Here is a 55,155-nt window from a genome sequence, read left to right as displayed (position 1 = left end):
CGAGAGCCTCGGTAATGAATGGTTCAGGCACCGGGTTTGCCCCGTCGATGAGAACAAGCTCGGCGACGGTGCCTGGGTGCTCGGAGGCATAGTGCACGGCCAGGTCCGCACCGAGCGAGTACCCCACAAGCACGGGTGCCGCGGGCAGGTCGAGGTGTCCCAGTTCCGCCATCACGGCGACGAGATCGCTGAGGAACGCCTTGAAGGAGTACCGGTCGGCGGCCGAGGCGAGGCCGTGGCCCCGCAGGTCGAAGGTCACCACGTCGTAGTCGCGCTGCAGCAGCTCAATCAGCTCATGCAGATCCGCGTGTGTCGAGTTCAGCCCGGGGCACAGGACCAGCGGTCGTCCCTGTCCGCCGCGATAGATCGGGATCGTGACATCATCGTGGTGAACCGTGAACTGCCGCATCGTCCCACGGCTTCCGTCGGCCCTCTTACGATCGGCGCTGTAGGACTTGCCGGGTCCGGTTACCTCGATCGCACTGGTTCTCGTAGTCATGTCAACCATGCTGAAAGGTTGACGCTGCGTCAGGGTCAACCGTCGAGGGCGACATAACCTCCGCAACACTCGCGGGGCCGCCGCCATCATCGCGACCCGTTCGTGCCCGACGGCGTCGCCCCGAAACCGTCGCGGTCTCGGAACCCTCCGCCACCCAAGGCTGGCAGCGAACAAGGTCGGCCCGAGGCGGTCAGCGAGGATGCCGGCCAGCTCTGGGCAGGCGTGGACGCGGTGCCGTAGACGTCGTAGACGGTCATCGGTCAGGCCGCCGCATCGACATGTTCGACTAGGGTCTGTTGTGAAAGTCGCTGGCCACGGGCCTTGGGCTATGTTTTCATGCCGCAGTGAAGGGCGAGAACGTGTCCGGCGCGGACCTAACCCCGAGTGTCCGACAGCGGTCTGATCGCGACCTCAGTGACTGTGTGCTGGTGCTGGCAGAGGTCCATGAGCGCGACGGTTATCCGGTGAACTGGCCCGATTTTCCGGACGCATGGCTCACGCCGCCATCGCTCATCGCCTCCTGGGTGGCGGAACTGGATGGCCGCGTAGCCGGCCATATCGGCTTGTCCCGAAGCGACGCGGGAGACGCCGCACCTGGGCTGTGGGGCGCTCGTGCAGGTGTGAGTATCGACGCGACTGCGGTGGTCAACCGACTGTTCGTCGCTCCGTCGGCCCGCGGCCATGGGATCGGTGCGCTGCTGATGGCGCAGGCTGTCAAAGAAGCACAGAATCGCGGTTTGCATCCAGTGCTCGACGTGGTGGCTTCTGACACTGCGGCGGCGGCTCTGCACGAGAGGCTCGGCTGGCAGCTGCTGGCCACAGTCGAACAGCAGTGGAGCCCGGAGCAGAAGGTCGCCGTCCGGTGTTATGCGGCGGGAACCTGACGGTAGTGCCCCTGGTCACAGCCACTTGAGGCCCGACCGCGGCGAGTCGGTCGTTCTTGATCCGGCGTTGCGATACGACCAGGCTGCGGCCGGAAGCACGGGTTACCGGTGCCGCGCCGGCGAAGGCCTTCAACGATCGCCCATCGGCGAAACGGGTCCGGTCGTCACCGATCTCACCGAGTAGCCGGGCGCCCTAATGGAAAGGCTCGAGGGCCTGACATCCGATGAGCCGTCCTTGATCCCAACGACCTGCACGGCTCCCCGTCTTTGCGTCGAGGGCTCGTTGGCCCCGGATGACCAAGGGATGCTCCGTGCTGGCGGGCTCGAACCACGAACCGATCCAAGCGGACACGATCCTGCAGAGCCACGCAGCAGCTCCCGCTTATCGAAAGGCATCGAGTGCCGGGGATACCAAAGGAGTCGCGGCAAGAGCCAACCCGCTCTGAACCCATTAGGGCTACCAAGGCGCCCGTGGCAGCGTGCGCACACCGTTCAAACGGCACCGCTTCGGTGTGGGGGGTGATGCCAGCGTCGGTGATTTCCGTAGAGCTTCAATGCGGCGGCGCTGGTGGGAACGAGGAGGATCATCAGTGCACCGCATCCGACGAGGAGAGCGGGGGCACTGGTCCGGTCGAGGAGGAAGCCTCCGAGCGCCGCTCCAAGGGGGGAGGCTGTCAGGAGTACGGCGCTGCGTGCAGCCAGAACCGTGGTGAGCGAGTCGGCGGGCGCGCGGTCCTGAATCAGGGTGAAGGAGAGTGCGGAGTAGGGGCCGTAGACGAGTCCGGCGAAAACGAAGCCGATCAGGGAAGGGACGGCGGTGTGCGTGATGGCGAAGGGGAGCATTCCGACGCCGTGACCCGCGATGATGCCGAGCATGGCTGGCCACAGGGGAAGCTGTCTGGCCGTGCCTAGCGCCAGAGCGCCGATGACGGCTCCGATCCCGAATGCGGCCCAGTAGGCACCGAGCAGCCCCGCGCCGGCATCGAGGTTGTCGGAGACGAACAACGGAAGGGCGACTTTGACGGGGCCGAAAGCGAGGTTGAACACCCAGGTGACGACGAGCAGGCCGAGGAGTTCCGGCTGACGCCGCAGAACAGTCAGCCCTTGCCGTGTGCCGCTGGCCACCGGCCCTGATTCCGGTGAACAGGGCAGGTTGATGCGGTTGGTCTGGAAGGCGAGCACGGCGAACGTGGCAGCGTCCAAGCCGATGATCCATACCGGGGACACCACTCCCACGAGCAGGCCCGCGAGAGCGGGGCCAGCGATCATCGCGCTCCACAAACTGGTGCTGAGCATGCTGTTGGCCGTCAGACGCTGGTCGTCGGTAAGCAGAGGAGCGAACAGGGCATGCTTGCCGGCCTTGCCCCAGGCGTGTAGCAGCGAGGAGGCACCCAGGAGCCCGACGTACACGGCCGGCGTGAGCACTCCCGCCACGTGCGCGACCGGGACCGCCCCCAGCAGCACGGCCCGTAGCGCGGAGTCAGTGACCAGGAGCCGCTGTGCCGGAAGCCGCCGCATCCATCGGCCCAGAACCAGTGCGCCGAGGGCGCCGGGCAGGACGTAGGCGGCGACAGCGACGCCCGCCAGCGCGCCTTGGCCGCCGTCGGGCCCCAGCGCGAACGCGAGCCACGCAATGGCGACGACGGTCATGCCATCGCCCAGGTCAGACAACGCGAAGACCGGCATTAGCCGCCGAAAGGCGCGGTCGGCGAACAGGGAGCGGTAGGGGCCGGGCATCAGCCGTCCCGGTGCTGCTGAGAACATGCAGGTCACAGTCGTCCTTCAAGCACGCTTGAAGTCAAGGCCGGACCGGAAAAGGGACGGGCATGCGATCTCTACCCATTAGTGAGATCGCGAACAAAGCCGGCGTGCGCGCTTCAGCACTGCGCTACTGGGAGGAGCGCGGTCTGCTGCCCGGCGCGCACCGCGAAGGCGGACGCCGAGTGTGGCCCGCGACCACCGTCCGCCGGGTCGCACTGATCAAGATGGCACAGCGGGTCGGGTTCTCCCTCTCCGAGATCACGCAACTGCTAGCCGGCGGCACCACACCATCCGCTACCCGCCAGTGGCGGGACATGGCCACGCGTAAGCTGCCCGAACTCGACCAACACATCGCACAGACCCAGGCCCTGCGGCAGGCAGTAGCGGACTGCCTTGAGTGCGGCTGCATGAAATTCGATCAGTGCGTACTACTCGACACCACGGACGCGGCACCCTGACCGACAGGCACGCCGACGGCCGGTAGGCACTCCGCGCACGGCTGTCGGCGCACAGCACCGTCGGCCCCTTCCTCCACAGCGGTCATCGGTAAGTCCAGGAATATCAGCAGCGGGTCACAGGCACCAAGAACGACCTCACTGTCATGCCGCAGATGACGCGCGTTGGAACCTGCGGCTCTTCGCCTCGGTAAGCAGAGAGTGGTTCGGCGGCCAAACATGCCCGGTGTCGAGGCTGCGCCGAGGGTCCTCCGAACAGGCGGTGGCATCGCCAACCTAACGTGCTCAACTTAGCCGAACTGTCGCGCTCAGTCACATCAAGCCAGTACTGGTCCTGCGGCCCGAACTTCCAGGTCCAGTCGAGACGGTGGCTGCCGAAGGTGCGGCGTTCGCCCTTGAACCCGGCACGCAGGAGTTTGATGTCGGCGACGGTCCGGATGATCTCCCGCTTGACCGCAATGTCGTCACCGAGTTCCTGCCATGCTGCCACGGCCTGGTCCCCGATGCGCCCGCGGAGCACGGCGGGGGTCCCGGCGTCGGCGGCGCGTTGCTCGTACTCGGCGATCTCCGCCAGCAGGCCCTTCTCGGCGCGGGCGTAGGCGATCGCGGTGACCTCGCCCTCTTCCGGCCATGACCGTCCTGGAGCAGTTTCCGCGACCCAGCTTGCGCCACTCCTCCAACTCCCCGCGCAGCCGCTGTGCCTCCGCCCTCGCGTGCGCCACTTCCTCTTTCACCGCGCGTACCGCTTGTGTAGGCAGGAGTACACCTGACCGTGCGGCCGTCCGGTTCTGCCGCTGCGAGGACAACGGTCCGTCGCACACCCCGCAGCGCACTCGGCCGTGTTTCGTAGAGCGTTGATGTTGCGGCGTGGCGGTGATCGGTAACTGAAGAGGTCTCCGGTAGTTGGTTCAGCGGCCAAGCTGGAACTTCACACCGGAGACCTCGTGCCGAGCGTCGTGGCTGCGAGGCGACACGGCCTCACCGATGGGCGGTGGGTGGTCCTTGAGTCGTTGCCGCTGGCCGGATCGGGTCGTGATCGGCCGCGCAGATGGACATTGAGAGCACTCATCGACGGGATTCGGTGGCGGGTGCGGATTGGCTCACCGTGGCGTGATGTGCCGTCGGTGTATCCGCGGTGGCAAACCTCGTATCGATGGTTTCGCCGGTGGCAGCGTGACGGCGTCTGGGCCCGGTTCCTGGCCTTGTTGCCGGCTCGGTCGGACACGGTCGGGTTGAATGGGGTGGACGCTGAGCGTGGACTCGACCATCAGCCGTGCCGATCCAGCTACCTGGGCATGGAATACGTCGACGGCCTGGCTCGCCCCGCTCCAAGCGGCTCGGCTGGATCGACGTGAGTCGTTGGAGGTGTCTGAGGATCGCGGGTCGACCTGGCGCAAGGATTTCGACCTGGTCTTCGAGCGCCTAAATCTGGCTCGTGATCGACGAGCACCTACGGTGATCGTGGGGGCGCGAGCTGCACGGTCCAAGTCCGGGCTGTCCCGACGACCGCAATTGCCCGGCAGAGGAGGTCGCAGCCCAACTTCGGACTTCCTTCTGCGAAGCCGCGGTTGATGAAGCTGATGGCTCTCGGGTGGTCACCCGTTTCAAGAGCATTCTCGAGCCCGCTGGCCAGGACTGCGGCGAGCGCGGCGTGAAAACTGTCTGCCCCTTTTTCGCGAAGAGTCTTGGTGGGCTCGCGTAATGGTGAGGGAGAGACCGCGGGCGGGGCTAACACGAAAGTCATGTACTTCTCCTGTGGTTCGGTCTTACTCGATCAGGCCAGTCAGTGGCCGCCCGCCTGCGGCAGCCATGCCGCAACGGCCTCGTCCTACCGCGCTGGGCGGGAATTGCTGATACTTTGTGGCAATGTGGTGGCTGACGACTTCGGCATGATCGCCGACGGGACACCGACGCGTAGCTGGTCTTCGCCTTGAACGAATGCGGCATCGTCCATCAGCATGCTGAACTGTCGGTGGCGGTCGGATGGTCTGCCAACGCCCGTCTCTCAAACCTCGAAGCTGTCCTGTGGGCACTGCCGAGACCGCGCTGGCAGAAAGCCCGGTAGGTGCTGGCCCGCCAACGACGTTGACGTTCACCACCCACTCTACGCGCACCCCCCGCAGCGCTGCCGCTGCCAGCTCGGCGGGCTGGTTCCAGCGATCAATGTGGTTCCCTCGGTGAGGACCGACACGACCTCGTTTCGTGTCCACTGCCTCATTCGCCCAAGTGTGGCCCATCGTCAGCCTCGCCTGTCTGGGACCTGCAACAGCGGTTGCACGTTGGGTTGAGCTGGCTGCCCGGCTCGAGTGGAGGAGCCCGTGACGGCGCCACTGTCCCCGGCATCCCCACTCGACTAGCTTCTATGACATGGCAACTACGGTGCTACGCGTCCGGCTCGTCGGCGGCGACCGCATGGACGTCACGTACGACAAACCGGACGTCTCCGATGAGGACGAGCTTGTGGAACACGTGATCTCGACGCTGGCGCGGGACTCGGCAGCGCTGCGCACCAAACATGGTGACCGGCTTGTCGTGCTCTACGGCCGAGGCGTCGCAGCGATCGAAGTTGCGCCTCGTGGTGCAGTGCTATGACGGAGGCCGCACGTATGCAGCTGCGGCGAGCGCCGGGGTCTGTGCTATGGTTGCCCAGTTGCAGTTTTGATTTCCGTAGACGTTTCGGCGCCTGATGGGTTAACCAAAGCCCATGCAGGTGCTTTTTTCGTTTTCGTGTCGCTTCCGGCGCGGGTGATCAACGCGGCGGCACGTGAGTCCGCACAGTGCGGGCTCCAACAGCCTGCGAGGGAGTAGACATGGCTACAGGTACCGTGAAGTGGTTCAACGGCGACAAGGGCTTCGGCTTCATCAGCCAGGACGGCGGCGGCGCCGACGTTTTCGCCCATTTCTCCGCAATCTCGGCGAGTGGCTTCCGCAGTCTTGAGGAGAACCAGCGGGTGGAGTTCGACATCACTCAGGGCCCGAAGGGCCCGCAGGCGTCGGATATCCGCTCGCTGTAATCCACGCACTGCCGCAGGCGGCCTGACTGGTTCAGCAGGCCGCCGTTCGGCGCATCTACCATCATCTGTTCAGGTTCGTTTTGTGATGTCTCGTGGCCTGTGGCCCGTGCCTTCTCTGCGACGTGCCGTTCCAGGAAGGCATAATATGACCGCGATCACCACGTCAGCGCGTACACCCCACACCCACCCGGCAACGGTCGTCGCCAGGTTCAGCCCCAGCCGGTACCCGGTTGCCGGCGCTCCGCCTTTCCGGAGCCTGGCCCCTGCCGCGGCCTACGGTCCCATGGCACAGTTTCTTGCTCCGTGCACCGTGGAAGACGAGAAGCCCGCGCCCCGTGCATCCGACTGCGGCGAGGTGGCGATGCATCGATTGCGCCACCCGTTCACCCTCGCAGCCGACACGACACCAAGATCCGGGCAGCCGACAAGCAGCTACGCCAGCTCGTCACCGAGCACGGCAACAGCCTGACGCTCTGGCGGCAGGATGACAACGAAACCGCGCCCGGACGGGCGTCTTCACCGATCGGGTTGATGCCCCGCCCAGGGTTCTGACGGCGTCGGTGTTGGACCCATTCCTTGCCTTCGGCGGCGACGCCTTCGAGGGACGTGCAGGATGCGGCTGAGCCCGGCGGCGCCGAGCGATAGCTCAGCGATTTTGGTGGAGTTCTCGTCGGGCTGGAGCGTCTCGTTGTCGGGTTCGCTGACTCTGATGGAGTGGGTTCCCGTTGAAGAGGATCAGTTCGAAGGTCTGCTGTTGGGTGACGATCCCGTCGATGCGCACCGCGGCGACGGCGTCGAAGCGGTGGTTGAGTCGTTGGATCGTGTGGCTTGTGGCGGTATCGCAATCGAGATCGATGGTGGCCTGTCGGACGCCGTCGTCGGTGAGGAACAGCAGCAGACGGTAGCGGGAGTACCGCCATGGTCCCCGCGGGCACCGGGTTTCTTGCAGCAGGGTGCTGGTGCCTCGATGAAGGCGTGTGCGATCACGTGGCTGGGCGAAGGCGATCTACGCCAGCGACCTTGAGGGCAGTGAACTCGGCGTGGTGGACGAGGTAGTCGATCATGGCTGCGGCGGCAACGCCGCGGGCGGCTGACGGCGTGATGGCGGTCATGGTAATCGAAGCGTAACTGCTCGGTGGTTCGGCAGGCCGTGGCGATGATGGTGAGGCAGTTTGCGGAGACGGGGTCTTGGGGGTTGGGTGCGGTTTCCGTGACGGCGCCGAGGGTGGCGAGCCGGTGGCGTAGGCGTGCGGGCAGCAGTCGTTCTAGCTTGGTGGCTGCGGCAATGGCGTGTTCGCCGATGCCCGCCACGGCGGATGCGGCGGCGGTGCGCAGCCCGATCGCCACGGCGAGGGCTTCGTTGTCATCGAGCAGCAGCGGCGGCATGCTGGTTCCCGTGCATAGCCGGTAGCTGCCGGCGACGCCCGATGTGGCATCGATGTCGTAGTCGAGTTGACGTAGCCGGTCGATGTCGGCACGGACAGTGCGGGCGGTGACTCCGAGCCGGTCGGCACGGGCATCCACGCGCTACTCGCACACCCCGACAGAGGATGGATCACCGGTCAGAACATCCGTGCCGACGGCGGACTCACATAGCCACCCCCCCCGCACGGGTCGGACCAGGTCCAGGCCAGCCGAACCCGGCCACGGGGCTGTCTGCCACTGGCGGAAACTCAGGTGGCCTCAGCGCGCGATCTGGGTAGAGTCGCGCAATGCCCGAGCTGAAGCGGCTGCATGCCGGCCACGCCCCGGCGGTCCTGGCCTTCGAGCTGGCGAACCGCACCTACTTCGCTGCCTCGATCTCCGACCGCGGCGACGACTTCTTCGACCAGTTCGCCGACCGGTACAACGCCTTGCTGGCCGAGCAGAAGGCTGGCATCTGCGCCTTCTACGTGCTCGTCGCCGAGGACGGCTCGGTACTAGGCAGGTTCAACTTGTACGACTTGGAGGACGGCACTGCCAAACTCGGCTACCGGGTTGCGGAGCAGGTCGCCGGCCGCGGCGTGGCGACCGCGACCGTCCGGGAGCTGTGCCGGATTGCGGCAGCGAGCAACGGCCTGCGCACGCTGCGGGCGACCACCTCCCACGACAACGCCGCGTCTCAAAAAGTCTTGGCCAAGGCCGGGTTCGTCCCGGTTGGCCCTGCCACCCCGGCGGATCTCGGCGGCAAGTCAGGCACTTGGTACCAGCGCGACCTCCAGCCGTAGGCCTTGATCTCGCTCGTGGGTCGGCTGCGGAAAGGCTGCGGCCACCGCTGATCATCGATGTGTGAAGACTAACGATCTTGTGGTGGCCGCAGGTCACTACGTAGACCCTGCTCGCTGGACACGAAGCGTTCGAGGGCCTGATGAGCCGAATAGTCGACCGGTTCGCCCGGGTCGAACCCCGGCGTCGGCTACGGGTCTGATGCTGGGGCTGCTGTCGGACCTGCCAGGTAAGGCTGCTGGAGCATCGCCGAGTGGGGCCGGAGAGTCCCCCGGACGGCATGCGGCACCTGCTCGGCCAGGCTCGATGGGATGCCGACGCCGTGCGTGATGTCGTGCGCGAGTACGTCCTGGCGCATCTACGCGACGAGGGTGCAGTGCTGGTGGCCGACGAGACCGTCTTTCTCGCGACCCCGACGGCTCCGGCAGCCCCAGCTACCACCCGAACTTTGGGTGGTACCGGCACCACCAAACTGAGCCGATCTCCGTCGACCCTGTCCGCAACGGACGTTCCTCCGGTCGCGCCAGGGGGCGCATTGTTCTCGCCACGACCGAGTGCCGGCTCGATCCGGCTGCGGTGACGCCGCGTAGCGAGCGGTCTGTGGCGGATCGACGCACGTGATCTTGGTTGAGATCGAGCCGTTGGCGGAAAGAGGATGCCCTCGAAGCGAGGATGGAGGTGCGATCCATCATCCCATCTGTCCGCCAGCCCGTCGGAGTACTGGCCTATCGGCGCGGCGGTTGGCCGGTGTCGGTGTGGGGCTGGAGGATCACGACCGGGATCTGGCGATCGGCTTTCCTGAGGTATCTGTCGTAGTCGGGCCACAGGTCGGTCATCATCCGCCACAGTCTTTCCCGCTCATCGCCGGTTGCGGTGCGGGCTGTGGCGATGAGGTGTCCCGCGGCGACTTGCACCCGAACTTCGGGGTTCGCGAGGAGGTTCAGGTACCACGAGGGATGGTGCGAGCTGCCGCCGTTTGAGCCGACAACGATATATCGATTGTCGTCCAGACCGTAGATCAGGGCGGTGCGGCGGAGGTTGCCAGACCTGCGGCCCCTCGTGGTGAGCAGTAACGTCGTCACTCCCCAACGGTGGTGTCCTTGGCGGCCGTCGGTGTCGACGTAGCGGCGGATGTGCTCGGCCACCCATCCGGTCGGGCTGTCCAGGATCTCCTCGTCGGCGCTCATTGCGCGCCCTCTTTCGCCGCGTTCCCGGACGCGGTCGGCGGGACCCGACCAGCCAGCGTCGTTCGGAGCTCGGCGATCCTTCGCAGGTCGTCGCTGAGGCGAATCTTGTCCGCTGTGGTCAGCGGCAGCCCCGCCGCGTCGGCGAGGAAACGCTGCGCGCTCGTCGGGTCGTCGAGCCGGAGCGCGATGTCCGCGCGCAGGACTAGCGCGCGGAAGCGCAGCGCCGGCTCGGCACCGGTATCGGCGGCCAGCGCCCCGTCGAGCACCTTGGCGGCTGTGGAAAAGTCTCCCTTGGCGTCGGCTAGTCGGCTGCCCGTCTCGAGGGCGCGCTCGAGGCGGCTGCGTGGTGACGCGTCGGCAGACTGCTCGGTGATGGGCTGCCCGATACGGATGTAGTTGCCGGCGGGGTCGACGACGATGAATTGTCGGACGCCGTAGAACGGCATGTCCTTAAGCGGGTTGATGCGTGGGACGCCGCGTGAGGGGACCTTGCCGAGTAAGCCTCTGATGCCGGCGGTGAACGCGTCGTAGAGCCCGTCGGCGTCGGTGGTGGTCACGTAGCAGGTGCCCCAGTTGTTCGCCGGCTGCAGGTCCTTCAGCACGAAGAAGTGCAACTCGATGCCTCCTCGCCGGACCGAGGCGTAGGTGTTCGGGCGCTGCTGTTGGTAGGTCACCTCGAACCCTAGCGCGCGGTAGAAGTCGAGTGTGTCGTTGATGGATTTGGCCGGCAGTATCGGGATCATGGTCTCGGTCACGTGGGCGCCTCCACCGTCTCGGTGTGGTGTTGTGGGTCCCGGGCACCGCCGGGGTCGTTAAGACGGCGCAGGACGGCCAACGTCGTGGAAAGTTCGGCCTCGTTGTACCGCTCGGCGAGCGTGTTGGCCCACCTGGCTTGGACCTCGCGGATCCGCTGCATCGCCCGCTGGGCCCGCGGTGTGATCACCATGAGTTTGGCCCGGCGGTGGTGCGGGTTGTCCTGGTAGGTGATCAAGCCGTCGCGTTCGAGGGCGTCGGCGGTCTGCTGCACGCTCTGTCTGGACAGGCCCATGATTCGCGCCACGTTCGCTACTGGCGCAGGGGCGTGCTCGACCACGCCGAGGATCTGCCAGCGCGCGCTGGTGAGGCCGAACGGCCGGGTGAGCTCGTCGCCTTCGGCCAACAGGAAGCTGTTCGCGCGGAACACTTCGATCACGAGGTCGGACAGCAGCACGCCCGCCACCGACAATTCAGACATGACAAGACCGTGTCATGTAGACACGTGCTTGTCAAACGTGTCGGTTGTGGTGCGACTACATCTCGGGACGGACCCGCACAAGCGTTCAGCAACCATCGAGGTCGAAGACCTCTCACTGCCGCGGCCGCGGCCCGACTCTTGCGCCCGGGCCGCTGGCACCACTTGCCATTGGGACCAGTCACGTCGAGCGTGATTGCCGAGGGGTCGGTCGGCCCTACCGCGCGGTGTATCCGCCGTCCACGGGGAGAGCGACGCCGACGACGAAGCTGGCGCCGGAACTGCACAGCCAGAGCACGGTGGAGGCGATCTCGTCGGCCCGGCCGAACCGGCCGATGGGCTGATTGGCCAGCGCTGCGGCGATGTCGAGTTCACCGTTGGCGATCATGGCGGTGACCATGGGGGTCTCGAACGTTCCGGGGCAGATGGCGTTGATTCGGATCCCGCGCGGCGCGTACTCCAGGGCTGCGCTGCTGGTGAGCCCGAGTACGCCGTGTTTGGACGCGTGGTAGGCGGCGCGTCCCGGCAGGCCGACGAGGCCGCCGAGTGAGGAGCAGTTGACGATGGCGCCGCTGCCCTGCTCGCGCATCTGCCGCAGTTCGTGTTTCGTGCAGGCCCAGACGCCGCGCAGGTTGACGGCGTTGACGCGGTCGAAGGTGTCGGCTGGTTCGTCGGCGGCGTCGGACGGCGGGGCCTGGATGCCGGCGTTGTTGAAGGCCATGTCGAGGCGGCCGTAGGCCGCGACGGTCTGGTCGATGAGGGCGGCGACCTGGGGCTCGTCGGACACGTCGCACTGGATGCCGAGGGCTTCATGCCCGCGGGCCCGCAACTGCCCGGTGGCGCTCTGAAGGGCTTCGTCGTTGATGTCGGCGAGGACGACCGCGGCTCCGGCGTGGGCGAACGCCTGCGCGGTGGCTAGACCCATGCCGGAGCTGGCGCCGGTGACGAGTGCGACCTCGCCCGTGAAGTCGTAGGTGAGGTTCATGATGTCTCCCGATGAGGTCGGGCAGTGTGGGCTCAGCCGGCGCGGAATTCGACGGTCGCGGTGACAGCGCCGTCCAGGTCGGCGATGCGGGCGGCGGCGTCGCCGTCGAGGCGGCCGATGATCACGATGCCGGGGTAGTACGACTGGTCGCCGTAGTAGAGGACCAGGTCGTTGCCGGGCGCGTAGTACCCGACGTCGCCGACGTCGGGGTCCGCGCCGTCTGGCTGGCCGTCCAGTGACAGGGGTGCGGGCAGCGGGCCGGTCTTCTCCACCGCGCCGTGGTCGACCATGTCGACGGTCAGCGGTAGCTGGGCGATGAGGTCACGGCCGGCGGCGCTGTCGAAGATCGTGGCTTGGAAGCGCTGATCGTTGATGGTGATCTGAATTCTCATCTGTTCTCTTCGGGGTGCGGCTGTGCCGCTCGGTGGTGCCGTGGCCCGGCCGGTGATGCCGGGCGATGTCGCGGACGTTGCGCCGCCGGTGTCGCCGGACTGACCGTTGCTGCCGCAGCCGGCGAGGGTCAGTCCGAGGAGCGCCGACAGCGCCACGCCGACGCTCGTGCGTGAGGCTGGCATGGCATCTCCCAGAGTAGGGTTCGGCACCGCGTCACAGCGTGAGCAGAACCTTGGTGGCGGCGCGCTGATCCATGGCTTGGTAGCCCTCGGCGGCCCGGTCGAGCGGCAGGGTCAGGTCGAAGACCTTGCCCGGGTCGATCGTGCGGTCCCAGATCAGCCGGATCAGCTCGGGCAGGAACCGCCGGACCGGTGCCGGGCCGCCGTGCAGGTGCACACCCGACATGAACAGCACGTCGCCGGGGATGGCTACGTCGTGCGACACCCCGACGAAGCCGACGTGGCCGCCGGGGCGCGCGGAGTGGATGGCCTGCATCATGGCCTCCTGGGTGCCGACCGCCTCGATGACGCTGTGCGCACCGAGGCCGCCGGTCAGCTCCTTGATCCGCTCGACGCCGGCGTCGCCGCGTTCGGTGACGATGTCGGTGGCGCCGAACTCCCGCGCGAGGGCCTGCCGGTCGGCGTGGCGGCTGAACGCGATGATCCGCTCGGCGCCGAGCTGCCGGGCGGCCAGGACGCCGAGCAGGCCAACCGCGCCGTCCCCGACGACCGCGACGGTCTTGCCGGGGCCGGCCTCGGCGGCGACGGCGGCGAACCAGCCGGTGCCGAGCACGTCGGAGGCCGCCATCAGCGACGGGATCAGTTCCGGGTCGGGGCGCCCGGGAGTGGCGACGAGGGTGCCGTCGGCGAGCGGGACGCGGGCCAGCTCCGCCTGGGTGCCGATGGTGCCCATCAGGACGCGGTGCACGCAGTACGCCTGGTAGCCCGCCCGGCAGATCTCGCAGGTGTTGTCGGACGCCCAGAAGGAGCCGACGACGAAGTCACCGACCTTCACGGTGCGCACCTCGGACCCGACCGCCTCGACGACGCCGACGTACTCGTGACCCATCACCTGATGGTCGACCGGCTCGGCGCCGCGGTACGGCCACAGGTCGCTGCCGCAGATGCAGGTCGCCGCCAGGCGGATGATCGCGTCGGCCGGCTCGACGATCGTCGGGTCCGGGCGCTGCTCGACCCGCACGTCCCCGGGCTTGTACATCACAACCTGACGCATCGTGGTGCGCTCCGTTCGCTTCGATCGGGATCGGCCCCGCAGGGCCCACGGCACCAGTCAACGTGCCCGCCCGAGGACGAAGAAGTCCTTGTCGATGGGTGTACCGACAGGGAATCCCTCACTGGGGTCGCGCGGCCTACGCTCGACGCATGAACAACCGCTCGGAGGTGCGTGACTTTCTGACCACGCGCCGGGCCCGGCTGACGCCCAAGCAGGTCGGCCTGCCGCTGACGGGCAGCCGGCGCGTGCCCGGGCTGCGGCGCAGCGAGGTCGCCGCCCTCGCCGGACTCAGCGTCGAGTACTACGCCCGGCTCGAACGAGGCCAGATCGCCGGCGCGTCGTCCGGCGTGCTGGAGGCTCTGGCCCGGGCGTTGCAGCTCGACGAGACCGAACGTGCCCACCTGTTCGACCTCGCCCGCGCTGCCGACGGCATCCCGACCTCGGGGCGACCCCGCCGCCGCACCGCCACCAAGGCCGCCGCACGCCTCAGCCTGCGGTGGGCGATGGAGGCAATCACCGACGGCGTCGCGTTCGTGCGCGATCCGCAGCAGAACCTGCTCGCCACCAACGCGCTCGGCCGCGCGTTCTACGCACCGTTGATCGGCGACGGGGGACGCCTGCCCAACCTGGCCAGGTTCCAGTTCCTCGACCCGGCCGCGCGCGACTTCTACCCAGACTGGGAACGCTTCGCCGAGATGTGCGTCGGCGTCATGCGCGCCGAGGCCGGCCGCGACCCGCACGACTGCGGGCTGCAGGATCTTGTCGGCGAACTCTCCACCCGCAGCGAGGACTTCCGCCGGCTCTGGGCCGACCACAACGTGCGCACCCACGGCGCCGGCACCAAGCGCTTCCACCACCCCGTCGTCGGCGAACTCACCCTCGCCTACGAGGAACTCGCGATCACCGCCGAACCCGGCCTGGTGCTGCTCGTGTACACCGCCGAACCCGGCTCGCCGTCCGCCGAACGCCTCCGCCTGCTCGCCTCCTGGGAGGCCACCGCCGCGACCACCACCGGCACGGCAGTCCGCGACACCGAAGGAACCTGATGCAGATCACCCGCAGGTCCATCGCCACCGCCAAGGGGCCCGGCGACTGGTTCACCGGCGATGTTCACATCGACGCCGTCACCGCCGCAGCCCCGCCGCCATGGGTCACCGCGAGCCTGGTCCACTTCATGCCCGGCGCCCGCGTCCTGTTCGAAGCCGACGAGGAACACTGGCACGGCGCCGCACCCGACCGGCTCATGGTCCACCTCGCCAACAACGAGGCCGACGACCAGCACGACGTCGCGGGGAGCTGTGCATAGCCACGAGCATGCTCGGCGGCGCCGTCCATGATGCCAGCGAGCAGGTCTGCCCGTCGCGCGCTGACCCACTGAGAAGGTGGCTCAGGTGCCTCGCGCAGGCCAAGTCCTCAGCGGCCCTCCCGGGATCGACGACCCGGCACGCGAGGACCGCGCGGTCGGATTCGAGTCGCTGGCCCACAACCTCGAGCCCGAGCTCATCAAGACGGCAAAACTTGGTCATGTCAGGGCAGGCGAAGCCCGGATCGGGGCAGCGTCAGGCACGTCGAGTTCTTCCGGATGGACGGCGGAGGACAAGGCGAGGTGGCGCACACCTGGAGAAAGACCCCCAGGCGCGAAGGAGGCCCGTCGAGGGATCGCCGGAATCCCTCGACGGGCCCGGTCGCCGAGGCTCAGCCCCAGGTCTGGCCGGCCGGTTCCTTGATGGTGCGGTTGATTCGGTTGAAAAAGTTGGTCAGTGCGATCTCCAGGTTGATCGCGCCGATCTGCTCCTCAGTGAAATGGGTGTTTACCTCTTCCCAGATCTCGTCGGTGACTCCCTCCGCGCCGTCCTGCAGCCGGGTGGCGGCCTCGGCCAGCGCCAGTGCCGCGCGCTCCGCATCGGTGTAGAACGGCGCCTCACGCCACGCCGCTACGTTGTGCAGCCGCTCGTCGGTGTCACCGGCCTTCTTCCCCCCGGCGACACTGGCGTAGACGCACGCCGAGCAGCTGTTGATCTGGCTGGCGCGTAGATGGACCAGCGCGAGCAGCTTCGGGTCGACGCCCCCGGCGGCGATCGCCTGCTGCAGATGCCCGACCGCTTTCCACACGTCGGGGTTGTTGGTGTTCTTGTTCTTCAGCCGGTTCTGCATGGCAGGGTGCTCTCCTTGGTCGGGGTTACCTTGCGGGGCTGGTGCCCGTCACCCCTATGACGGAGCAGCTTCCAGGGAGGTAACACCATGTCCGGCGCCCATCCAGCCGATCCGATCGCCGAGGCCTTCGAGGCGCACCGCGACCGGCTCACCGCCGTCGCCTACCGCGTGCTCGGCTCGCACGCCGACGCGGACGACGCGGTGCAGGAGGCGTGGCTGCGCCTCTCCCGCCAGGACACCGACACCATCGACAATCTCGGCGGCTGGCTGACCACCGTGGTCGGCCGGATCAGCCTCGATCTCCTACGCTCGGGCCGCACGCGCCGGACAGTCCCACTCGACGACCAGCTGCCCGAACTCGCCGTGACGCTCGACGACGGTCCGGCTCCGGAAGAGCTTGTGGCGCTGGGTGACTCGGTGGGCTTGGCGCTGTTGACGGTCCTGGACTCGCTGCGCCCCGACGAGCGCCTGGCGTTCGTGCTGCACGACGTGTTCGCCGTCTCCCACGGGGAGATCGGCACCATCCTCGGCAGGTCCGCCGACGCGACCAAGATGCTCACCAGCCGCGCCCGGCGGAAGGTGCAGGCCGCCCGGCAGTCGGCAAGCGACCGACAGCGGCACCGCGAGGTGGTCGCGGCGTTCTTGGCCGCGGCCCGCGAGGGCCGGTTCGAGCGTCTGCTGGAAGTTCTCCACCCCGAAGTGAAGTTCACCGTCCACACCCCGAACGGCCAGTTCGTCACGCTCGGAGCCACCGAAGTCGCCACCCGCGCCCAACTGGCCGGCAGTGCAGCACGAGGACACGCAGCGAGTGTCAACGGCCGCCCCGGCGTCATCTCCTGGAACGAGAACGGCACCCCCCTGTCCCTGCTCGCCTTCACCGTCGACGACGGCCGCATCACCGAGATCACCGCTGTGATCGACCCAGCCAAGCTCGCGCTCATCGACCTGCCAGGTCCAGTGTGAGCCGCCATTGCCCCCGCGTCGGGGCTACACCCTCAACTGTGAAGAGCCGATAGTGCGGGCATTCGTGCGATAGAGGTCGCGAGTCGCTGCGTCGCATGCGGCCGGCTTGGCTACTGGCTTGGCTACCGGGTGGACTGGATGGTCCGCACCGGCGACCTGCAGCTGCTGGACTACGCGTAGGTCAGTCGGACCGCAGCGTGAACGCCCTTGTCGGCAGTGCCGCGAGTTCGTCGGCGCTCGAACACTGGCTAAGCGTGATGGCTCGGAGCGGTCAGCGTCCGCGTTGGCGTCGCGGGGTGCGGCGGGCCGGGTATCAGCTGATCGCGGGATGCGCCGGAGCTGTTTCCGGTGCGGGAGCTATGGGATGCCGGCCGTCTCGGCGTGGTGGGCCGTGGGCCGGGGCGTCACCGCGTATCGGCTCAGGGTAAGCAGGGGAAGCGCCAGCGCGGCCAGGGTGAGGCCCAGCACCGCTACCGCGATCATCGCGCCCCGCAGGCCGGTCGCGGATGCCCATAGTCCGACATAGACCGGTCCCAGCAGGAATCCGAGGTAGGACACGACCGTCACGATTGAGGTCGCACGCCCGCGTGAGGACTCGACGGCGTTGCGCGAGACAATGCTCAGCAACGTGGGGAACAGTGCGGCGGTCCCGGCAGCGGCGAGGACGAGTCCGGTCAGGGCGACGGGCACGGACGGGGCGCGCGCGAGGATCGTCGCGCCGGCGGCGGCCGCGACGGACCCGAGGACGAGGACCTTCCGGGCGTGGGCGGGGTTCAGCGTGCTGGCCGCGACGCGGGTGATCGCGACGACGGCGGCGAACGCCGCAGGTGCGATCGCGCTGAGTCCGGGTCCGGCAGCCAGGACGTCCTGCAGGAAGACCGCCCCCCAGCTCTGGTGGGCGTTTTCGCTGGCGAACGCGAGCGCGCCGAGCGCACCCACGAGGAGCAGCGGCCAGAGCGGCATCCGGATGCCGCTCTGGCCGCTCGGTGTGGCCGGCTCCGGACTGGACACGCCGGCGGGTAGGGCGCGGTGGATGGCGGCACCGGCCAGGGCCGACAGCAGCAGCACGACCGCGAACGGGACCCACGTGGGTGCAGCGTGGGCGAACGCGGCGCCGGTGCCTAGGCTGGACACGACGACCGCGGTGGAGAACACCGCGCCGGCCCGGGTGATGATCGGCCGGCCGGAGCGCTGCTCGGCACGGCCGCCAGCCGAGTTCATGGCCACGTCGACCGCGCCGCTGGCCATGCCCACGACGACGAGCCCGGCACAGAGACTGACGAGCCCGTCGGCCGTGATGGCCGCTGTGAGGCCTGCCCCACCCAGGGCGACGACCAGGAGGGCGGTGCAGCGCAGCCCCCACCGGTCGAGTGCCCGGCCGGTCAGGAGCATCGCGGGCAGCGCGCCGGCGCTGATGAACAGCAGTGCGGTGCCGAGTTGGGCGTCGTCGAGGCCGGCCTGATCGCGCACGCTTGGTACCGCTGAGCCCCAGGTGCCCCAGAACGCCCCGAACATGGCTGACGCGAGGTAGGTGGCCGTGACCAACTGCTGGTGCGGCGAGGCAAGGTGCATTGTGTAACGCTACACAGATAGGATCTTCGTATGCAAGCGCGTCGACCCACGTCTCGTCGAGTGACGATGAGTGACGTGGCCCGCGCGGCCGGCGTGTCGCCGATGACCGTGTCGTACACGTACAACCAGCCGGATCGGGTCTCCGCCGAGAGTCGGGCCAAGGTGCAGCAGGCCGCTGCGGTGCTCGGTTACGCCGGACCGGATCCGAGCGCGCGGTCCCTGCGTTACGGCGCCACGCGCACCCTCGGCGTCGTGCTCGGCGAGCACCTCACCTACGCCTTCGACGACCCGCAGGCCGTCGCCTTCCTCGCCGGCATCGCAGAGGTGTGCGCCGAGCGTGGGTGCGGGCTGCTCATCGTGCCGACCGGCACCGGCGACGACGACCGCAACCGTGTGGTCGCCGCGGCGGTGGACGCCTACGTCGTGTGGACGACCACGGACGACGACCCGGTGCTCGCCGCAGCGTGCGGCACCCGCCGCCCGGTCGTCATCCACGGCGGGCCCGACCGTGACGGCACGACGCTGGTGGGCATCGACAACCGCGCGGCGGCCCGCGCGGCGGGCGCCGAGGTGTTCGCGACCGCCCGGCGTCCGGCCGTGCTGAGCTTCCCCATCGACCGGAATCGTCACACCTTCGTGCGCTGCGGTGTCGATCCCGACACCGTCGCGTACCCGGTCACCCGTGACCGGCTGGCCGGATATCGCGATGCCGCCCGGGATCTCGGCATCGACTGGTCCCAGGTGCCGGTGGGCGTATGCAGCACCAACGACATGGCCGAAGCCCGAACGGTCATGCGCCAGCTGCTAGCCTCGACGCCCCGCCTCGACGCCGTCGCCGCCATGAGCGACCACCTGGCGCTCGCCGCCCTGCGGGAGGCGGCCAGCCCGCTGCGTGTCAGCGGCTGGGACGATTCGGACATCGCGCGGGAGCACAACCTCACGACGGTGGCCCAGTCGCTGCGTGAGCAAGGGGCAGCCTGCGCAACCGCGGCGTTCGGTGATCCAGCACCGGATCACCGCGGCGCCTGGCGACTGGTTCGGCGGGCATCCACCGGCGGCTGACCCGCTGCGCCGTCCAGTTCGCTATCTCTTGCCCGGCGCGTTGCCAGACAGTCCACCGGCCCTCGGCTCGCTCGGTGGCTGAAGTTGCCGTGGAGCCCGGGTCCGTCGGCATGGCGTCAGACGCCGCACATTACGAACTCGGCCAAATCGTGAGGATCCACACCCATGCGACTGGATTTGGCCTCGGCGAGCAGCACGGGTACGTCAGTAAGATCCGATGGCGCTCATCGACACGTCCGGACGTCGGCGGCCGGCAAGCACCTCACCTTCGGGGCGAGCGCTTCGCGGCATGAGCGAGCGTGCGGCCGCGCGGACCGCGGGCTACTCGCATGAGATCTGGCACGGGGTTCGGGTGCCCGTCCGCGGGCGTGGTCTCTTGGGTGCCGTGGCTACCGTGTCGGTGTGGATGCCGATGTAGTGGTGGTCGGAGCTGGTGCGGCCGGGCTCGCCGCGGCCAGGCGGTTGGGCGGGGCCGGCAAGCGGGCGGTGGTGTTGGAAGCACGCTCTCGGATCGGGGGCCGGGTGCACACTGATCGGGATTTCGCCGGATTTCCGGTCGAGCGAGGCGCGGAGTTGCTGCACGGCTCACGTAGCCCGTCGCGAGTGTTGGCGGACGCCGCTGGTCTGACCGTGCTGCCGGCGATGTCAATGTGGCGCGCTCGTGTCGTGGACGAGGGCCGGGTGCGGCGGTTGTTGCCGTGGCTGTTGCCGACGATGGGACGGTACCTAAGTCTGGCGCGGACCGTCCGTTCGGGGGACATCGACCCCGACGTGTCGCTCGGTGAGCTGCTGCGGGGCCGCAGCGCTGACGGACGACTCGGCCGTCTGGCGGTCGGCGTGGCCAATGACGCGTGCACCGACCTGGACGGCTTGAGCGTGCGCTACCTGGCACGGGTGATGGCCAATGGCGAGGAGACCGGTCGGCATTCGCGTGTCGCGGAGGGCTACGACCGGCTTCTTGACTACGTCGCCGCCGGCTGCGTGATTGTCCGAGACGCCCCGGTCACGGCGGTGTGCTGGATGCGCGATGGCGTCCGGGTCGAGGCCGACCGCTGCTACCGCGCGCGGCGAGCGATCATTACCGTACCGCTCGGCGTGCTCAAGGTCGGCATGGTGCGGTTCGATCCACCGCTGCCGCCCGCGAAAGGCAAGGCAATCGCCGGGTTGGCTATGCATCCGGGCATCAAGGTGCTGTTGCGCTTCACCAGCCGGCTGTGGCCGGCCGGCGCCAGCTACGTCCTGCTCGACGAGGACATTCCCGTGGTCTGGCCGGCCCACGCCGACACACCGGTGCTGACGGCGTTCGTCATGGGACCAAGAGCAGCGGCCCTGCGCCGACCGCCGGGTCCAGTCGAGCGGGTGGTGTCCGCGCTGGTTCGGGTCTGGGGCGAACGAGTACGCCGCGCCCTGGCCGACGCCCAGGTAGTCGACTGGGGCGCGGACCCGTGGACCCTGGGTGGTTACTCATCCGAGCCGCCTGGCGCTGGTCATCAACGCGCCGCGCTCGCCGCGCCGTGCGGGCCGCTGCACTTCGCCGGTGAAGCCACCGACGACGTCGCGCCAGGTACCGTCAGCGGCGCCCTCCGCTCCGGCGAACGCGCTGCCGACGAGATTGTCCAGCTCGACAGCGCAGCCGCACCCCGATAGCTCCCGATGCGCGCTCATCGGTAGCTCAGGTGCCCGGGCGTCGCGGAGCGCCGACTACCCGCAGTGAGGGGTGGTGTGCGACTGGTGTGCACGGACGGCGGCAACTCCAGATGCCGTAGGTCGCGCTCGACTTGCATCGTGGCCCGTCTGGTGCACTTGATCATGAAGGCGCGGATTACGGCGAGTTCGGATCCCGGGTAGGCTCAGCCGGCCTAGCCAGCGCAACTCGGCCGCCTCCCGGGCCGCCAGGACGCGCGACTTGAACGACATCGGGCGACCGGGAACATCCGGAGGTTCCGGGTGCTGCCGACCCGGGCCTCACCAGCCGCCTCCCGGATGAAGGGAATCCACTGCGCATAGCGTGGAGAGTCGATCAGCACCTGCCAGATTGCTGCGGCGTCGCGTCGATATCCACCTGTGTCGAGATCTCGCGCATCGGTCCTCTTTCGGCAAGAGCTCCATCCTGACATCAGTCGATCGGTGGGAGGATCGTGGGTTCCGCGCCCGGGAATCGCCCAGGGCTCATTCAGAGTCGACGGGGGAGGAACCGCTAGTCAGCGGTCGTCGAACCGGCGGCTGACGACAGGGTCGCCGCACCTGGCGCACCGCCCCACCGTCACACGGGCCGACGGACAGTCCGCGGCGCGGGCCTCGGTTGGCGGCATCTGGGTAAGCACAGCTGCCACTCGACGCCCCGGCGATCAGCCGAGTCACCCAGGGGCCGGACGATGACCGACCCGGGATGGTCGACGTCAACGAGCCGAAGTGTCCGGACCTGCCTTGCGGTTCTCCGGCCGAGGAATGCTGCCGCAGCGCCGACCACCGCTCCACGAGATGCTCTGGGTCCCGCAGGCGGGTCGTACGGCTCCGGCCAGTATTCGGTGATCCGGTCAATGAGGCCCTGCTCGCCTACCTCAACCCAGACGCGGGCGGTCTGTTCCTTCCTACCGAACGTCAAGCCGCGACGGCGCGAGGCTGCCATAGGCGACCACGCGACGCACTCGCAGGTGCCAGTTCACCTGGGTACTCCATGTTGACCTGAAGGAACGCGGACCTGCTTCGTCGAAGGCTGGAGCCGCAGCCGCCACCACCAATGCACCGACCACGTGTTGACCTACACGAGCCACACGCGCTGACCGTGGTCGGCGAGTACGCGGACCACTTCAACGACCACCGGCCACACCAAGGCCGGCAGCAGCGGCCACCCAACCACGACCCGGCCGTCAGCCGAAGCCCTCACCTGGCGAACCTTGCCGCTGCCCGCCGCGCGGTGGCCAGCAGCAGCCCGGCGAGTCCCACCCAACCGCCGATGAACAGCACGGCCTTGGCCAGGGTGGCGAGTGAGTTGGCGAGGCTGAGTACGCTCAGCGGCTGCGGCTGCCCGGCGATCAGGACCAGCGCGGTGAGGTTCTCGACGGCGTCGGCGATCGGGGCGAGCACGAACGCGGCCGTCGTGCGCCGACCGAGCCGGTCGAGCCAGCCGCCGGGCGGCTGAGCACGCCATGCGAGCACGCTGAGCGCGGTGAAGCAGAGCAGCGTGCCGATGATGATGGTGATGTCGACGACCTGGACCCAGCCGAACAGGTCGAGCGTGCCCTTCGCCGCCAGATGGTCCAGCGCGGCACGCTTGCTCGCCAGGTCGAAGGTGACCGGGACACCACCCCAGCCTGCACCCGGGTAGCCGACCCGGCTGAACAGCGCCTCGGTGAACGACCCGCCGACCATCATGACCAGGAAGCCGGCGACGCACCAGGCGCCTACGAAGACGGTGCGGGGGACGGTCCGCAGGGTGACAAGTGGCTTCATGAGCCGTGACGCTACGACTGCGGACACCGCACTACCATCGCCTCACGTTGCAGATACCTGGCGTCCGGTGACACGGGAGGGTGGCAGGTGGAAAGGATGGCCGAGGCGGGTCCGTCGGTCTGCGTCGCGGTGGTGGCGAACACCGCCCGCTCGCTGGTCGCGGTCGGGGCCGATCCGGCCGCCGTCGAGCAGGTGCTCGGGTTCGCGCTCGACCAATACATCGATCCGGACGCGCACGTCCCGCTCGCCACGCTGGCGCGGCTCGAACGCGCGGCGCCGGACCTGACCGGCGACCCCGCGGTGGCGCTGCGGCTGGCCGGCCGATGCGCCGCCGACGGCGATGTCGGCGCGATCGGGCAGCTGGCGGCGCACAGCCCATCGCTGCGCGAGGCGCTGCGCCTGGCGGTCCGTCACGCCAACGTGCTCGGTACGGGTCTGCGGCTGGCGCTGCGGACCACGACCGACCGGGCCGAGCTGAGCTACCACCGCACCGAGGCGGCCTCGCGCACGATGCACGGCGCCGAACTGGCGCTCGGCGAGATCGCCACGACGCTCCGGTTTCTGGCCGACGGCGCAGACATCGACCTGCGCGCCGACTTCCGGCACGAGCGGCCCAGTCATGCCGCCGCCTACGCGGCGGTCTTCGGCGATGGCGTGTGCTTCGGTCAGGCAGAAGACCGGATCACGTTCGTCGCCGAACTCCTCGACCGGCCGCCGCCCCGGGCGCAGAGCTACCTGTTCGCTGTGCTGCGCGAGCACGCCGTGACACTCGCCGAACGCGTCGCGGCCACCGGCGCCGACAGCCGACAGGTGCGCGAGCACATCGTCACCCGACTGCCGTTCGGACCACCCACCGCCGAGGCCACCAGCCGGGCGCTCGGGATCAGCCGGCAGACCCTCTACCGCCGGTTGCGGACCGAAGGCACTACGTTCGAGCAACTGCTCGACACCACGCGGCACCGGCTAGCACTGGAGCACCTCGGCAACCCCCGGTACACCCTGCACGAGATCGCCACCCTGCTCGGGTTCGTCGAGTACAGCTCCTTCCACCGCGCCGTGCGACGCTGGACCGGGCACAGCCCGCAGACGTACCGGCGCGGCATCGGCGTGCGACCCTAAATCTGTCACGGCGGGATTCTCCTGCCAGGACATCAACTACGCCGGAGAACGCGTCGGATCACCGGCGAGCACTCCAGCGTCTGGAACCACGTCGGCGCCGCCCACCGCCACGCTGAGTGTGATGAAGACGGTGAATACCGCGATCATGATGACGGCGGCGCTGGTCACGACTCCGGCGCTGGCGGCGATGGCGTCGCGGGGGTCGGCGGTGGTTGTCCTGCGCTCGCGGATTCGGCTGAGGATGAAGATGTGGTAGTCCCGCCGTAGGCGGCACCGATCGATAGCAGGTTAGGAACGATCGACGCGATGGCAATGGCCAGCGATCGGAAGGCAGCGACCAACAGTACGAAGGCCACTACGAGTACGGAACGAAGACGAAGACGAGCGGCGTCCGGGCCGCCACCACGGACGTGAGATCGTGGGCGACGGCGGTGCGACCGGCGACGGCGTAGCCGATGCCGATGCCGATGCCGTCGAGGGTGCCGAGGGTGGCGGGCAGAACGTCGTCGCGTAGCTCTTTCGCAACGCCCGGGTTCGACGCGGTGTCGGTGCCCGAGCCGGGCAGCGGGACGCGTACCACCACCACGTGGTCGACCTCGACCACCGTGACCGGCACCGCGATGCGGCGCTTCAGGTCGTCGAGTGCGGTCTGCGCAGCGGTGCTGTCGACGGCGTCACCGTAGACGTTCCAGATGACGACCCTGGCTGGGCTGGCCGCGCCTGGAAACACCGCCTGCATCCGGACTGCCGCGTCGACGGTGGGGACGCTGCGCGGCAGGCTGTCGGTAACCGACGCGTCCTGCGACCTCATGCCGCTTCGGGTTGGATACGACGTTGCTCAGGTCGGGCCGTTCGTGCCGCAGTTCCTCGGTGGCGGGCATCGATGATTTACTGCCGCGGGCACGTACCCCGGTCGATGACCTCAACATCGTCACCGACCCCCGACTCGACCAGCAAGGGCTACGGACACCGGCCACCAGCCCGTACCCATTCGTCCGCCACCTGCCCACGAGCAGACTCGGACAACATTGGCCGCCGTCGTCACCGACGATCTGGACCGGTGGACCCGTGTCGGCGTCCTTGCGGCCATCGCCCAGCACCCCAACGCCGACCGGCCTGTCCTCACTGACAAATCCTGGACCGCACGCGGCCCTGCTCGGCCATCGACCAACCCATCTCATCACGAAGGATGGACCGTGGCATCCGCCGCGGGCTGGCCAGCCGACCCAGCAGCTATACCCAGTTGGCCCGGAGGCCAGCGAGCACACCGCACTGATTGCCGCCATCCGTGCGCGTCAACCGCGCGTCGCCCCTAACTGCGGGTGGTCGGCGTCCCGAGCTGTCGCCCTGGCACGTCCTTGCCGGCCGGGGCGCGGCACCACCTATGGAGGCGGGATTGCGCCAGCGGATGTAGGAGCCGGTCCGGCGCTGGCCGTGGCTGCCCGGGCGGCCAGGTCCCGCAGGTATGTGAGCAGCTCTGGCGGCTCGTGCACCTCGAACTCGCACCCCAGGGTCAGCAGCCGCCAGGCCGTCCATTCCAGCGTGTCGGTGTGGCTGCTGAGCCGGCAGCTGCCCGCGTCGATAGGCACAAGGTCGCCGGGGGAATCGCCGACCCGCCCAGCCACCTTCTCGACCGGCGCGTACAGGGTGGCTACCGTCCGGTAGACCGGCGTCCGTTCCAGCAGCTTCGCGGTGACGTACGCCGCCGCGTCCGGCGCCGGAAGCTCCCGCCGCGCGGTGCGCACTCCGATGCTGCGCGGCTCACCGATCCGGTCGACCCGGAACATGCGCCAGTCGTCCCGGTCGTTGTCGTACGCCACCAGGTACCAGCGCCGCCCGGCGGACACCAGCCGATGCGGTTCCACCCGCCGCTCGCCGTCTGTGCCGTCGTACCGGCGGTACCTGAACCGCACCCGCTCACGGTTCGTGATGGCCGCCGCCAGGGTGGTGAGCCGCTCCGGGTCGACAGTGGGCCGGTCCCAGGTCAGCATCGGCTCGGTGGCGGCGCCCAGTGCACCGACCCGGTGCCGCAGCCGGTACGGCAGCACCTGTTCCAGCTTCGCCAGGGCGCGTACCGACGCCTCCTCGATGCCGGCGACCGCGTGCCCCGCCGCTGTGCGCAAGCCCACCGCGATCGCCACCGCCTCGTCGTCGTCGAGCAGCAGCGGCGGCATGGCCTTCCCGGCGACCAGGCGGTACCCGCCGACCGCGCCCATCGTGGCCTGCACCGGATAGCCCAGGTCGCGCAGCCGCTCCACGTCGCGGCGGACGGTACGCAGGCTCACACCCAGGCGGCTCGCCAACTCGCTGCCCGGCCATTCGCGCGGAGTCTGCAGCAGCGACAGCAGGGTCAGTAGCCGGCCGGCTGTATCGGAGGACATGGTCCAAGAATGCCAGCCATGTGTGCCAGAGTCTGACCTACATGGGTCCTAGCGTGGTCGGCATGAGACCCTTCCGGATCGACATCCCGCAAGCTGACCTTGACGACCTGCACGAGCGCATCGCCCGTACCCGGTGGACCCGGCAGTTGCCCGGCGACGGCTGGAGCCGCGGGGTGCGGCTGGACTACCTGCGGGAGCTGGCCGACCACTGGGCCACGGGGTACGACTGGCGGGCGGCCGAGGCCCGGCTGAACGAGTTCTCGCAGTTCCTCACCGAGATCGACGGGCTGCAGGTGCACTTCCTGCACGTCCGCTCGCCGGAGCCGGACGCGCTGCCGCTGATCATCACGCACGGTTGGCCGAACTCCTTCGTGGAGTTCATCGAGCTGATCGGCCCGCTGACCGACCCACGGGCGTACGGCGGTGATCCGGCGCAGGCCTTCCACGTGGTGGTTCCCTCGGTGCCGGGTTTCGCATTCTCTCAGGCACCGACGCACACCGGGTTCACCATCAACCGGGTGGCCCGGATGTGGGCCGAGCTGATGCGCGGGCTGGGCTACGAGCGGTACGGCACCCAGGGCGGCGACCTGGGCGCGTACGTCGCGCCGGAGGTGGCCGCGGTGGATCCCGAGCACGTCGTGGGCGTGCACATCGACGGCGGGTTCGGCTTCCCGACCGCGGCCGACGTGCCCGACATGAACGAGGCCGAGCGGGCCGAGTGGGAGGTGATGCAGCAGTGGATGAGCGCCGGCGTGGACCATCACGCGCTGCTGCGGGCCTCGCCGCAGACCTTCGCGTACGCCTGGGACGACTCGCCTGTCGGGCTGCTGGCCTGGATGACGCAGAAGTTCAAGGAGTTCGCCTTCATGGCTGAAACGCCGGACCAGGTCATCGCCCGGGACCACATGCTCACCAACGTGAGCCTGTACTGGTTCACCGGCACGTCCGGGACGTCCTCGTGGCCGATGTACGAGCGCGTGACCGCGCACGCCGACGGCGTGTTCGCCTGGCCCAAGGGTCAGAAGCGGGTGCCGTCCGGCGTGTACGGAGGCGGCTCCGCCCTGATGCGACGCCTGGCCGAGCGAGACAACACCATCGTCCACTGGCCGGAGCAGAACCCCGGTAACCACTTCGTGGCCATGGAGCATCCGCAGGCACACGCGGCCGACATCCGTGCCTTCTTCGAGAAGGTGCGATGACGTCTTCGACCTGACGCCAGACGTGCGCCTGGCGCCCGGAGCGGCACGCGCTTCGAGTGCCGGTGCCCGCCGGCCACCTCGCCCGGGTGGTGTCCGCGATGCGCGGGGCGCACGCGCAGGTGGCCTCGGCCGCCGAGCTGTCGGTCGGGCTGCGGGTCGACGGCACCACGCGTACCACCGTGCGGGACGCGCTGTGGACGGACAACACGCTGGTCAAGACGCGCGAGCAGCGGCACGTCCACCTGCTCGCCGCCGTGGACCTGCCGGTGTTGGCCGGCGCGCTGTCAGCGGTGCCGGCCGCGCCATTCACGCAGAACGGCGAGCCGTTTGCTCACCGCGGAGCAGATCGACCTGGTGGTGGCGGCCATCGCGGACGCACTGCGCGACGCCGAGCTGACCGAACACATCGTGGGCCGCACCGGCCCGGGGGCCGGGACCGCGTGATGGACGCGTTCAGACGTGACCAGTTCGTGCGGGCTGCGGGTGTTTCGGCGATGTCGGGATGGATGGCCACCCTGGCGATGATGCGATACTTCCTCAAGTAGAGGATCTTGCGAGGCCGGTTGCCGGGGTGTTGGGTGCTGGTGTGCCCGTGGCGACATCGGTAGCCGGTGCGCTGGCTGACCCGGTGGGCTTCCATCCTTCGGCCTGAGCGAACACTTTGTGAGCCGCCGGGCAAAGATAAGCATGTTGACACAACGATGGGTGGCGGCTGCCGTGGTGGCCGCCACGCTGCTGGGTACCACGATTGCCTGGACCGCACGCAGCGGAAGCCACCGCGAAGATCGCCGCCCCACGGCTGGCGCGCGAACAGGCCGTGACGCTCCTGACCGGCGACCGGATCATATTCCACGGTGACAGCCGGCGCCTTGAGGTCGACCGGGCGCCGGGGCGCGAGAAGGCGAGTTTCCTGACCCGGTGGGAGCGCGGGACCCTGCATGTGGTGCCGACGGACGCGGCGGCGCTGCTGGGCAGCGGCCGGCTGGACCCCCGGCTGTGCGACGTCACCCGCCTGCTTCGCGCGGGCGACAACCCGCCGCTGGTCGTGGAGGGCGATGCGCGGCGGGTACGTCCGGAGGGGCGTGCCGCGCTCTGGCGGGACCTCGCCGCGGGCCGGCTCTCGAAGGTCCGGTTGGACGAGCCGGCTCCGGTGGCCGCGATGCCGGACGCCGAGACGTACGAGCTCACGATCCGCTACCTGGACCGAATCGGTCGGCCCGCGACGGACTACACCAGCTTCGCTCAAGCGCTGGACGGGTCCGGCACCGAGACGCTGTACGACTCCAGCGGCACCGTCACGGTCCGGCTGCCGCGCGGTCGCTACCAGCTCGGCACGTTCATCCCCCACGCTCCGGCGAGACGGTGCAACGCGACGGGACGCGTCAACGCGTCAACGCGAGGTGTCAACCCGTGTCCACCCCATGGAGATCGCGGCGCTCGTCACGCTGGTCAACGACTGGGGGAGCCGGCCCAGAGAAGTGGGCCACCGGGAACAACCGGAGGCCGACCCGGAAGAGCGGCAGGTGGCGATCGACATCGCCGACCGCTTGTATGCGGTTTTCGCGGATGACGACGCGGTTGGCCGCGCGACGGCAGTGACGGCGATGCTCGCCGAGACTGGAGTACGGCCCGAACTGACCGTTGCCGCGGACGCGCTGACGGCGTCCTGGTACGTGCCCCGGGAGCCGGACGTCCTACTCGCCTCGGCCGCCCTCGCCCTGCGTGACCACTTGGCCGCCAAGCCGGAGCGGCTCGGGGTCTGTCATGACCGGCACTGCGCCGACGTCTACGTCGACGCCTCACCCGCCGGTCACCGCCGGTTCTGCTCGCTCACCTGCCAGAACAGAAGCCGAGTGGCATCCTTTCGGAAACGAAAGCGACGCGCTGCTAGATGAGGGCGACGCGGGCCAACGTACTGGCTGCCCGCGCCATCCGCCTCGCACGCTGCTTCCGGCTGCGCGCGCCCGTGTCGGCGCATGGTCGAGTGACCACCGTGACGCCACAGGAGGCGGCGCAGACGCCACTGGGCCGCGGAGTACCGGGAGTTCGTGTCCGCCTCCCACACGGAGCCGTCGTCATCCTGACGAAGGGTGCTTGAGCAGGTACGCGGCGGCGTGTGGTGCTCTAGACATGGCGAGCCCGAGCAGCGGTCAGGAGAGCCGGATCGTGGCGCCGGCCAGCGTGCTGCCGTCCACCGGGTCGATGGCGATGAGCCGGCCGGTCTGCCGGTTGCGGTGGTAGTCGTCGACCACCAGCGGCTCGGGGGTGCGCAGCCGGACCCGGCCGATCTCGTTGCTGGTCAGCCGTTCCGCCTCATGGCGGCGCAGCATGTTGACGTCGATGCGGTACTCGATGCGCCCGACCACCGCCGGCACGGTCCGGGTCAGGTGTTTGACGAGCACCCGGTCACCCTCGCGCAGCGGTGAGCGGGCCATCCAGCACATCATCGTGTCGAGGTCCTGGGTGACGTGCGGCTGGTTCTGCGGCCGGGCCAGCACGTCGCCGCGGGAGACGTCGATGTCGTCGGTGAGCCGTACCGTCACCGACATCGGCGCGAACGCCTCGTCCGCCGGCCCGGCCGGGGTGTCGATGCCGGCGATTTGGCTGGTCCTGCCGCTGGGCAGGACGACCACCTCGTCGCCGGTGCGCAGCACCCCGCTGGCGATGCGCCCGGCATAGCCGCGGTAGCTGGGCTGCCGGATCACGCACTGCACGGGAAACCGCGGGTCGACCAGGTTGCCGTCGGCGGCCACGTGCACCTGTTCCAGGTGGCTGAGCAGGGTCGGGCCGTCGTACCAGGGCATCGCTCCGCTGCGGGTGACCACGTTGTGTCCGGTCAGCGCGGAGATCGGCAGCGCGGTGATGTCGGGCGTGCGCAGCCGCGCCGAGAAGTCGGTGAACTCCTCGTCGATGCGGCGGAACGTCTGCTCGTCGTAGCCGACCAGGTCCATCTTGTTCACGGCGACGACCAGGTGCGGCACGCCGAGCAGCGAGCAGATCAGGGCGTGCCGTCGGCTCTGTTCGGTCATGCCGTGCCGGGCGTCGACCAGCACTACGGCCAGCTGTGCGGTGGAGGCGCCGGTGACCATGTTCGGCGTGTACTGCACGTGCCCCGGGGTGTCGGCGATAATGAACTTGCGGCGGGCGGTCGCGAAGTACCGGTACGCCACGTCGATCGTGATGCCCTGTTCCCGTTCGGCCCGCAGCCCGTCGGTCAGCAGCGCCAGGTCCAGGTCGCCGGTGCCGCCGCGCCGGCTGGCCCGGGCGACCGCCTCCAGCTGGTCCCGCAGGACGGCGCGGCTGTCGTGCAGCAGCCGGCCGATAAGCGTGCTCTTGCCGTCGTCGACCGAGCCGGCGGTGGCCAGGCGCAACATCTCCATCAGAAGTAGCCCTCTCGCTTGCGGTCCTCCATGGCTGTCTCGTTGACCCGATCGTCGGCGCGGGTCGCGCCACGTTCGGTGAGCCGGCTGGCGATCAGCTCGCGCAGCACCGCGGCGCTGCCGGTGGCGTCAGAGAGGACCGCGCCGGTGCAGGTCATGTCGCCGACCGTGCGGAACCGCACGGTACGGGAGACGACCTGCTCGCCGGGCCGGCGCGGCAGGAACCCGGTGTCGGCGAAGAGCATGCCGTCGCGTTCGAAGACCGGCCTCTCGTGGGCGTAGTAGAGCGGCGGCAGCGGCAGCTCCCGATCGGCGATGTACTGCCAGACGTCGAGCTCGGTCCAGTTCGACAGGGGGAAGACCCGCAGGTGCCCGTCGGCCGGGATCCGGGTGTTGTAGAGGTCCCACAGCTCGGGCCGCTGGTTCTTCGGGTCCCACTGGCCGAACTCGTCACGCACCGACAGGATGCGTTCCTTGGCGCGGGCCTTCTCCTCGTCGCGGCGGGCGCCGCCGAAGAGCGCGTCGAAGCGGTACTTGGCAATCGTGTCCAGCAGCACCGGGGTCTGGATGGCGTTGCGGGAGGTGGCGCCGGGGGACTCCCGGACGGTCCCGGCAGCCAGGGCGTCCGGGACCGAGCCGACCACCAGTTCCACGCCGAGCTGTTCGACGTAGCGGTCGCGGAACCCCAGCACCTCCGGGAAGTTGTGCCCGGTGTCGATGTGCACGACGGGGAAAGGTACGGGCGCCGGCCGGAACGACAGCGCGGCCAGGTGCAGCAGCAGGATCGAGTCCTTGCCGCCGGAGAAGAGCAGCGCCGGGTTCTGCGTACCGGCGACCACCTCCCGGATGATCTGGATGGCCTCGGCTTCCAGCGTCTCCAGGTGGCGCAGCCTGAGCAAGCTGGTCACTGTCGTTCCCCTCCCGGCGCGGCGGCCGGCACCAGCTCGGCCAAGGCGGTTCTGAGTACGGTGGTCGCCTTCGTGAACTCGGCGATCACGATGTGCTCGTGCTCGGAGTGGTCGAGGGCGCTGTCACCGGGGCCGTAGGTGGCGATCGGCACGTCCCAGACCTCGGCGAGGGTGTTCATGTCGGAGGTGGCGGTTTTGAGTTTGGGCTGTGGCGTGGCCCCGGCCCGGCGGATGGCGGCGCACAGCGCCCGGACCACCGGGTCGCGGCGTGACGAGCGCACGGCCCGGACCTCGTTGCGGACCTCGACGACGCCGTCACCGGCCAGCTCGTGCAGCCGGGTGATCAGGGCCTCGCCGTCGAATCCGGGCGGCGTGCGGTAGCTCATCTCCAGCCGTGCGTCGACGGTGTCGCCGGTCAGTTCGCACAGGGTGACGCCGGGCAGGCCGAAGGAGGAGTGGCTGAGCTGCGGCCCGGCGGCGGCCGTGGCCGCGGTCCAGAACGCGGCGGCCGCCTCGACGGCCTTCTCGGCGGGGTTGCTGGGGTGGGTGGCGGCGCGGTGCACCCGGTAGCCGATGTCCAGCTTGCCCTTGTAGCCGAGAACCACGTTCGACCAGCCGCTGGGCTCGCCGATGACGACGGCGTCCGGGCGCTCCCAGGTGCGGCGCACATGGACGGCGCCGCGCGAGCCGGGGGTCTCCTCCTCCACCACGCCCGCCACCAGCAGGGTGCCGGGGAAGGTGGGTCCGGCCACGGCCGCCGCTGCGATCATGGTGGCCAGCGGGCCCTTGGCGTCGACGGCGCCGCGGCCGTAGAGGCGGGTTCCGGTGCGGCGTACCGGCAGTGGGTCGTCAACGGTGTCCAGGTGACCGATCAGGGCCACCGTGGGCCCATCGCCGGTGCCGGTCTCGCCGATCACGTTGCCGACCTCGTCGATGCGTGACCGCAGGCCGTATCGGGGCATCTCGCCGGCGAGGAAGTCGGCCAGATCGTGCTCGTCACCCGAGGGTGAGGCGACGGTCAGCATCCGGTGCAGCAGGTCGACGGCGCTCCGATCGTCCATGTCAGCCTCGCTCCCGCAGGCTCACGACGGTCCCGCTGCCGTCCAGGGCCTCCCGGACCGGTTTGCCGCCGCGCCCGTCGGCAACGACCACCCGGCGTACCCCGCCGATCAGGGCCTCGCGGGCGGCGACCAGCTTGAGCGCCATCCCGCCGCGCGCCCAGCGCGGCGGCGCGCCGTCCGCGTCGACCTCGACCCGCGCCAGGGTGGACCCGGGGTCGCCGGGATCGGCCTGCACACCGGCGGCGCCGGTCAGCAGGACCAGTTCGTCGGCGTTCAGCGCCATCGCCACGGCGGCGGCGACCCGGTCGGCGTCGACGTTGACCACCTCGCCGTCGCTGGTGAGCGCGGGCGGCGACACCACCGGAACCATGCCGCGGTTGAGCAGGTCCTGCAGCAGGTCCCGTTCGACGGTCTCGACGGTGCCGGCGAGGTTGTCACGCACCAGCACGGTACGGCCGTCGACGACGGCGCGCTGGGCCCGCTTGCGGCGGGCCCGCAGCAGGTGACCGTCGAGGCCGGTCAGGCCGACGGCACGGACCCCGCGCCGCAGCAGCGAGCGGATCAGCCGGGGTTTGACCGAACCGGCCAGGGCCAGCGTCACCACCTCCATGGTGCGCGCGTCGGTGCGACGGGTGGCGACACCGTCGGGGGCGACGTGCTTTCGCTGGGGTACGCCCATCTGGTCGGCGAGGCGTTCGATCTCGGCGGAGCCGCCGTGCACGACGACCACCCGGTGCCCGTCCTGGACCAGGGCGGCGATGTCGTCGATCACCGCGTCGGCGTCGACCTGCGCGTTGCCGCCGACCTTGACCACGATCACCGGTGCCTCGCTCTGCTGTTCTTGGGGGGACATCGGGCCCTCTCTCGGTGACGGTTGCGGTGCGATGAGGTGCAGTGGGATGGATCAGACCGGGTGCAGGCCGGGGAAGCCGAGTCCGAGCGTCTCCGGCCAGCCCATTCGGATGTTGAGTGCCTGCACGGCGTTGCCGGCACCGCCCTTGACCAGGTTGTCGAGCGCCGCCACGGCGAGGATCTGGCGGTTCTCCTCCCGGACGGCGAAACCGACGTCGCAGAAGTTGGAGCCGGTCAGGATCTTCGGTTCGGGCAGCCGGTAGGCGCCGCGCCGCTGGGCGACGACCCGCACGAACGGCTCGTCGGCGTAGTGGGTTCGGTAGGCGCGGCGTACGGTGCGTTCGTCGGCGCCGTCGCGCAGGGTGGCCCGGCACAGCACCTGGACTCCGCGGACCGCCTCGACACCGGTGGCGGTCATCGTGGGGCGTACCCCGCAGGCCTGGGCTATCTCGGCCTCGTGGCGGTGCCCGGCGGGAGCGAAGACCCGCATCGCCCCGCTGCGCTCGGCGTGCAGGTTGTGCTCCCCGGCGGCGGCCCCGGACCCGCTGGAGCCGGTCCGGGCGTCGATGACCACGTCCGGGTCGATCAGGGACGCGGCGGCCAGGGGACGCAGCGCCAGGATGGCGGCGGTCGCCATGCACCCGGGCACGGAAATCCGATCGGCGGTGCGCAGCCGCTCACGGGCCATCTCCGGCATGCCGGTGACGAACTCGCCGAGCAGTTCCGGAGCGGCGTGGGCCGTACCGTAGTGCCTCTCGTAGTCGCCGGCGTCGGTCAGGCGGAAGTCGCCGGCCAGGTCGACGATGACCGTGGCGGTGCCGGCGAGACGGGGCAGCAGGGACATGGTGGAGCCGTGCGCGGTGGCCAGGAACAGCACGTCGTAGGAGTCGAGCTCGTCCTCGCCGCAGAAGGTCAGGTCGGTGACCTTGCGCAGGTTGGGGTGCACCCCGTCGACGCGTCTGCCGCCCAGCCGGCGCGAGACGGCCGCGGCCAGCTCGACGTTCGGGTGCCCGAGCAACAGGCGCAGCAGCTCGCCGCCGATGTAGCCGGAACCGCCGACCACTGCCGCGCGCATCATGCGGCCACCCGGGCCGGCACCGGCGCGTCACGCAGCACCAGGTCGGCGATCGCCCCGGCCACGTTGCAGCCGTCGCCGAGCGCCCGCTGGAGCCCGGCGAACTCGACGCCGCTGTTGACCTCCAGCACCAGCAGCCGCCCGTCGGCGTCCTCGACGACGTCCACACCGGCGATCGCGGCACCGACTGCCTGGGCCGCCCGCACCGCCAGGTCGGCGAGTCCGTCGTGCAGCTCGCACGAGGTGGTGGTCGCACCGCGGGCCACGTTGGTGCGCCACGTGTCGGCGTTGCGGTAGGCGGCGCCGACCGCGCGGCCGCCGACCACCACGACCCGGATGTCGCGGCCCGGTTTGTTGACGAACTCCTGCAAGTAGATCAGGTGGGCCTGGGGTGCGGGCAGGGCGGCGCAGTGCTCCAGGACGGCCTGTGCCGCGTCGGCGTCGCGGATCAGCGAGACCCGCCGGCCCCATGACGAGCTCAGCGGTTTGAGCACCACCGGGTAGCCCATCACGGCGATCTGGTCGAGGGCCGCCTCCGGGGTCAGGGCTAGGGCGGCTGCTGGGGTGGGCACACCGGCGGCGGTCAGCGCGGTCGAGGTCAGCCACTTGTCACCGCAGGTCGCGATCGCGTGGCTGGAATTGAGGGTGCCGATGCCCTGGGTCTCCAGGCTGGCGGCGGCGTACCGGGCCCGGGTCGCGGAGATCTCCCGGTTGAGGACGAACCGCCAGGGCGGCGGCTCGGCCAGCGGGAACCGCAGCCGGCGGGCATCGACGTGGACGACGTCCGCGCCGCGGGCGGAGAAGGCGGCTAGCAGGGCCTTCTCCTCCACCCGCAGGCGCGACGCGAGCAGTGCGATGGGACCGTTCACTCCCCCCAGTCCTCCTCGGCCTCCGGCGCGATCGCCAGGATCAGCGGCTCGACCGAGACGACCTCGAGTTCGCTGCGGCAGTCGCCGCACTCGAGGATCTCGCTCAGCCGGGTTCCGGACCCCACGGTCAGGCCGTTGTCGCATTCGGGACATGCGGTGGTCATGGTGCTTTCCTCTCCCTGGTGATGCGTGACATCACCGCGTCGACGACGGCGTCGGCGGTGATCCGGTAGTGGGTGAGCAGGTCCTCGTGGGATCCGGCGTGCTGGGCGAAGGTGTCCGGCATGCCGATCCGGGCGACCGGCGTCGGCTGGTGCTCGGCCAGCGTCTCGGCGACCGCGGCGCCGAGCCCGCCGCAGTGCCAGTGCTCCTCGACGGCGACCACCAGGCGGGTGCCGGCGGCCGCGTCGAGCAGGCCGGCCACGTCGAACGGGCGCAGCGTGTGCACGTTCAGGACGGTGGCGCCGACGCCGAGCCCGGCGAGCGTGTCGGCGGCCTGCTGCGCGTAGTGCACCGGGTAGGGGCCGGTGGCGGCGATCAGCACGTCGGGGCCGGTGCGCAGCCGCTGCACGGTGCCGACGACTGGCAGCCCGGCGTCGTCCGGCAGGTCGGGAGTGGCCTTTCGGCCGAGCCGGGCGTAGAGCGGGCCGGGCAGGTCCATGGCGGTGTCGACGAGCGCCCGGGTGGCGGCGGTGTCGGCCGGGACGACGACTGTCATGTTCGGCAGCGCCCGCATCACCGCCAGGTCCTCCAGGCTCTGGTGGGTGGGGCCGAGATAGCCGGCGGAGAGGCCGCCGTGGGTCGCCATGATCCGCACCGGTAAGGCGTTGTAGGCGATGTCGATCTTCACGCTCTCGGCGGCCCGGGACGCGGCGAACGCAGCCATCGTGTTGACGAACGGCATCCAGCCGCTGGCGGCCATGCCGGCCGCCATGCCCATCAGGTTGTGCTCGGCGATGCCGATGTTGAGGTACCGGCTGCCGGCGTCACCGAACTCGGAGCCGGTGAACAGCCCGGTGTCGGTGTCGATGCAGACGGTGCGCGGGTGCTGCGGCAGCAGTTCGGCGAGCCGGTCGCGGTAGGCGTGCCGGGTGGACGCGTCAGCCATTGCGGTCCCCTCCGGCCGCCCGGCGCAGCGCGGACCGGGCCCTGGCGTGCTGGCGCTCGTTGAGGGCCACGTAGTGGCTGCGCGGGGTGCCTGCCACGAACGGCACCCCGGCGCCCTTGGTGGTGCGGGCCACCAGCACGCTGGGCCTGCCAGGCTCCCACGGGGCGCTCGCCAGCGCGTCGCGTACCCCCTCCAGGTCCTGACCGTCGACCTCGGTGACCGACCAACCGAAGCTGCGCCACCGCTCGCCGACCGGTTCCAGTCGGCAGATCGACTCGGTGCCGCCGGTGAGCTGCAGGCCGTTGCGGTCGACGACGGCCACCAGGTTGTCCAGGCCCAGTCCGGCCGCACCCATCGCGGCCTCCCACACCGAGCCCTCCTGCAGTTCGCCGTCGCCCAGCACGACGTAGGTGGTGCGCTTACTGCCGGCCAGCCGGGCCGCCATGGCGAACCCGATCGCCAGGGCCGGTCCGTGACCGAGCGAGCCGGTGGGCATCTCCACGCCCGGGATCGAGCGGGTCGGGTGGGCCATGAACCGGCCACCGCTGCGGGCGTACCCCGCCAGCTCCGCCGGGTCGAAGTAGCCCCGCTCGGCCAGCGTGCAGTACAGGCCGATGCCGGCATGGCCCTTGCTGAGCAGGAAGATGTCGCGGTCCGGGTCGTCGAGGCGGTCCGGGTCTACGCGCATCACGTCGAAGTAGAGCGCGGTGAGCACCTCGACCAGCGACAGCGAGCCGCCGAGGTGGCCGCCCTCCGGGCCGGCGCAGACGTCGACGATGCGTTCCCGGATGCGGTGCGCGTGCTGGTGCAGCGTGGTCAGGTCGGGGGCGGTGACGGTCATGACGCGGCCCTCGCCAGGGTGACCAGGGTGTCGCGGTGCGACCATACCTTCTCGAACGCGTCGGCGTAGAACTGCAGCAGCGGCCCGCTGGTCGGGTCCAGATGGCGTTTCTGCAGCGTCAGCGAGTCCTTGATGACCGCCTCGGCGACCGGGTGCCCCGCCGGAGCGAACGGGGCAGCGCCGTCGAGCGCGGCCCACGGGTACCCGCGTCCGAATCCCTCGCGCTCCCGGAACACCGTCTGCTGAGCAAGCGTGGTCAGCTGATACTGCGACAGGGGTACGCCCTCCGCGCGCATCACGCGCCGGATCACGGCTCGCAGCGCGGCCGGGGCGACCTCGGGCAGGCCCAGCGCCGCCGGGTCGAACCGGAACCGCAGGATGTGCCATGCGTGGCTGCTGTACTCACGCCGCGCCGGCACCTGGATGCCGGGCAGCCCGCGCAGCCGGTCCAGGAACGCGGTGACGTTGGCCTGCCGCTGCGCCTCGTAGCCGGGGAACCGCGCCAGTTGGCTGGCGGCGAACGCGGCCTGCACCGGGTTGAGCTTGGCGTTCCAGCCGAGCCGGTAGGAGACGTAGTCGCGGGACTTGCCGGCCTCGATCACCTCACCGAACTGGCGGATCATCCGGGCCCGGTCGGCAACCGCGTGGTCGTCGGTGGTGATCAGGCCGCCCTCGCCGCACGTGGGCAGGTTCTTGGTGACCTGCAGGCTGAACGCGGCGGCGTCGCCGAGCGAGCCGACGGCCCGGCCGCGGTAGGTGGCGCCGTGCGCCTGGGCGGCGTCCTCGACGACGGCCAGCCCGTGCCGGTCCGCGAGCTCACGCAGGGGGTCCATGTCGGCGGGCATGCCGTGCAGGTGCACCGGCAGCAGCGCCGCGGTGCGGCCGGTGATGCGCCGGGCGACGTCGACCGGGTCGAGGGTGAACGTCACCGGGTCGACGTCGGCGAACACGGGTACGGCCATCTGGTGCAGCGGTGCCAGGGCGCTCGCGATGAAGCTCAGCGCCGGCACGATCACCTCGTCACCGGGGCCGATGTTGAGCGCGGCGAGGGCGATCTGCAGCGCGGTGGTGCCGTTGGAGACGCCGACGCAGCGGGCCGCGCCGACATGCTCGGCGAACCGTGCCTCGAGGTCGTCGACGGCGGTCGGGGTGTCGCTGTTCGACACCAGCGAGTCCCCGTCGAGCACGCCGAGGACGGCCTTGCGGTCCTCCTCGGTAATCACTGGCCAGCTGACGCTACGCCGGTCCCGAGGTACGGCCGGGTTGCCACCGAGGACGGCGAGCTTGTCCACGAGCACACTCCTTGCTTCGGTTGCGGTCAGGTCAGGTGAGCTCGGTGACGGCCCGGGTGAGCGCGGAGGCGGCGGTCTCGTAGCGCTGCGCCAGCCGGTCGCCGTGCCGGCGCAGGTCGGCGGTGGTCTCGGCGGGCCGCGTCCAGCCGTGCGCCGCGGTGACCCGCAGCCCGGTCCAGGCGTGCGCGGCCGCCTCGACCGCGCGGCCGGCCTCGCGCAGGGCGGGACAGCGCCACTGCCGGCCACGGGTGCGCAGCAGCTCTCCATGCAGGCTGCACCCGGCCTGCTGGCTCCAACCGAAGGTGTAGACCTGTTTGAGCGCGTCGTCGTCGCCGGCGTGCGCGCTGCGCGTGACGTGCTCGACGAACCGGCGCAGCCCGGCCACCCCGGTCCACTGCCCGTCGTCATGTGCGTCGGCGGTCAGGTCGGCGTGGTTGGCGCGCAGCGCGGCGAGCAGGGTCGCCGGGTCGTCTGCCGGCCAGTCCGCGCCCAGGCGCAGCAGCATGTGGCGCCGGTCGATGCGGGCGTCGCTGAAGAAGGCGTCCTGGTGGTCGGCGGGGTTGGCCGAGCCCCACGCGTTGAGGAAGTCCTCCGCACGGATCGGCCCGGAGAAGGCGGGCGGCATCGGGTCGGCCACCCAGACCAGGCCGCGGCCGGGGTCCACCCCATAGATCAGCACTAGGTGGGCGGCGTGCACGTCGTGGTAGGCCGGGCGGAACGGCAGGTGGTAGTTGTCAACGGCGGCGATCGGCGCCAGGCCGTTCTCGATCAGCGCGGCGAGCTCCTCGAGCGGCTCGGCGGTCTCCGGTGTGAACCAGGTCGAGTGCGCCGGGTGGTAGGGCATCATGCTGCCGGCGGTGTCGCCGGGCTCGCGCTCCGGGAAGTAGAACTCCTCGGAGCGCACGTCGCCGGGGATGTACCGGAACTCCCAGCGCGCGCCGAGGGCGGCGAGGGGGTCGTGGCCGGCGTCGGCGACCACGGAGCCGAACGACGCCTGCAGGCAGCTGATCGGGTCGCGGTAGAACGTCGAGGGGGCGCGCCGGGCCTGGCGCGGCCGTACGGCCGGGGTTCCGGCGGGAGCCGCGGTCGTGGTCATCGGGCACCCGCCGTGCTCGGCACCGCGGGCTGCGCCTCGCCGGCGGTGCTGGTGGCAGCCCCGGTGCTCGGTGCCGTGCCCGCCGTGCTGACGGCGGCGGGCCGCCGGGTGCCGTCCGGTGGTTGCAGCGTGACGGCGAAGACGTGCAGGGCCGCGTTCACCGGCAGACCGATACCGATCAGCGGTAGGCGCCGGGTGACGGGCACCCGCTGCGACCAGACGCTGGCGGGCACGCCGAACTGGGTGTGCGCCGGGTAGTGCATCAGCGTCTCGAACGCGGGGACCTCGCCGAACGCCGCCGGCGCCGCCCAGAAGTCGGAGACCCGAACCGGCTCGAAGTCGACCGAGCCGTCGGCGAAGTGCACAGCGATCTCGTCCTCGACCCGGCGCTCGCCGGTGGCCAGCAGGTGGAGCCAGTCGACCGCCCGGCCGGGGCCGGGCAACTCCAGGTACTGCCCGGCGCAGCGGATATTGTCCGGGTCAATGCCGCCGAACGGGGGCATCACGTAGGGCACCCCGCCGACCATGACGTTGGAACCGCCCGGTGGCAGGTTCTCGGCGGCGAAGGAGTTGTTCCAGACGTTCAACCGGCCCGTGGCCGTCCGCCCGGCCGTCGTGGCCCCGACATTGTCGAGATACGGGGAGATGTCGATGGTGAACACCGGGAAATTGAATCGCGGAACCTCGTGCGGCGATTCCGCGTCAGGTTGATTCCGGGACCTTCGGCGCGCGTATTAAACGCTTAGCTGATCGACCGGTCTCGCCCTGTTGATGAATTCGGGTAAACCTGTGGCTGATTTGCGTACGTCCTTGTGGTTATCGGCGGCGGCGCTGGTTACGGTGGCATCTCGCCTATCGGGGAGGAGTGTTCATGGCCGAGGCAACGGGACTGGCCGGCGTGACCACGATGCTGCTGGCCCTCTGGAGTGCCCCGCGCAGCCGGTCCACCGCCTTCGAGCGCATGATGATGCAGCGCGGGGATTTCACGGTGGTCCACGAGCCGTTCTCGCACGTGGGTGATTTCGGCTCGGCCGAGGTCGCCGGGCGCGCGGTGCGCTCGGAGCAGGAGTTGATCGGCGCCCTGCTCGGGCTGCCCGGGCGGACCTTCTTCAAGGACACCACCGACTTCCACTACCCACTGGCGGTGAGCGAGCCCGGGTTCCTGCGCGGCGCCACGCACACGTTCATCATCCGCGACCCGGCCGAGGTGATCGTCTCGCACGCCGCGCTCAACCCGGAGCTGACCCGCGACGAGGTGGGGCTTGCCCGGCTCCACGAGATCTTCACCGCGGTACGTGAGGCGACCGGCGAGGTGCCGGTGGTGATCGACTCCGACGATCTGCTGGACCGGCCGGAGGCGACCGTGCGGGCGTACTGCGAGCGGGTCGGCATCGACTTCCTGCCCGAGTCGCTGCGCTGGGAGGCCGGGGTGCCGGGGCAGTGGGAGCGCACCGAGCGCTGGCACCGTGACGCCAGCAGCAGCACCGGGTTCGGCGTGCGTCGGTCCCCGGAGCCGGCGCGGGAAGAGGTGCGCGCGGACCCGCGGCTGGCCGGGTTCCACCGGTACCACCTGCCGTTCTATGCCGAGCTGCGCGAGCACCGCCTGACGGTTTGAGGCCTCGGCTCACACCGGGCGGCGGTGGTGAGCCGGAGGGCTGGCAACCGGTGGCGGTGCCGGCGCGGGTGCGTCCGGGATCCGGCGCCTGTCAGACAGGGTTGACGATGCCGGCGCGGAAGGCGAACGAGACGAGTTGGGCGCGGTCCTTGAGCTGTAGTTTCATCTGCAGCCGGTAGAGGTGGGTGCGCACGGTGGCGGTGCCGATGAACAGTTTGGTGGCGATGTCGTCGGTGGACAAACCGTGGGCGGCGAGGGTGAGGATCTCCTTCTCCCGCGGGGTCAGCACGGTGCCGACCGGCAGGTCGACGCGGCTGCGCGCCGGTGACCGGCTCTCCCGGAACCACTCCATCAGGCGCTGGGCGATCCGCGGGCCGAGCATGGCGTGACCGCGAGCGACGGCCCGGATCGCCATGGCCATCTCCTCGCGGCCGGCGTCGTCGCCGAGCAGTCCGCTGGCGCCGGCGTAGAGCACATCGGCAAGATGGTCGTCAATGGCCGACAGGGCGAAGACGATGACGCGCGGTGGTGGGTCGAGCGGTTCCTGGCGTAGCCGGCGCACCAGGTCGGCGGCGGGGACCTGGTGCAACCGGGCCCCCGTGACGACGACCTGTGGCCGATGGTGGTGGGCGAGCGCCATGGCCTGGGTGGTGGTGTCGGCGGTGCCGATCACGGTGATGTCGGTTTCGTGGCCTAGCAGTGAGCAGAGGCCGTCGAGGAGCAGTGGCCGATCGTTGCAGAGCAGCACGCGCAGCGGGTGGGCGTCGTCCGCGGCGACCGGCATGGTCACGGCGCCCGCCTGCGTGTCGGGAGTGTGGGTGTCCAACTCGCCCCCCAGGAGCATCGAATCCTTGCACAGGGCTTCGCGCCACATGGAGAACAATGTGGTGAAATCGAGTTTCCGAGCGGCGCCTCATTGATCACCGTAGTGGTGTTCGGCGGGCCGGGCAACCGATTGGGTGCTCCGATGGCGACACTTCGTCACGAAGCGGGTGTGCCCGGCGTCCTCCACAATATGAATTGGCCGACCGGGGAAGTCTCGACGATGTTGTTACCCTTGTCTCACAATAAATATGTTTAGTTTCCGGCAGTGGCGGTGAGCTAGGCAAACGCCCGGCGCAGGCAAAGGGCCGGGCCCGGCGTGCGCCGGAGCCCAGCCCCCGTCGAAATCAGCTATTCCCGGACCGCACCCCGGCCGCAGCGGCCGGTTTGGCCGCCGGGGCGGTAGGCGGCCGCCATGTGTCGACCAGATGCTGAGAGTCCGCCGCCCACCAGTCGGGCAGCCGGTCCACCGTGACCGGGCGGAAGTTCAGCACCGGGTCACCGATGTCGAAGCGCCCGCCGTGGGTGTCGATGTGCGTGAAGAATCGGGTCGCCTCCAGCCGCGGCGCCGGGCTCAGCTCGCGCCACTCGCCGGCGGTCAGCTTGTCGAGGCGCTGCCGCAGGTAGGTGACGACACCGGCGCGCCACTTGAAGTGGTGGATCGCCACCCGCGGCGCGTTGACCGGCCGGAAGCCGGGGGCCCGGTGGTTGCCGACCGCCACCTCCCGCACCGACGAGTGCACCAGGACGATCTTGCGGGGGTCGCCGCGCAGCAGCGAGTGGGTCAGGAACGCGCCTGCCGGGTAGGCCGCATCCAGCCCGTCACTCGGCGACCAGCCGTCGATCGAGCCGTCCGCCGCCACCCGGTCCAGCATGACGCCGCCGGCGACCGGCACCCCGGCCGCCTCCGCGTCGCGCACCGTGGTGGCCAGGCCGCCGGGGTGGCACTGAAACTCGTCGGCGTCGGCCAGCAGGTGCCACCCCTGGCCCGCGCGGTCGCGCAGCTCGTCACGAAGCCGGTTGCTGGCACTCTCGTGCCACGGCTCCTCGGCCACCAGCTGCGCGCCGCCGATCCGCCGCCGGCAGATCTCGATCAGCGGCTCCTGCACGGACGCCGGGGTGGGCAGCGGGAAATGCAGGGCGAACAGGAACCGTTCGACACCGAGGTGCTCGTAGTGGGTGATGAAGGCCTCCAGCAGAGGCGGCTCGACCGGTCCGACGACGGCGATCAGCGGGGGTGCGCTCACGACAACTCTCCTCTTCCGAAGTTCTGCCAGAAATGGCGGTCCAGCCAGGCCGGGCGGTTCAGGTTCTCCCAGCGGTCGGTGTCATCGGGTGCGGTGGCCCCTGCGAACGCCAGCCCGTCCCGCGCGCCGCGTACCGACCAGGCCGCATAGGGCGCGGACCCGCCGGCGAGCCAGCGGTCGATGCGCCGCTTGGCGGAGGCGGCGGTCATGCCGTACTCGCAGCCACGGGCGAGCATGGCGCACTCGCGGAAGCCGGCGCGCCACGCGTGCCGGGGGCTCTGGTTGAACCGGGTCCGCCCGGCCACCTGCGGGACGAACTCGACGCGCCCGGGCAGGCCGGCGAGCACGTCGACCCGAGGCTGCATCGCCGCGATCGCGACCCGGCGGCACAGTTTCAGCCCGCCGTAGCCGTAGCGCAGCCCGTTCACGGCGTTCTCGGTCTGCCAGACGCGCATCGCGACGCCGTCCGGCAGCGGCTGCACGTCCTGCGGCCGGAACGACGGCGCGATCTCGAAGTCGCCGTCGGCGATGAAGTACGCGTCGGTCGACGCCACCGCCGACGTGCGCAGGTACGCCTGCCGCATGCCGTGCACCCCGTGCACGCGCCGCACCGTGCCGAACGTCGCGGTCAGCAGCCGGTACAGCTCGTCGGCCAGCGGCTCGTCGTAGGACAAGAACACCACGTCGTAGGAGCCGGTCACGACACAGCCGCCAGGTACCGCCCGGCGATCAGGCCGACGTCGAGTGACGCGGTGCTCTGATGGGCTCGCCGGGCCTGCTCGGCGCGGAACAGCGGGTCCTCAACCAGTCGCTGGGCGATCTTCACGCCGTCCTCGGCGTCGTCGAAGAGCAGCTCGGGGTCGATGTGCTCGCTCATCCAGCCCATCCGCGGCGCGATCACCGGGATGCCCAGGGCCTGGCAGTCGATCACCGACATGGACCACGGGCAGCCGGGCCGGAACGGTGCGATCGCGAAGTCGGCGCCGGTCAGCAGCGACCGGTACCGAGCGCGGCTACCACCGTCGGAAACGACCCGCACCCCCGGGATCGCGGCGAGCGCGGCACGGTAGCGCTCCGGGCTGGCGTCCAGCGCGGTCCGGCCCGGACGGCGCGCCCCGAACAGGTCGGTGACCTGGATCCGCACCGGGGTGCCGGTGGTGATCCGGCGGACCAGGTCGACCAGGCGCGCGGTGCCGTAGTGGGCGTAGAGCCGGTGGTTGTAGACGCCGGTGCCGGTGCTGCGGCGCTCGCCGTCCGGTGCCCGCACCAGCTCCGGGTCCCGGGCCGGCGGCACGATCTCGATGCGGGCCGGCGCCGGCATCCCGCAGGCGACCGCGGCGCGCACCACCCAGTCCCGGGCGGTGACCGAGTGGACCAGCACGCGGTCGCAGGCGAGCAGGCCCGCCACGAAGTGCAGCAGCACCGGCCGGCCCAGACCGGCGTCGCCGAGCGACGGGTCGCCGTGCAGACGGTCGCCGTCGACGTGGAACGGCAGGTAGTGGCAGTAGCCGGCCAGGGTGGCCGCGCTGCCGGTCTCCAGCAGCGCGGCGCGTACCCCCGCGGCCTGTTCGATCTGATTCACCACGACGATGTCCGGGTCGGCCTTCCTGATGAGGTCGGCGACGACGGCGCTGTCGTGGTCGAACCGGGCGCGGTACTTGCTGGCCGGCGACGCGGAGGCGACGAACCGGACGCGCGGGTCGGGCAGCGGCGCGGGGGAGCAGAACGTGACCCGCACGCCCCGGTCGGCCCACGCCGGCGCCAGGGTCGCGGCCAGCCGCCAGCCGGAGTCGGCGGAGAGCCGGTCCGGGTTGCTGACGTTGAGCAGGTAGAGCAGGCGAGCGACCATCAGGCCCGCCGCTGTGCCAGCACGACCACGCCGGACGGTTCCAGGGGTACCTGCCCGCTGTCGTGCTCGACGCCGGTCAGCAGGTCCCGGCCGGTCGCCGTTACGGTTGTCGACCGCTCCGCGTCGTGGTTGATCAGGAACAGGTAGTCGGTGTCCGGCCCGGAGCGCCGCACCGCCTCGACGTCGGCACCGACCGGCACCGCCGGCACGATGCCCGCCTCGGCGGTGACCCGCCGCAGCACCCGGGTCAGCGCGGCCGCGTCGAGTTTCGCGGCGACATACCAGGCAGAGCCGCTGCCGACGGTGTTGCGGGTGATCGCCGGGTGGCCGGCGTCCGGGCCGCTGCCGAACGTCTCGATCGTCTCGGCGCCCGCCGGCACCACCCGCTCGGACCAGACGTCGGTACGAGCACCGAGCCCGGCCACCTCCACGGTGTCGCCCGGCCGCAGCGGGTGGAACTCCTCGGTCACCACGCCCAGCAGTTCGCGCAGCGCACCCGGGTAGGGCCCGTCGTGGATGTGGTCGTTCTCGTCGACGATGCCGGAGAAGTACGACACCACCACCGTGCCGCCGCCCTCGGCGTAGCGGCGCAGGTTCGCCGCGGCCTCCTGGCTGGTCAGGTAGAGGCTGGGCACCACGACCAGCGGGTACCGGCTCAGGTCGTCGGTCGGCGCCAGGTAGTCGGTGGTCAGGTGCAGGTTCCACAGTGCCTCGTAGTAGGCGCGGTGCCGTTCCTCGTAGTGGTGGTCCGCGGTCGGCTGATAGCCGGACTGCATCGCCCACCAGGACGGCCAGTGCCACAGCACAGCCGCCTGGGCCTGCACGAGGCTGCCGCGTACCTCGGTCAGGGCCCGCACGTCGGCGCCGAGCGCCACCACGTCGCGCCACACCTGGCTGGACGTGCCCGCCTGCGGCAGCATCGCCGAGTGGAACTTCTCGCTGCCGAACCGGGAGGCGCGCCACTGGAAGAACAGCGCGCCGTCTGCGCCGTGCGCGATGTGCGCGAGCGTGTTGCGCCGCATCTCGCCGGGCCGTTTGGCCACGTTGTGGGTCTGCCAGGTGACGGCCGAGGTGGAGTGCTCGTTGACCAGCCACGGCCGGCCCCGGGCGACACCGCGGCTGACGTCACCGGCGAACGCGAGCCCGATGTGCGGGCGCGGGTCGTTGCCCATCAGGTAGGTGTCGATGCCGACGACGTCGACCTCCTCCGCGAAGCGCCAGTAGTCGAGGTAGCCGGTCTCCACCGGGTCGGCGAAGTTGGTCATCACCGGGATGCCGGGTGTCACGGACCGGACGATGTCGGCTTCGAGCCGGCAGCACCGCGCGTACTCGTCGGTGGTGAACCGGAAGTAGTCGTTGCGCTGGCTCGGGTTGACCGGCATCGGCGCCAGTCGTGGCGGCTGAATCTCGTCCCAGTCGTAGTAGTGCTGACCCCAGAACGTGGTGCCCCAGGCGGCGTTGAGCCCGTCCAGGGTGGTGTAGCGCTCGCGCAGCCACTCCCGGAAGGAGACGGCGCTCTGCTCGCAGTAGCAGGGGCCGACCTGGACGCCGTACTCGTTGTTGAGGTGCCACATGACGATGACCGGGTGGTCCTGGTAGTGCTTGGCCAACGCGGTGACGAAGCGTTCGCAGGCGGCCCGGTAGGCCGGCGAGCTCGGACAGTAGGACTCGCGGGCGCCGATGCCCAGCACGCGGCCGTCGCGTTTGACCGGCAGCGCCTCCGGGTGCCGGCGGAAGAACCAGGCCGGTGGCGCCGCGGTCGGGGTGGCGACCGACACCCGGATGTCGGCGCGGTGCAGCCGGTCCAGCATGCGGTCGAGGGGATCGAAGTCGAATTCCCCGGGCGCCGGTTCGATGGCGGCCCAGAGGAAGATGCCGATCTGGACGAGGTTGACCCCGGCTTCGTGCATCAGCCGGATGTCCTCCTCGCACACCTCGGCCGACCATTGTTCCGGGCTGTAGTCACCACCGAAGGCGATCTCGTCGAGACCGGGCACAATCGACGGCCAGCGGCTGGTAGTCATGGGTCACCCACCCTTCTCGCAGTAAGCCTTCCGCCACCATGTCCGCCGCCGGTCACACGCCACATCGGCGCAGCCCTTACCGGTTCGTACGAATCTCACTGACCTCCCGGCACCCACCGTCGATCAGGGTCAGGCGTACTCGGGAGTACCTCTGTCGCTGACGCGCCCGAGCCACCCCGGCTGCCACCGTGCAGGAGACAGGCCGCCCACCGGAAGGAAGAGATCCATGGCCCCGGTTCTGAGCGTCATCGTGCCCGTCTTCGACGTCGAGCCATACCTGGACATCTGCCTGAAGTCGCTGGCCGGGCAGGACCACGGCGACCTGGAGGTGGTCGTGGTGGACGACGCGTCGGCCGACGGCAGCCGGGCCATCGCCGACCGGTGGGCCCGCGAGGACTCCCGCATCCGCGTTCTGGAACAGCCGCACGGCGGGCTCAGCGCGGCCCGCAACACCGGTCTGCGCGCGGCCCGCGGAACGTATCTGGCCTTCTGCGACGGCGACGACGTGGTGCCGGCGGTGGCGTACAAGTCCCTGATCGCCGCGATCGAGGAGAGTGGTTCGGATTTCGCTTCCGGCGCGGTGCGACGGGTGGACAGCACAGGGGTACGACCGCACTACGGTTACCACGACGTTTTCGACAAGCAGCGGCGGCGCACCCACATCCGCCGGCTCACCGCGCTGGTCCGCGACCGGATGGTGTGGAACAAGGTGTTCCGCCGCTCGTTCTGGGACGCCGCGGACCTGAGCTTCTCACTGCCCGCCTACGAGGACGCGCCGGTGATGATGCGGGCGCACATCGCCGCGACCGCGGTCGACGTGGTGACCGACGTCGTCTATCTGTGGCGGCTGCGTGAGCGGGGTCAACCGTCGATCACCCAGCGGTACCGCGAACCGGACAACGTGGCGGCCTGGATGCGGATGATCGTCGACACCTACAACGTGATCCGGGACGGCGTGCCCGAGCTGGTGCCGGCGTACGCCGACGACATGTGCCGCGGTGACGTTCCGATGGCGCTGGGCGCGTTGCACCTGCACGACGCGGCCGCGCTGCACGACGCGCTGACGCTGGCCCGCTCGTTCGTGGTGAACGTTCCCGCGGAGGTGATCGACGGACTGCCGGAACGCACCCGGCGGATCCTGGGTCACCTGGTCGACGGTGACACCGCGGCGGTGCGGGAGCTGGTGGAGCCTTCCTGACCGGTCCAAGCTGTGGCAAACTGCGCCGATGCACAGATCACGGGTCTTCGCCGTCATCATCGACGTGCCGCGGGAGGCGCAGGACGAGGCGGCGGCGTTCTGGTCGGGCGCCCTCGGGCAACCGGCCCGCCGCAACCCGGCCGAGCCGCAGTTCACCGGCCTCGGCGAGGCGATCCCCGGCATCGTCACGGCGTTGCAGAGCGTGGACGACACCGGCCGCTACCACGTCGACATCGAGACCGACGACGTCGACGCCGAGGTGCGACGGTTGCTCGAGCTCGGCGCGACCGAGGTGTCGCAGTGGCTGGAGTGCCACGTGCTGCGCGCGCCGGGTGGGCACCTGCTGTGCGTGATCCCGGTCCACAGTGACCGGGAAGTCTTCGACGCCGGTGCCCGCGTCTGGCCCTGAGCGCTCAGCCGCGCAGCCGGGCGGCCAGGCCGGCGGCCATTCGCTCGGCGGCCCCCGGGCCGAGCCCGAAGAACAGGTTCGGCTCGGTCAGCTCCAGCTCCAGCACCAGCGGCGTACCGTCCTCGTCGGCGATCAGGTCGACCCGTGCGTAGAGCAGCCGGTCGCGGCCCGACGGCACCGCAGCTAGGGCCTGCTCGGCCACCCGCACCTCGGCGTCGCCGGCGTCGCGGGCGTCCACCGGGCTGACCCGGTAGAGCCCGCCGGTGCCCGGGTCCGGGCCGTCCAGCAGCGCCGACTTGCGGATGGCGTGGCTGTGCACGATGTCCTCGCCGCCGGTCACGAACACGACGCCGGTCTCCCCGGCGGTGTCCACCGCGGGCAGATAGGGCTGCACCATGGCCAGCCGGTTCGCGCGCTGAAGCCGCCGCACGTGCTCGACGGCGAGGCGCCGCTCGGCGGAATCGGCGACGTCGTAGCGCCCGGCGTCGACGCTGCCCACGCTCACCGCCGGCTTGATCACCCAGCGGCCGGTGTCCGGGACGTCCCACTCCTGGTCCGGCGCCACCCACGCGGTCGGCACGGTCGGCACCCCGGCGGCGACGAGGTCGTCGAGGTAGCGCTTGTCGGTGTTCCAGGCGACCACGTCGGCGGGGTTGGCCAGCGCCGGCACGGACCGCGCCCAGGCGATGAACTCGGCACGGCGGGGCACGTAGTCCCACGGCGAGCGCAGCAGCGCCAGCTCGTAGTCGTCCCAGGTGGCGTCCGCCGCGTCCCACACCACGGGCTCCGCGCGTACCCCTCGGCTCTGCAAGGCCTTCCACAGCAGCCGGTCGTCCTCCGACAGCTGCGGGAACTCCGCGCAGGTGACCAGCGCGACTCGAACCATGATCTGGCTCCCTCCGTTGTGCCGCCAGGGTGAACCGTGACATCGCCGCGCCGGGTGCCGCGTCAGCGCCAGCGTGACAACGGCGTACGCGTTGCTCTGACCGGTGCCCGCGTAAGCGGTACGCGTAGCCGAACGTAACGAACCTGCCGATGGCCGTCACCGCCGTGGCGGGCACCATTGCCGCAGTTCCTCCATGAGAAGGCGGGTGTCTGGTGCGTCTGCTCCGCGACCTGTGGCACACCTCGCCCCGGCGTGCCCTGCTGGTGGCCGTCCTGATCGTCGGTGGTGCCGCCGGGCAGGCCCTGTCGCTGTCGCTGGCCGGTTCGGTGCTGGTGAACCGGTCGGTGCCGCTGTTCGCGGTGCTCGCCGTGGCCCTGGTGGTGGCGGTGGTCAGCGACGTGCTGGTCGGCCTGGTCCTGGCCCGGCTGACGGCAGACTGGGCGGCCGGGGTGCGCCGCGGCCTGTGCCGGATCGCGTTCGGCCAAGACCTGCCGGCGCTGGAGAACACGCCGGTGGGTGAGCTGCTGGACCGCATCGACGGCGACGTCGACCAGGTCGGCACCGAAATCCGCAACGGCGGGGTACGGCTGGCGCAGTCACTGGCCGTGGCGGTGCTCTCGATCCTCACCGCGTTCGTGGTGTGGTGGCCGGCCGCCACCGCCATGGTGCTGGCGTCGGTGCTGCTCGCGGTCGTGCTGAAGCGGCCGGTGCGGCGGATCGGGCCGCTGCGCATCCACGAGGAGGAAGCCTGGTCCGACATGACCGCGGTCGTGGAGGAGGGCGTGCACGGTCAGGACGACGTGCGGACCAGCCTGGCGGCGCCGTACGTGCTGCAGCTGTGGGCACAGCGCTCCCAGGAGATCATGCGGCGCGGCCGGCGGGTGTGGCGTAACTCGGCGCGGGTCACGATGATCGCGGGGGCGGTGATCCGTACCCTGATCGCGGGGTTGGCCGTCGGTGGCGCGTGGGCGCTGATGACCGGGCACGTCGGCGGTGCCCGGCTGACCGCGGTGTGGCTGCTGGCGCTCGGGTTCGGCGGCACCCTGGAGCAGGTCACCCGCACGGTCCCGGAGCTGCAGAACGCGATCGGCGCGTGGGAGCGGGTGCGTCTGCTGCGCCGCACACCGCAGGAGGCCACCGGCGGTGCGGCGCCGTCCGACGGCGACCTGCAGGTGCGCGATCTGACCTTCCGGTACGCCGAGTCCGGCGCCGTCCGGTCACCGGCGCTGCGCGACGTCACGCTCACGTTCACCCGCGGCCGCTCGTATGCGCTGGTGGGCCGCACCGGATCGGGCAAGTCGACGCTGGCCAAGCTGCTGACCCGGGCCGTCGACGTGCCACCGGGCACGGTGTTCCTGGACGGCACCGACCTCAACGACCTCGACGTGCAGCAGCTGCGCCGGTGGGTGGCGATCGTGCCGCAACGCACCGAGCTACTGGCCGGCACCCTTGCCGAGAACATCGCGCTCTTCGACGACGAGCTGCTGCCGCATGCCGCGGGCGCGGTCGCCGAGCTGGGCCTCACCGGCTGGGTCGAGCAGCTGCCCGACGGCATGCAGACCCGGCTCGGTGACGGTGGGCACGTGCTCTCCGCCGGTCAGGAACAGTTGATCGCGTTCGCCCGCATCCTGGTCCGGGACCCGAAAATCGTGATCCTCGACGAGGCGACCGCCCGGATGGACCCGGTCACCGAGACCTGGGTACAGCGGGCCACCGACCGGCTGCTGGCCGGGCGCATCGGGATCATCGTGGCGCACCGGCTGTCGTCGGTGCGCCACTGCGACGAGGTGGTGGTGCTGGCCGACGGCGCGGTGGTGGAGGCCGGGCCGCTCGCCACGTCCCGCCGGTTCGCCGCGATGCTGGCCAGCGGGGCTTCACCCGACCCCGACCCGGCCGGAGGCACCGCCGCCGGCACCGCCGGCGAGACCCCGGTCCTGATGCCCGCCGGCGATCCGCCGCCGCTGCCCGAGGCGCCGCCGGCCCGCACCCTGCGGGAGATCTTCCGGCTCACCGTCAACGACGCCCGGTTCGGGATGACCGCGCTGGCGCTGATGGCGTTGCTGTTGGTCCTCGGCTTGGAAGGGGCGATCCTGCCGCTGCTGTGGTCGGACGTCGTTGACGGGCAGGGCAACCCGCTGCTGCCGGCGGCCGGTGTCGCGGCCGGCCTGATCGTGGCGATCCCGGCGCTCTACTACTTCGGGGCGTGGTTCCCGGAGTGGTGGGTGCGGCAGGTGCTGCGGATCAACGCGCGGCTGCTGAACGGCCAGATCGGCCCGCGCCGGATCAGCCGGCACAGCCCGGCCGAGGTCGTCGCCCAGAGCGGTGACACCGACCGGGTGGTGATGCTCGCCGACAACCTGGTCGACCACGTCATCGCGCTGGCGGCGATCGTCACGATGACGATCGCGGCGCGCTCGTGGGTGCCGGCGGCGTTCTTCGCCGGCACGATGATTCTCTCCGGGTGCGCGGCGGCGCTGTTCGGCCCGCGTCTGGAACGCGCCGCGCACACCACGGTCGCCGCACGGGGCACGTTCGCCACCGCGGTGGTGTCCGCGCTCTCCGCCGGTCGTACCGTGAAGCTGTCCGGCGCCACCGTGTCGGTGCTGCGGCACCTGGCCCGGCTGGACGCGGTGCGCAACGAGAGCCAGCGCCGGGAGATCAGCATCCAGGTGTGGGCGCGCTGCACCCCGTCGGTGCTCAGCGGACTGCTGCCGATCGCCGCGTGGGGGCTGTACCTCTCCGGCCAGCTGCCGGCGGCAGCCACCCTGATCGCGGTGACCGTGCTCGGCTCGGCGAAATGGTTTGCGTGGACGACGTCGTCGCTGGTATCCAACTTCCCGTCGGCCCGGGTGTGGACGCGGCGCACGGTGGAGATGTGCGGCGAGGCGGCCTACTCCGCGCCCGTGCCCGGCGTCGACCTGGACGCCGGCACCGCGCCCGCGCCGCCGGTGCCGGTCCGGGAGCCGCTGCACCGGCTGGAGCTGGACCGGTTCGGCGTGGTGCACCACAACGGCACCGTGGGGGTACGCGACGTCGACCTGACCGTGCGCCCCGGCGAGCTGGTGCTGGTGGTCGGCCCGGTGGGCGCAGGAAAGTCGTCGCTGCTGCGCGGGCTGGCCGGGATCGCCCACCACACCGGATCGCTGTGCTGGAACGGGCGCCCGGTCGAGGACCCGCACCTGTTCCTGCGACCCCAGCAGGTCGGGTACGTCGCCCAGCTGCCCCGCGTGCTTTCCGGCACCGTGGCCGACAACATCGCGCTCGGTCACGACGTGGACCCGGGCGCGGCGGTGTCGACCGCGCAGCTTGACCATGACCTGGCCACCAGCGGGGAGGGCCTGGACCTGGTGATCGGCCACAAGGGCACCCGGCTCTCCGGCGGGCAGCTGCAACGCCTCGCGTTGGCGCGCGCCTTGGCCCCGCGCACCGAGCTGCTGGTCGCCGACGACGTGTCGTCGGCGCTGGACGTGACGACCGAGATCCAGCTGTGGAAGGCGCTGCGCGCACACGGCGTCACGGTGGTCGGTTCGACGTCGAAGCGGGCGGCGCTGGTGCACGCCGACCGGGTGCTGGTGCTGGTCGGCGGGCGTGCGGTGGCTCAGGGCAGATGGGACGAACTGGAGGCGGAGTACGGCCACCTGGCCGGCTGAACCACCTGTTCACCCTCACCGTCGGGTTCGTCGAAGCGCGCGATGAAGTCGTCCAGCGCCTGCGGCGTGACCGTCAGCGCGTTGCCGTGCTTCTCGGCGTTGCGGGCCGTCAACCGGCGCAGCAGCTCCGCCCGGGGCACCGGGAAGTAGAGCAGGCGCACCTGGCCACCGGCCGAGCGCACCAGCGCCGCCCAGTCGTCGCGCTCGCTGCGCCGCCACAGCCCGTGGTCCACGACCACGTCGTGCCCGGCCCGCAGTAGCCGTACCAGCTCGGCGCGGACCTCGGCCACGACGGGCGCCTCCCTGGCGAAGTAGGTGTCCTCCGGGTAGTCGACGCCGTAGTGGCCGTGCCGGGCAAAGACTTGTTCGTCCACCGACAGCCGCACCGCCCCGGCCGGCTCCAGCACCCGCCGGGCGTAGGTCGTCTTGCCCGCGCCGGTCAGCCCCACCAGTAGGTATGCGACAGCCATCCACCCTCCCGGGAACGTCGGCTTCAGCTGATCAGCCGGCCATTTGGCCATGGCCGGCCACGCCCGGGCAGATGACACCGGCGTGCACACCCTCGCCCTGTATCCCCGCACCGAGCTGCGGGCCGACTCGGTCGCCGCGGTGTAGACGGGCTTGCGATGGCGTCCCATCGCTGCCGTCCGGCATGCCGGAACGACGTCCTCAGCAGGTGGATAACGCACGTTTGCGCCACCGCTTCCAGCCACACCTCGCCGATGACGTCGGTCAGCCCTTGAGCCCGTCGCAAACCACCATGCACGCGTCCGCGACGCCACAATTCTTCCACTCGGTGAGGACTTGCAGCCAGAACTTGGCGCCCTCGCCGCCGTCACCGAACCTCAGGCCGAGTCCTTCTTGATCAGGAGTTACACCGGTTCTTCTTCAGTCCCCTCCAGGCGGGCGACGGCCGCGGCGGTGTCAGACTCCAGGTCGTCTGGATCGGCGATGGTGGCAAGTCGGCGCCGCCAGTCCTCGTCGACCGGTTTCAGCGGATTGGGGACGGCGGGTGCCTGAGCAGTCATGGGATTCGTCATCCCTGACCGGAGGCGTGCCGGCACCGGAAGCGACCTCGGGCGAGGGTCGAGAGGGTGGCGGGCCGGGTACGGTTGTCGATGGTCGGAAGGTGCCGGCGTCGGCCGGGCGGAGCGGTGGCCCGGAGCGACGGACCGGGGGAGGGAGCGGATGTGGCGCGGCGGAGAGCCCTTGTGGTCCGGGGC

General features: G+C 70.3%; 56 protein-coding genes and 2 pseudogenes (1 of these 58 only partly in view). 22 read left to right on the top strand and 36 right to left on the bottom strand.

The window, feature by feature from the left end:
• On the bottom strand, positions 1-499 hold the 5' portion of the coding sequence (locus E1165_RS01125) for an alpha/beta fold hydrolase (protein ID WP_207916403.1). The gene continues 404 nt to the left of window position 1, outside the view; the window shows 499 of its 903 coding nt (coding positions 1-499); its start codon is at positions 497-499; the stop codon falls past the left edge of the window.
• Between the two features lie 344 nt (positions 500-843).
• On the opposite strand from E1165_RS01125, the gene E1165_RS01120 reads away from it, so the two are divergent.
• Entirely contained in the window at positions 844-1,383 is a 540-nt protein-coding gene (locus E1165_RS01120) for a GNAT family N-acetyltransferase (protein WP_132386752.1), read from the top strand.
• A 492-nt stretch (positions 1,384-1,875) separates the two neighbouring features.
• On the opposite strand, the gene E1165_RS01110 is transcribed toward E1165_RS01120, so the two are convergent.
• Positions 1,876-3,147: an MFS transporter gene (locus E1165_RS01110; protein WP_132386888.1), complete on the bottom strand. Its 1,272-nt coding sequence runs from the start codon at positions 3,145-3,147 to the stop codon at positions 1,876-1,878.
• A 62-nt stretch (positions 3,148-3,209) separates the two neighbouring features.
• On the opposite strand from E1165_RS01110, the gene E1165_RS01105 reads away from it, so the two are divergent.
• The 6 genes from E1165_RS01105 (at position 3,210) to E1165_RS29385 (ending at position 7,637) form a co-directional block, all read left to right on the top strand.
• Entirely contained in the window at positions 3,210-3,602 is a 393-nt protein-coding gene (locus E1165_RS01105) for a MerR family transcriptional regulator (RefSeq protein WP_132386750.1), read from the top strand.
• A gap of 364 nt (positions 3,603-3,966) precedes the next feature.
• Complete coding sequence (locus E1165_RS28735; RefSeq protein WP_165945087.1) at positions 3,967-4,233, top strand: hypothetical protein; 267 nt, start codon at positions 3,967-3,969, stop codon at positions 4,231-4,233.
• 310 nt (positions 4,234-4,543) lie between these two features.
• Positions 4,544-4,954 carry a transposase gene (locus E1165_RS01095; RefSeq protein WP_207916398.1) on the top strand — a complete coding sequence of 137 codons (411 nt, stop codon included), beginning with the start codon at positions 4,544-4,546 and terminating at the stop codon, positions 4,952-4,954.
• A 1,012-nt stretch (positions 4,955-5,966) separates the two neighbouring features.
• Positions 5,967-6,191 carry a hypothetical protein gene (locus tag E1165_RS01090; RefSeq protein ID WP_132386748.1) on the top strand — a complete coding sequence of 75 codons (225 nt, stop codon included), beginning with the start codon at positions 5,967-5,969 and terminating at the stop codon, positions 6,189-6,191.
• A 218-nt stretch (positions 6,192-6,409) separates the two neighbouring features.
• Entirely contained in the window at positions 6,410-6,613 is a 204-nt protein-coding gene (locus tag E1165_RS01085; protein WP_121398059.1) for a cold-shock protein, read from the top strand.
• A gap of 613 nt (positions 6,614-7,226) precedes the next feature.
• Positions 7,227-7,637, top strand: coding sequence for a hypothetical protein (locus E1165_RS29385; protein WP_207916438.1), 411 nt, complete (start codon positions 7,227-7,229; stop codon positions 7,635-7,637).
• A gap of 401 nt (positions 7,638-8,038) precedes the next feature.
• On the opposite strand, the pseudogene E1165_RS29640 reads toward E1165_RS29385, so the two are convergent.
• A pseudogene (locus E1165_RS29640) lies at positions 8,039-8,137 on the bottom strand (HTH domain-containing protein); the annotation flags it as partial.
• 188 nt (positions 8,138-8,325) lie between these two features.
• Between E1165_RS29640 and E1165_RS01070 the strand changes: the two are divergent.
• Both E1165_RS01070 and E1165_RS29380 read left to right on the top strand, forming a co-directional pair.
• Positions 8,326-8,820: a GNAT family N-acetyltransferase gene (locus tag E1165_RS01070; RefSeq protein WP_132386746.1), complete on the top strand. Its 495-nt coding sequence runs from the start codon at positions 8,326-8,328 to the stop codon at positions 8,818-8,820.
• 251 nt (positions 8,821-9,071) lie between these two features.
• Positions 9,072-9,398, top strand: coding sequence for a transposase (locus tag E1165_RS29380; protein WP_371687286.1), 327 nt, complete (start codon positions 9,072-9,074; stop codon positions 9,396-9,398).
• A 145-nt stretch (positions 9,399-9,543) separates the two neighbouring features.
• Here E1165_RS29380 and E1165_RS01060 read toward each other — a convergent pair whose 3' ends face one another.
• From E1165_RS01060 to E1165_RS01035, 6 genes are all read right to left on the bottom strand, one after another.
• Complete coding sequence (locus tag E1165_RS01060; RefSeq protein ID WP_132386744.1) at positions 9,544-10,005, bottom strand: nitroreductase family deazaflavin-dependent oxidoreductase; 462 nt, start codon at positions 10,003-10,005, stop codon at positions 9,544-9,546.
• On the bottom strand, positions 10,002-10,760 hold the full coding sequence (locus E1165_RS01055) for a VOC family protein (RefSeq protein WP_132386742.1): 759 nt from the start codon (positions 10,758-10,760) through the stop codon (positions 10,002-10,004). The genes E1165_RS01060 and E1165_RS01055 overlap by 4 nt, the downstream gene beginning before the upstream one ends.
• On the bottom strand, positions 10,757-11,215 hold the full coding sequence (locus E1165_RS01050; RefSeq protein ID WP_207916392.1) for a MarR family winged helix-turn-helix transcriptional regulator: 459 nt from the start codon (positions 11,213-11,215) through the stop codon (positions 10,757-10,759). Before E1165_RS01050 ends, E1165_RS01055 begins: the two co-directional genes overlap by 4 nt.
• Before the next feature lie 238 nt (positions 11,216-11,453).
• Positions 11,454-12,221, bottom strand: coding sequence for a glucose 1-dehydrogenase (locus E1165_RS01045; protein WP_132386738.1), 768 nt, complete (start codon positions 12,219-12,221; stop codon positions 11,454-11,456).
• A gap of 32 nt (positions 12,222-12,253) precedes the next feature.
• Positions 12,254-12,796 carry a cyclophilin-like fold protein gene (locus tag E1165_RS01040; RefSeq protein ID WP_132386736.1) on the bottom strand — a complete coding sequence of 181 codons (543 nt, stop codon included), beginning with the start codon at positions 12,794-12,796 and terminating at the stop codon, positions 12,254-12,256.
• Between the two features lie 31 nt (positions 12,797-12,827).
• Positions 12,828-13,847, bottom strand: a complete 1,020-nt coding sequence (locus E1165_RS01035) for a zinc-dependent alcohol dehydrogenase family protein (protein ID WP_132386734.1) — start codon at positions 13,845-13,847, stop codon at positions 12,828-12,830.
• Positions 13,848-13,996: 149 nt separating this feature from the next.
• On the opposite strand from E1165_RS01035, the gene E1165_RS01030 reads away from it, so the two are divergent.
• Entirely contained in the window at positions 13,997-14,893 is an 897-nt protein-coding gene (locus E1165_RS01030; RefSeq protein WP_132386732.1) for a helix-turn-helix transcriptional regulator, read from the top strand.
• Positions 14,893-15,153 (top strand): hypothetical protein, encoded by a 261-nt coding sequence (locus E1165_RS01025; RefSeq protein ID WP_132386730.1) that lies wholly within the window; start codon positions 14,893-14,895, stop codon positions 15,151-15,153. Before E1165_RS01030 ends, E1165_RS01025 begins: the two co-directional genes overlap by 1 nt.
• A gap of 389 nt (positions 15,154-15,542) precedes the next feature.
• Here the strand turns inward: E1165_RS01025 and E1165_RS01015 are convergent, their stop codons facing one another.
• On the bottom strand, positions 15,543-16,001 hold the full coding sequence (locus E1165_RS01015) for a carboxymuconolactone decarboxylase family protein (RefSeq protein ID WP_132386726.1): 459 nt from the start codon (positions 15,999-16,001) through the stop codon (positions 15,543-15,545).
• 87 nt (positions 16,002-16,088) lie between these two features.
• Between E1165_RS01015 and E1165_RS01010 the strand changes: the two genes are divergently transcribed.
• A complete protein-coding gene (locus E1165_RS01010; protein WP_132386724.1) occupies positions 16,089-16,964 on the top strand; it encodes a sigma-70 family RNA polymerase sigma factor in 876 nt (291 codons plus the stop codon).
• Positions 16,965-17,321: 357 nt separating this feature from the next.
• Here the strand turns inward: E1165_RS01010 and E1165_RS01005 are convergent, their stop codons facing one another.
• The gene (locus E1165_RS01005; protein ID WP_207916382.1) at positions 17,322-18,479 is read right to left on the bottom strand and encodes an MFS transporter; all 1,158 of its coding nucleotides are present in this window, start codon (positions 18,477-18,479) and stop codon (positions 17,322-17,324) included.
• Positions 18,480-18,602: 123 nt separating this feature from the next.
• Between E1165_RS01005 and E1165_RS01000 the strand changes: the two genes are divergently transcribed.
• Both E1165_RS01000 and E1165_RS00995 read left to right on the top strand, forming a co-directional pair.
• Positions 18,603-19,598 (top strand): LacI family DNA-binding transcriptional regulator, encoded by a 996-nt coding sequence (locus E1165_RS01000; protein ID WP_132386720.1) that lies wholly within the window; start codon positions 18,603-18,605, stop codon positions 19,596-19,598.
• 402 nt (positions 19,599-20,000) lie between these two features.
• Positions 20,001-21,245, top strand: coding sequence for an NAD(P)/FAD-dependent oxidoreductase (locus E1165_RS00995; RefSeq protein WP_165945086.1), 1,245 nt, complete (start codon positions 20,001-20,003; stop codon positions 21,243-21,245).
• 1,236 nt (positions 21,246-22,481) lie between these two features.
• Here the strand turns inward: E1165_RS00995 and E1165_RS28730 are convergent.
• Entirely contained in the window at positions 22,482-23,051 is a 570-nt protein-coding gene (locus E1165_RS28730; RefSeq protein ID WP_165945083.1) for a hypothetical protein, read from the bottom strand.
• A gap of 96 nt (positions 23,052-23,147) precedes the next feature.
• Here E1165_RS28730 and E1165_RS00985 point away from each other — a divergent pair, with 96 nt between their 5' ends.
• Positions 23,148-24,170 (top strand): AraC family transcriptional regulator, encoded by a 1,023-nt coding sequence (locus E1165_RS00985; protein ID WP_132386714.1) that lies wholly within the window; start codon positions 23,148-23,150, stop codon positions 24,168-24,170.
• 36 nt (positions 24,171-24,206) lie between these two features.
• Here E1165_RS00985 and E1165_RS30570 read toward each other — a convergent pair whose 3' ends face one another.
• From E1165_RS30570 to E1165_RS00970, 3 genes are all read right to left on the bottom strand, one after another.
• The gene (locus E1165_RS30570) at positions 24,207-24,401 is read right to left on the bottom strand and encodes a hypothetical protein (protein ID WP_371687287.1); all 195 of its coding nucleotides are present in this window, start codon (positions 24,399-24,401) and stop codon (positions 24,207-24,209) included.
• Positions 24,402-24,525: 124 nt separating this feature from the next.
• Positions 24,526-24,981: a hypothetical protein gene (locus E1165_RS29370; protein WP_207916379.1), complete on the bottom strand. Its 456-nt coding sequence runs from the start codon at positions 24,979-24,981 to the stop codon at positions 24,526-24,528.
• Between the two features lie 571 nt (positions 24,982-25,552).
• The gene (locus tag E1165_RS00970; RefSeq protein ID WP_132386712.1) at positions 25,553-26,551 is read right to left on the bottom strand and encodes a YafY family protein; all 999 of its coding nucleotides are present in this window, start codon (positions 26,549-26,551) and stop codon (positions 25,553-25,555) included.
• A 62-nt stretch (positions 26,552-26,613) separates the two neighbouring features.
• Between E1165_RS00970 and E1165_RS00965 the strand changes: the two genes are divergently transcribed.
• The 3 genes from E1165_RS00965 to E1165_RS28725 all read left to right on the top strand — a co-directional run bounded on the left by E1165_RS00965 (position 26,614) and on the right by E1165_RS28725 (position 29,645).
• A complete protein-coding gene (locus tag E1165_RS00965) occupies positions 26,614-27,750 on the top strand; it encodes an epoxide hydrolase family protein (RefSeq protein WP_132386710.1) in 1,137 nt (378 codons plus the stop codon).
• 98 nt (positions 27,751-27,848) lie between these two features.
• Positions 27,849-28,295: a DNA glycosylase AlkZ-like family protein gene (locus tag E1165_RS00960; RefSeq protein WP_132386708.1), complete on the top strand. Its 447-nt coding sequence runs from the start codon at positions 27,849-27,851 to the stop codon at positions 28,293-28,295.
• Between the two features lie 876 nt (positions 28,296-29,171).
• Entirely contained in the window at positions 29,172-29,645 is a 474-nt protein-coding gene (locus E1165_RS28725; RefSeq protein WP_165945085.1) for a CGNR zinc finger domain-containing protein, read from the top strand.
• A gap of 255 nt (positions 29,646-29,900) precedes the next feature.
• On the opposite strand, the gene E1165_RS00950 is transcribed toward E1165_RS28725, so the two are convergent.
• Genes E1165_RS00950 through E1165_RS00895 form a run of 12 tightly spaced genes read right to left on the bottom strand, consistent with a single transcriptional unit; the run spans position 29,901 to position 40,894 of the window.
• A complete protein-coding gene (locus tag E1165_RS00950) occupies positions 29,901-31,130 on the bottom strand; it encodes a sulfate adenylyltransferase subunit 1 (protein WP_132386704.1) in 1,230 nt (409 codons plus the stop codon).
• Entirely contained in the window at positions 31,130-32,038 is a 909-nt protein-coding gene (gene cysD, locus E1165_RS00945; protein ID WP_132386702.1) for a sulfate adenylyltransferase subunit CysD, read from the bottom strand. The genes E1165_RS00950 and cysD overlap by 1 nt, the downstream gene beginning before the upstream one ends.
• Positions 32,035-33,099 (bottom strand): M20/M25/M40 family metallo-hydrolase, encoded by a 1,065-nt coding sequence (locus E1165_RS00940; protein WP_132386700.1) that lies wholly within the window; start codon positions 33,097-33,099, stop codon positions 32,035-32,037. The genes cysD and E1165_RS00940 overlap by 4 nt, the downstream gene beginning before the upstream one ends.
• Before the next feature lies 1 nt (position 33,100).
• Positions 33,101-33,952, bottom strand: coding sequence for a [LysW]-aminoadipate kinase (locus tag E1165_RS00935; RefSeq protein ID WP_132386698.1), 852 nt, complete (start codon positions 33,950-33,952; stop codon positions 33,101-33,103).
• Between the two features lie 51 nt (positions 33,953-34,003).
• The gene (gene argC / locus E1165_RS00930; protein WP_132386696.1) at positions 34,004-35,029 is read right to left on the bottom strand and encodes an N-acetyl-gamma-glutamyl-phosphate reductase; all 1,026 of its coding nucleotides are present in this window, start codon (positions 35,027-35,029) and stop codon (positions 34,004-34,006) included.
• Entirely contained in the window at positions 35,026-35,895 is an 870-nt protein-coding gene (lysX, locus tag E1165_RS00925) for a lysine biosynthesis protein LysX (RefSeq protein WP_132386694.1), read from the bottom strand. The genes argC and lysX overlap by 4 nt, the downstream gene beginning before the upstream one ends.
• Positions 35,892-36,059, bottom strand: a complete 168-nt coding sequence (locus E1165_RS00920; protein WP_132386692.1) for a lysine biosynthesis protein LysW — start codon at positions 36,057-36,059, stop codon at positions 35,892-35,894. Before E1165_RS00920 ends, lysX begins: the two co-directional genes overlap by 4 nt.
• A complete protein-coding gene (locus E1165_RS00915) occupies positions 36,056-37,003 on the bottom strand; it encodes a transketolase family protein (RefSeq protein WP_132386690.1) in 948 nt (315 codons plus the stop codon). Before E1165_RS00915 ends, E1165_RS00920 begins: the two co-directional genes overlap by 4 nt.
• Positions 36,996-37,844, bottom strand: coding sequence for a transketolase (locus E1165_RS00910; RefSeq protein ID WP_132386688.1), 849 nt, complete (start codon positions 37,842-37,844; stop codon positions 36,996-36,998). Before E1165_RS00910 ends, E1165_RS00915 begins: the two co-directional genes overlap by 8 nt.
• A complete protein-coding gene (locus E1165_RS00905) occupies positions 37,841-39,136 on the bottom strand; it encodes a DegT/DnrJ/EryC1/StrS aminotransferase family protein (RefSeq protein ID WP_132386686.1) in 1,296 nt (431 codons plus the stop codon). Before E1165_RS00905 ends, E1165_RS00910 begins: the two co-directional genes overlap by 4 nt.
• Before the next feature lie 31 nt (positions 39,137-39,167).
• Positions 39,168-40,232, bottom strand: a complete 1,065-nt coding sequence (locus E1165_RS00900) for a BtrH N-terminal domain-containing protein (RefSeq protein WP_132386684.1) — start codon at positions 40,230-40,232, stop codon at positions 39,168-39,170.
• The gene (locus E1165_RS00895; RefSeq protein WP_207916375.1) at positions 40,229-40,894 is read right to left on the bottom strand and encodes a hypothetical protein; all 666 of its coding nucleotides are present in this window, start codon (positions 40,892-40,894) and stop codon (positions 40,229-40,231) included. Before E1165_RS00895 ends, E1165_RS00900 begins: the two co-directional genes overlap by 4 nt.
• Before the next feature lie 209 nt (positions 40,895-41,103).
• Here E1165_RS00895 and E1165_RS00890 point away from each other — a divergent pair, with 209 nt between their 5' ends.
• Entirely contained in the window at positions 41,104-41,847 is a 744-nt protein-coding gene (locus tag E1165_RS00890; RefSeq protein ID WP_207916372.1) for a hypothetical protein, read from the top strand.
• Positions 41,848-41,938: 91 nt separating this feature from the next.
• Here E1165_RS00890 and E1165_RS00885 read toward each other — a convergent pair whose 3' ends face one another.
• The 5 genes from E1165_RS00885 to E1165_RS00865 all read right to left on the bottom strand — a co-directional run bounded on the left by E1165_RS00885 (position 41,939) and on the right by E1165_RS00865 (position 47,789).
• Complete coding sequence (locus E1165_RS00885; RefSeq protein WP_132386682.1) at positions 41,939-42,721, bottom strand: response regulator transcription factor; 783 nt, start codon at positions 42,719-42,721, stop codon at positions 41,939-41,941.
• A gap of 295 nt (positions 42,722-43,016) precedes the next feature.
• Entirely contained in the window at positions 43,017-43,916 is a 900-nt protein-coding gene (locus E1165_RS00880) for a hypothetical protein (RefSeq protein WP_207916370.1), read from the bottom strand.
• On the bottom strand, positions 43,913-44,617 hold the full coding sequence (locus E1165_RS00875; protein ID WP_132386678.1) for a hypothetical protein: 705 nt from the start codon (positions 44,615-44,617) through the stop codon (positions 43,913-43,915). The genes E1165_RS00880 and E1165_RS00875 overlap by 4 nt, the downstream gene beginning before the upstream one ends.
• Entirely contained in the window at positions 44,614-45,765 is a 1,152-nt protein-coding gene (locus E1165_RS00870) for a glycosyltransferase (protein WP_132386676.1), read from the bottom strand. Before E1165_RS00870 ends, E1165_RS00875 begins: the two co-directional genes overlap by 4 nt.
• Positions 45,765-47,789, bottom strand: a complete 2,025-nt coding sequence (locus tag E1165_RS00865; protein WP_132386674.1) for a beta-galactosidase — start codon at positions 47,787-47,789, stop codon at positions 45,765-45,767. The genes E1165_RS00870 and E1165_RS00865 overlap by 1 nt, the downstream gene beginning before the upstream one ends.
• Positions 47,790-48,015: 226 nt before the next feature.
• Here E1165_RS00865 and E1165_RS00860 point away from each other — a divergent pair, with 226 nt between their 5' ends.
• Together E1165_RS00860 and E1165_RS00855 are read left to right on the top strand one after the other, a co-directional pair.
• Positions 48,016-48,987, top strand: a complete 972-nt coding sequence (locus tag E1165_RS00860) for a glycosyltransferase family 2 protein (RefSeq protein WP_132386672.1) — start codon at positions 48,016-48,018, stop codon at positions 48,985-48,987.
• Positions 48,988-49,015: 28 nt separating this feature from the next.
• Positions 49,016-49,396, top strand: a complete 381-nt coding sequence (locus tag E1165_RS00855; RefSeq protein ID WP_132386670.1) for a VOC family protein — start codon at positions 49,016-49,018, stop codon at positions 49,394-49,396.
• Positions 49,397-49,400: 4 nt separating this feature from the next.
• Here the strand turns inward: E1165_RS00855 and E1165_RS00850 are convergent, their stop codons facing one another.
• Complete coding sequence (locus E1165_RS00850) at positions 49,401-50,282, bottom strand: RimK family alpha-L-glutamate ligase (RefSeq protein ID WP_132386668.1); 882 nt, start codon at positions 50,280-50,282, stop codon at positions 49,401-49,403.
• A 212-nt stretch (positions 50,283-50,494) separates the two neighbouring features.
• Here E1165_RS00850 and E1165_RS00845 point away from each other — a divergent pair, with 212 nt between their 5' ends.
• Positions 50,495-53,932, top strand: a complete 3,438-nt coding sequence (locus tag E1165_RS00845; RefSeq protein ID WP_132386666.1) for an ABC transporter ATP-binding protein — start codon at positions 50,495-50,497, stop codon at positions 53,930-53,932.
• Here the strand turns inward: E1165_RS00845 and E1165_RS00840 are convergent.
• The 3 genes and pseudogenes from E1165_RS00840 to E1165_RS28720 form a co-directional block, all read right to left on the bottom strand.
• Positions 53,881-54,402, bottom strand: a complete 522-nt coding sequence (locus E1165_RS00840; protein ID WP_132386664.1) for an ATP-binding protein — start codon at positions 54,400-54,402, stop codon at positions 53,881-53,883. The genes E1165_RS00845 and E1165_RS00840 overlap by 52 nt on opposite strands.
• A gap of 212 nt (positions 54,403-54,614) precedes the next feature.
• Positions 54,615-54,742 (bottom strand): annotated as a pseudogene (locus E1165_RS29635) (transposase); the annotation flags it as partial.
• Positions 54,743-54,804: 62 nt separating this feature from the next.
• Positions 54,805-54,960, bottom strand: a complete 156-nt coding sequence (locus E1165_RS28720; RefSeq protein WP_165945084.1) for a hypothetical protein — start codon at positions 54,958-54,960, stop codon at positions 54,805-54,807.
• Positions 54,961-55,155 lie beyond the last annotated feature (195 nt).

Origin of the sequence: Micromonospora sp. KC723 (genome assembly GCF_004348595.1) — a bacterium.
Taxonomy (GTDB): domain Bacteria; phylum Actinomycetota; class Actinomycetes; order Mycobacteriales; family Micromonosporaceae; genus Micromonospora.
Note: the sequence above shows the minus strand (reverse complement) of the source record. Positions and strands in the feature narration are given on the sequence as shown.

Excerpts from the sequence above, each read along its gene's own strand:
- E1165_RS00940 (WP_132386700.1), bottom strand. The coding sequence starts at position 33,099 with ATGGACGATCGGAGCGCCGTCGACCTGCTGCACCGGATGCTGACCGTC.
- E1165_RS01025 (WP_132386730.1), top strand. The coding sequence starts at position 14,893 with ATGCAGATCACCCGCAGGTCCATCGCCACCGCCAAGGGGCCCGGCGAC.
- E1165_RS01090 (WP_132386748.1), top strand. The coding sequence starts at position 5,967 with ATGGCAACTACGGTGCTACGCGTCCGGCTCGTCGGCGGCGACCGCATG.
- E1165_RS01105 (WP_132386750.1), top strand. The coding sequence starts at position 3,210 with ATGCGATCTCTACCCATTAGTGAGATCGCGAACAAAGCCGGCGTGCGC.
- E1165_RS01040 (WP_132386736.1), bottom strand. The coding sequence starts at position 12,796 with ATGCCAGCCTCACGCACGAGCGTCGGCGTGGCGCTGTCGGCGCTCCTC.
- E1165_RS00855 (WP_132386670.1), top strand. The coding sequence starts at position 49,016 with ATGCACAGATCACGGGTCTTCGCCGTCATCATCGACGTGCCGCGGGAG.
- E1165_RS00860 (WP_132386672.1), top strand. The coding sequence starts at position 48,016 with ATGGCCCCGGTTCTGAGCGTCATCGTGCCCGTCTTCGACGTCGAGCCA.
- E1165_RS01000 (WP_132386720.1), top strand. The coding sequence starts at position 18,603 with ATGAGTGACGTGGCCCGCGCGGCCGGCGTGTCGCCGATGACCGTGTCG.
- E1165_RS00985 (WP_132386714.1), top strand. The coding sequence starts at position 23,148 with ATGGCCGAGGCGGGTCCGTCGGTCTGCGTCGCGGTGGTGGCGAACACC.
- E1165_RS00920 (WP_132386692.1), bottom strand. The coding sequence starts at position 36,059 with ATGACCACCGCATGTCCCGAATGCGACAACGGCCTGACCGTGGGGTCC.
- E1165_RS01010 (WP_132386724.1), top strand. The coding sequence starts at position 16,089 with ATGTCCGGCGCCCATCCAGCCGATCCGATCGCCGAGGCCTTCGAGGCG.
- E1165_RS00915 (WP_132386690.1), bottom strand. The coding sequence starts at position 37,003 with ATGGCTGACGCGTCCACCCGGCACGCCTACCGCGACCGGCTCGCCGAA.
- E1165_RS01070 (WP_132386746.1), top strand. The coding sequence starts at position 8,326 with ATGCCCGAGCTGAAGCGGCTGCATGCCGGCCACGCCCCGGCGGTCCTG.
- E1165_RS29370 (WP_207916379.1), bottom strand. The coding sequence starts at position 24,981 with ATGAGGTCGCAGGACGCGTCGGTTACCGACAGCCTGCCGCGCAGCGTC.
- E1165_RS00960 (WP_132386708.1), top strand. The coding sequence starts at position 27,849 with ATGCGCGGGGCGCACGCGCAGGTGGCCTCGGCCGCCGAGCTGTCGGTC.
- E1165_RS28720 (WP_165945084.1), bottom strand. The coding sequence starts at position 54,960 with ATGACTGCTCAGGCACCCGCCGTCCCCAATCCGCTGAAACCGGTCGAC.
- E1165_RS00965 (WP_132386710.1), top strand. The coding sequence starts at position 26,614 with ATGAGACCCTTCCGGATCGACATCCCGCAAGCTGACCTTGACGACCTG.
- E1165_RS01035 (WP_132386734.1), bottom strand. The coding sequence starts at position 13,847 with ATGCGTCAGGTTGTGATGTACAAGCCCGGGGACGTGCGGGTCGAGCAG.
- E1165_RS01045 (WP_132386738.1), bottom strand. The coding sequence starts at position 12,221 with ATGAACCTCACCTACGACTTCACGGGCGAGGTCGCACTCGTCACCGGC.
- E1165_RS00910 (WP_132386688.1), bottom strand. The coding sequence starts at position 37,844 with ATGACCGTCACCGCCCCCGACCTGACCACGCTGCACCAGCACGCGCAC.
- E1165_RS29385 (WP_207916438.1), top strand. The coding sequence starts at position 7,227 with ATGCGGCTGAGCCCGGCGGCGCCGAGCGATAGCTCAGCGATTTTGGTG.
- E1165_RS01110 (WP_132386888.1), bottom strand. The coding sequence starts at position 3,147 with ATGTTCTCAGCAGCACCGGGACGGCTGATGCCCGGCCCCTACCGCTCC.
- E1165_RS01015 (WP_132386726.1), bottom strand. The coding sequence starts at position 16,001 with ATGCAGAACCGGCTGAAGAACAAGAACACCAACAACCCCGACGTGTGG.
- argC (WP_132386696.1), bottom strand. The coding sequence starts at position 35,029 with ATGATGCGCGCGGCAGTGGTCGGCGGTTCCGGCTACATCGGCGGCGAG.
- E1165_RS28725 (WP_165945085.1), top strand. The coding sequence starts at position 29,172 with ATGGAGATCGCGGCGCTCGTCACGCTGGTCAACGACTGGGGGAGCCGG.
- E1165_RS01085 (WP_121398059.1), top strand. The coding sequence starts at position 6,410 with ATGGCTACAGGTACCGTGAAGTGGTTCAACGGCGACAAGGGCTTCGGC.
- E1165_RS00870 (WP_132386676.1), bottom strand. The coding sequence starts at position 45,765 with ATGGTCGCTCGCCTGCTCTACCTGCTCAACGTCAGCAACCCGGACCGG.
- E1165_RS00865 (WP_132386674.1), bottom strand. The coding sequence starts at position 47,789 with ATGACTACCAGCCGCTGGCCGTCGATTGTGCCCGGTCTCGACGAGATC.
- E1165_RS00885 (WP_132386682.1), bottom strand. The coding sequence starts at position 42,721 with ATGTGGCGCGAAGCCCTGTGCAAGGATTCGATGCTCCTGGGGGGCGAG.
- E1165_RS00970 (WP_132386712.1), bottom strand. The coding sequence starts at position 26,551 with ATGTCCTCCGATACAGCCGGCCGGCTACTGACCCTGCTGTCGCTGCTG.
- E1165_RS01060 (WP_132386744.1), bottom strand. The coding sequence starts at position 10,005 with ATGAGCGCCGACGAGGAGATCCTGGACAGCCCGACCGGATGGGTGGCC.
- E1165_RS00850 (WP_132386668.1), bottom strand. The coding sequence starts at position 50,282 with ATGGTTCGAGTCGCGCTGGTCACCTGCGCGGAGTTCCCGCAGCTGTCG.
- E1165_RS00840 (WP_132386664.1), bottom strand. The coding sequence starts at position 54,402 with ATGGCTGTCGCATACCTACTGGTGGGGCTGACCGGCGCGGGCAAGACG.
- E1165_RS01030 (WP_132386732.1), top strand. The coding sequence starts at position 13,997 with ATGAACAACCGCTCGGAGGTGCGTGACTTTCTGACCACGCGCCGGGCC.
- E1165_RS00900 (WP_132386684.1), bottom strand. The coding sequence starts at position 40,232 with ATGACCACGACCGCGGCTCCCGCCGGAACCCCGGCCGTACGGCCGCGC.
- E1165_RS00890 (WP_207916372.1), top strand. The coding sequence starts at position 41,104 with ATGGCCGAGGCAACGGGACTGGCCGGCGTGACCACGATGCTGCTGGCC.
- E1165_RS28730 (WP_165945083.1), bottom strand. The coding sequence starts at position 23,051 with ATGAAGCCACTTGTCACCCTGCGGACCGTCCCCCGCACCGTCTTCGTA.
- E1165_RS00935 (WP_132386698.1), bottom strand. The coding sequence starts at position 33,952 with ATGTCCCCCCAAGAACAGCAGAGCGAGGCACCGGTGATCGTGGTCAAG.
- E1165_RS01005 (WP_207916382.1), bottom strand. The coding sequence starts at position 18,479 with ATGTTCGGGGCGTTCTGGGGCACCTGGGGCTCAGCGGTACCAAGCGTG.
- E1165_RS00950 (WP_132386704.1), bottom strand. The coding sequence starts at position 31,130 with ATGGAGATGTTGCGCCTGGCCACCGCCGGCTCGGTCGACGACGGCAAG.